53 protein-coding genes (1 of these 53 running past the window's edge) are annotated in these 57,095 nt (G+C 71.5%); 34 read left to right on the top strand and 19 right to left on the bottom strand.

What is annotated here, in order from left to right; all coding sequences use genetic code 11:
* The 3 genes in view from carB to VMS22_06375 are tightly spaced (at most 53 nt apart) and all read left to right on the top strand, a layout consistent with a single transcriptional unit that may run on beyond the window.
* Positions 1–1,558 carry the 3' end of a carbamoyl-phosphate synthase large subunit gene (carB, locus tag VMS22_06385; GenBank protein ID HXJ33655.1) on the top strand. 1,652 nt of this gene lie to the left of the window's left edge, so only the last 1,558 of its 3,210 coding nucleotides appear in the window; its start codon lies off the left edge, out of view; the stop codon is at positions 1,556–1,558.
* Positions 1,559–1,562: 4 nt separating this feature from the next.
* Positions 1,563–4,001, top strand: coding sequence for an ATP-dependent DNA helicase RecG (recG, locus tag VMS22_06380; GenBank protein ID HXJ33654.1), 2,439 nt, complete (start codon positions 1,563–1,565; stop codon positions 3,999–4,001).
* Positions 4,002–4,054: 53 nt separating this feature from the next.
* The gene (locus tag VMS22_06375; GenBank protein HXJ33653.1) at positions 4,055–4,603 is read left to right on the top strand and encodes a hypothetical protein; all 549 of its coding nucleotides are present in this window, start codon (positions 4,055–4,057) and stop codon (positions 4,601–4,603) included.
* A 24-nt stretch (positions 4,604–4,627) separates the two neighbouring features.
* On the opposite strand, the gene VMS22_06370 is transcribed toward VMS22_06375, so the two are convergent.
* From VMS22_06370 to VMS22_06360, 3 genes are all read right to left on the bottom strand, one after another.
* Positions 4,628–6,298, bottom strand: a complete 1,671-nt coding sequence (locus VMS22_06370; protein ID HXJ33652.1) for a hypothetical protein — start codon at positions 6,296–6,298, stop codon at positions 4,628–4,630.
* A gap of 63 nt (positions 6,299–6,361) precedes the next feature.
* Positions 6,362–7,447, bottom strand: a complete 1,086-nt coding sequence (locus VMS22_06365; protein ID HXJ33651.1) for an agmatine deiminase family protein — start codon at positions 7,445–7,447, stop codon at positions 6,362–6,364.
* Positions 7,444–8,331 (bottom strand): carbon-nitrogen hydrolase, encoded by an 888-nt coding sequence (locus tag VMS22_06360; protein HXJ33650.1) that lies wholly within the window; start codon positions 8,329–8,331, stop codon positions 7,444–7,446. The genes VMS22_06365 and VMS22_06360 overlap by 4 nt, the downstream gene beginning before the upstream one ends.
* A gap of 84 nt (positions 8,332–8,415) precedes the next feature.
* Here VMS22_06360 and VMS22_06355 point away from each other — a divergent pair, with 84 nt between their 5' ends.
* Positions 8,416–9,555 (top strand): acyl-CoA dehydrogenase family protein, encoded by a 1,140-nt coding sequence (locus VMS22_06355; protein ID HXJ33649.1) that lies wholly within the window; start codon positions 8,416–8,418, stop codon positions 9,553–9,555.
* Positions 9,556–9,736: 181 nt separating this feature from the next.
* Here VMS22_06355 and VMS22_06350 read toward each other — a convergent pair whose 3' ends face one another.
* The 4 genes from VMS22_06350 to VMS22_06335 all read right to left on the bottom strand — a co-directional run bounded on the left by VMS22_06350 (position 9,737) and on the right by VMS22_06335 (position 13,603).
* Positions 9,737–10,618, bottom strand: coding sequence for a GNAT family N-acetyltransferase (locus VMS22_06350; GenBank protein HXJ33648.1), 882 nt, complete (start codon positions 10,616–10,618; stop codon positions 9,737–9,739).
* 200 nt (positions 10,619–10,818) lie between these two features.
* On the bottom strand, positions 10,819–11,862 hold the full coding sequence (locus VMS22_06345) for a prenyltransferase (protein ID HXJ33647.1): 1,044 nt from the start codon (positions 11,860–11,862) through the stop codon (positions 10,819–10,821).
* Positions 11,863–11,908: 46 nt separating this feature from the next.
* Positions 11,909–12,751 carry an SDR family oxidoreductase gene (locus tag VMS22_06340; GenBank protein ID HXJ33646.1) on the bottom strand — a complete coding sequence of 281 codons (843 nt, stop codon included), beginning with the start codon at positions 12,749–12,751 and terminating at the stop codon, positions 11,909–11,911.
* A 57-nt stretch (positions 12,752–12,808) separates the two neighbouring features.
* Positions 12,809–13,603, bottom strand: coding sequence for an enoyl-CoA hydratase/isomerase family protein (locus VMS22_06335; protein ID HXJ33645.1), 795 nt, complete (start codon positions 13,601–13,603; stop codon positions 12,809–12,811).
* Between the two features lie 84 nt (positions 13,604–13,687).
* Between VMS22_06335 and VMS22_06330 the strand changes: the two genes are divergently transcribed.
* The 3 genes from VMS22_06330 to VMS22_06320 are packed head-to-tail and all read left to right on the top strand — an operon-like array spanning position 13,688 to position 16,112.
* Positions 13,688–14,407: an HAD family hydrolase gene (locus VMS22_06330; protein ID HXJ33644.1), complete on the top strand. Its 720-nt coding sequence runs from the start codon at positions 13,688–13,690 to the stop codon at positions 14,405–14,407.
* Entirely contained in the window at positions 14,404–15,387 is a 984-nt protein-coding gene (locus VMS22_06325) for a hypothetical protein (protein ID HXJ33643.1), read from the top strand. The genes VMS22_06330 and VMS22_06325 overlap by 4 nt, the downstream gene beginning before the upstream one ends.
* Positions 15,384–16,112, top strand: a complete 729-nt coding sequence (locus tag VMS22_06320; GenBank protein HXJ33642.1) for a dienelactone hydrolase family protein — start codon at positions 15,384–15,386, stop codon at positions 16,110–16,112. The genes VMS22_06325 and VMS22_06320 overlap by 4 nt, the downstream gene beginning before the upstream one ends.
* Here the strand turns inward: VMS22_06320 and VMS22_06315 are convergent.
* Positions 16,078–17,334, bottom strand: a complete 1,257-nt coding sequence (locus VMS22_06315) for an adenylate/guanylate cyclase domain-containing protein (GenBank protein HXJ33641.1) — start codon at positions 17,332–17,334, stop codon at positions 16,078–16,080. The genes VMS22_06320 and VMS22_06315 overlap by 35 nt on opposite strands.
* A gap of 165 nt (positions 17,335–17,499) precedes the next feature.
* Between VMS22_06315 and alaC the strand changes: the two genes are divergently transcribed.
* The 5 genes from alaC (at position 17,500) to glpX (ending at position 23,338) form a co-directional block, all read left to right on the top strand.
* Positions 17,500–18,699, top strand: coding sequence for an alanine transaminase (gene alaC, locus VMS22_06310; GenBank protein ID HXJ33640.1), 1,200 nt, complete (start codon positions 17,500–17,502; stop codon positions 18,697–18,699).
* Between the two features lie 80 nt (positions 18,700–18,779).
* Positions 18,780–20,081, top strand: a complete 1,302-nt coding sequence (locus VMS22_06305; GenBank protein ID HXJ33639.1) for a homoserine dehydrogenase — start codon at positions 18,780–18,782, stop codon at positions 20,079–20,081.
* On the top strand, positions 20,078–21,154 hold the full coding sequence (gene thrC / locus VMS22_06300; GenBank protein ID HXJ33638.1) for a threonine synthase: 1,077 nt from the start codon (positions 20,078–20,080) through the stop codon (positions 21,152–21,154). Before VMS22_06305 ends, thrC begins: the two co-directional genes overlap by 4 nt.
* A 12-nt stretch (positions 21,155–21,166) precedes the next feature.
* Complete coding sequence (apgM, locus tag VMS22_06295) at positions 21,167–22,378, top strand: 2,3-bisphosphoglycerate-independent phosphoglycerate mutase (protein ID HXJ33637.1); 1,212 nt, start codon at positions 21,167–21,169, stop codon at positions 22,376–22,378.
* Between the two features lie 6 nt (positions 22,379–22,384).
* Positions 22,385–23,338, top strand: a complete 954-nt coding sequence (gene glpX / locus VMS22_06290) for a class II fructose-bisphosphatase (protein ID HXJ33636.1) — start codon at positions 22,385–22,387, stop codon at positions 23,336–23,338.
* Positions 23,339–23,677: 339 nt separating this feature from the next.
* Here glpX and VMS22_06285 read toward each other — a convergent pair whose 3' ends face one another.
* Positions 23,678–24,664 carry a ketoacyl-ACP synthase III gene (locus VMS22_06285; protein HXJ33635.1) on the bottom strand — a complete coding sequence of 329 codons (987 nt, stop codon included), beginning with the start codon at positions 24,662–24,664 and terminating at the stop codon, positions 23,678–23,680.
* A 184-nt stretch (positions 24,665–24,848) separates the two neighbouring features.
* Positions 24,849–26,132 carry an MBOAT family O-acyltransferase gene (locus VMS22_06280; protein HXJ33634.1) on the bottom strand — a complete coding sequence of 428 codons (1,284 nt, stop codon included), beginning with the start codon at positions 26,130–26,132 and terminating at the stop codon, positions 24,849–24,851.
* A 115-nt stretch (positions 26,133–26,247) separates the two neighbouring features.
* On the opposite strand from VMS22_06280, the gene VMS22_06275 reads away from it, so the two are divergent.
* From VMS22_06275 to VMS22_06245, 7 genes are all read left to right on the top strand, one after another.
* Positions 26,248–26,493 carry an acyl carrier protein gene (locus tag VMS22_06275; protein HXJ33633.1) on the top strand — a complete coding sequence of 82 codons (246 nt, stop codon included), beginning with the start codon at positions 26,248–26,250 and terminating at the stop codon, positions 26,491–26,493.
* A gap of 70 nt (positions 26,494–26,563) precedes the next feature.
* Entirely contained in the window at positions 26,564–27,346 is a 783-nt protein-coding gene (locus VMS22_06270; GenBank protein ID HXJ33632.1) for an enoyl-CoA hydratase-related protein, read from the top strand.
* Positions 27,347–27,349: 3 nt separating this feature from the next.
* Positions 27,350–28,498: an acyl-CoA dehydrogenase family protein gene (locus tag VMS22_06265; GenBank protein ID HXJ33631.1), complete on the top strand. Its 1,149-nt coding sequence runs from the start codon at positions 27,350–27,352 to the stop codon at positions 28,496–28,498.
* A complete protein-coding gene (locus VMS22_06260; protein HXJ33630.1) occupies positions 28,495–28,755 on the top strand; it encodes a hypothetical protein in 261 nt (86 codons plus the stop codon). The genes VMS22_06265 and VMS22_06260 overlap by 4 nt, the downstream gene beginning before the upstream one ends.
* Complete coding sequence (locus tag VMS22_06255) at positions 28,752–30,377, top strand: methylmalonyl-CoA mutase family protein (protein HXJ33629.1); 1,626 nt, start codon at positions 28,752–28,754, stop codon at positions 30,375–30,377. Before VMS22_06260 ends, VMS22_06255 begins: the two co-directional genes overlap by 4 nt.
* Positions 30,374–30,781, top strand: coding sequence for a cobalamin B12-binding domain-containing protein (locus VMS22_06250; GenBank protein HXJ33628.1), 408 nt, complete (start codon positions 30,374–30,376; stop codon positions 30,779–30,781). Before VMS22_06255 ends, VMS22_06250 begins: the two co-directional genes overlap by 4 nt.
* A gap of 2 nt (positions 30,782–30,783) precedes the next feature.
* Complete coding sequence (locus tag VMS22_06245; protein HXJ33627.1) at positions 30,784–31,941, top strand: acyl-CoA dehydrogenase family protein; 1,158 nt, start codon at positions 30,784–30,786, stop codon at positions 31,939–31,941.
* Between the two features lie 425 nt (positions 31,942–32,366).
* Here VMS22_06245 and VMS22_06240 read toward each other — a convergent pair whose 3' ends face one another.
* From VMS22_06240 to VMS22_06210, 7 genes are all read right to left on the bottom strand, one after another.
* On the bottom strand, positions 32,367–34,178 hold the full coding sequence (locus VMS22_06240; GenBank protein ID HXJ33626.1) for a pectin acetylesterase-family hydrolase: 1,812 nt from the start codon (positions 34,176–34,178) through the stop codon (positions 32,367–32,369).
* 118 nt (positions 34,179–34,296) lie between these two features.
* On the bottom strand, positions 34,297–34,971 hold the full coding sequence (gene nth, locus VMS22_06235; GenBank protein ID HXJ33625.1) for an endonuclease III: 675 nt from the start codon (positions 34,969–34,971) through the stop codon (positions 34,297–34,299).
* Positions 34,968–35,585 (bottom strand): class I SAM-dependent methyltransferase, encoded by a 618-nt coding sequence (locus tag VMS22_06230; protein ID HXJ33624.1) that lies wholly within the window; start codon positions 35,583–35,585, stop codon positions 34,968–34,970. The genes nth and VMS22_06230 overlap by 4 nt, the downstream gene beginning before the upstream one ends.
* On the bottom strand, positions 35,582–38,800 hold the full coding sequence (locus VMS22_06225) for a CusA/CzcA family heavy metal efflux RND transporter (GenBank protein ID HXJ33623.1): 3,219 nt from the start codon (positions 38,798–38,800) through the stop codon (positions 35,582–35,584). Before VMS22_06225 ends, VMS22_06230 begins: the two co-directional genes overlap by 4 nt.
* Positions 38,797–39,960: an efflux RND transporter periplasmic adaptor subunit gene (locus VMS22_06220; protein ID HXJ33622.1), complete on the bottom strand. Its 1,164-nt coding sequence runs from the start codon at positions 39,958–39,960 to the stop codon at positions 38,797–38,799. Before VMS22_06220 ends, VMS22_06225 begins: the two co-directional genes overlap by 4 nt.
* Positions 39,953–41,251, bottom strand: a complete 1,299-nt coding sequence (locus VMS22_06215; GenBank protein HXJ33621.1) for a TolC family protein — start codon at positions 41,249–41,251, stop codon at positions 39,953–39,955. The genes VMS22_06220 and VMS22_06215 overlap by 8 nt, the downstream gene beginning before the upstream one ends.
* Positions 41,252–41,337: 86 nt before the next feature.
* Positions 41,338–41,706, bottom strand: coding sequence for a hypothetical protein (locus VMS22_06210; GenBank protein ID HXJ33620.1), 369 nt, complete (start codon positions 41,704–41,706; stop codon positions 41,338–41,340).
* Positions 41,707–41,745: 39 nt separating this feature from the next.
* Here VMS22_06210 and VMS22_06205 point away from each other — a divergent pair, with 39 nt between their 5' ends.
* A complete protein-coding gene (locus VMS22_06205; protein HXJ33619.1) occupies positions 41,746–42,165 on the top strand; it encodes a VOC family protein in 420 nt (139 codons plus the stop codon).
* On the opposite strand, the gene VMS22_06200 is transcribed toward VMS22_06205, so the two are convergent.
* Together VMS22_06200 and VMS22_06195 are read right to left on the bottom strand one after the other, a co-directional pair.
* The gene (locus VMS22_06200; protein ID HXJ33618.1) at positions 42,166–42,990 is read right to left on the bottom strand and encodes a nucleotidyltransferase domain-containing protein; all 825 of its coding nucleotides are present in this window, start codon (positions 42,988–42,990) and stop codon (positions 42,166–42,168) included.
* A gap of 48 nt (positions 42,991–43,038) precedes the next feature.
* Positions 43,039–43,833, bottom strand: coding sequence for a thioesterase family protein (locus tag VMS22_06195; GenBank protein ID HXJ33617.1), 795 nt, complete (start codon positions 43,831–43,833; stop codon positions 43,039–43,041).
* An 80-nt stretch (positions 43,834–43,913) separates the two neighbouring features.
* Here VMS22_06195 and VMS22_06190 point away from each other — a divergent pair, with 80 nt between their 5' ends.
* The 14 genes from VMS22_06190 to VMS22_06125 form a co-directional block, all read left to right on the top strand.
* The gene (locus VMS22_06190; GenBank protein ID HXJ33616.1) at positions 43,914–44,858 is read left to right on the top strand and encodes an SDR family oxidoreductase; all 945 of its coding nucleotides are present in this window, start codon (positions 43,914–43,916) and stop codon (positions 44,856–44,858) included.
* A 3-nt stretch (positions 44,859–44,861) separates the two neighbouring features.
* Positions 44,862–46,535, top strand: a complete 1,674-nt coding sequence (locus tag VMS22_06185) for an OB-fold domain-containing protein (GenBank protein HXJ33615.1) — start codon at positions 44,862–44,864, stop codon at positions 46,533–46,535.
* On the top strand, positions 46,532–47,710 hold the full coding sequence (locus VMS22_06180) for an NAD(P)/FAD-dependent oxidoreductase (GenBank protein HXJ33614.1): 1,179 nt from the start codon (positions 46,532–46,534) through the stop codon (positions 47,708–47,710). The genes VMS22_06185 and VMS22_06180 overlap by 4 nt, the downstream gene beginning before the upstream one ends.
* Positions 47,710–48,381 carry a ribonuclease HII gene (locus VMS22_06175; GenBank protein HXJ33613.1) on the top strand — a complete coding sequence of 224 codons (672 nt, stop codon included), beginning with the start codon at positions 47,710–47,712 and terminating at the stop codon, positions 48,379–48,381. Before VMS22_06180 ends, VMS22_06175 begins: the two co-directional genes overlap by 1 nt.
* Before the next feature lie 15 nt (positions 48,382–48,396).
* A complete protein-coding gene (pdhA, locus tag VMS22_06170) occupies positions 48,397–49,350 on the top strand; it encodes a pyruvate dehydrogenase (acetyl-transferring) E1 component subunit alpha (GenBank protein ID HXJ33612.1) in 954 nt (317 codons plus the stop codon).
* Positions 49,337–50,356: a pyruvate dehydrogenase complex E1 component subunit beta gene (locus tag VMS22_06165; GenBank protein ID HXJ33611.1), complete on the top strand. Its 1,020-nt coding sequence runs from the start codon at positions 49,337–49,339 to the stop codon at positions 50,354–50,356. The genes pdhA and VMS22_06165 overlap by 14 nt, the downstream gene beginning before the upstream one ends.
* Before the next feature lie 9 nt (positions 50,357–50,365).
* Entirely contained in the window at positions 50,366–51,646 is a 1,281-nt protein-coding gene (locus tag VMS22_06160; protein HXJ33610.1) for a dihydrolipoamide acetyltransferase family protein, read from the top strand.
* A 3-nt stretch (positions 51,647–51,649) separates the two neighbouring features.
* Entirely contained in the window at positions 51,650–53,038 is a 1,389-nt protein-coding gene (gene lpdA / locus VMS22_06155) for a dihydrolipoyl dehydrogenase (protein HXJ33609.1), read from the top strand.
* A 2-nt stretch (positions 53,039–53,040) separates the two neighbouring features.
* Positions 53,041–53,715 carry a lipoyl(octanoyl) transferase LipB gene (gene lipB, locus VMS22_06150; protein ID HXJ33608.1) on the top strand — a complete coding sequence of 225 codons (675 nt, stop codon included), beginning with the start codon at positions 53,041–53,043 and terminating at the stop codon, positions 53,713–53,715.
* Positions 53,712–54,575 (top strand): lipoyl synthase, encoded by an 864-nt coding sequence (gene lipA / locus VMS22_06145; protein ID HXJ33607.1) that lies wholly within the window; start codon positions 53,712–53,714, stop codon positions 54,573–54,575. The genes lipB and lipA overlap by 4 nt, the downstream gene beginning before the upstream one ends.
* 94 nt (positions 54,576–54,669) lie before the next feature.
* Entirely contained in the window at positions 54,670–55,278 is a 609-nt protein-coding gene (locus VMS22_06140) for a glutathione S-transferase family protein (protein HXJ33606.1), read from the top strand.
* A 99-nt stretch (positions 55,279–55,377) separates the two neighbouring features.
* Positions 55,378–55,803 (top strand): rubrerythrin family protein, encoded by a 426-nt coding sequence (locus VMS22_06135; protein ID HXJ33605.1) that lies wholly within the window; start codon positions 55,378–55,380, stop codon positions 55,801–55,803.
* Positions 55,804–55,855: 52 nt separating this feature from the next.
* On the top strand, positions 55,856–56,476 hold the full coding sequence (locus tag VMS22_06130) for a DUF3501 family protein (GenBank protein HXJ33604.1): 621 nt from the start codon (positions 55,856–55,858) through the stop codon (positions 56,474–56,476).
* Positions 56,477–56,479: 3 nt separating this feature from the next.
* On the top strand, positions 56,480–57,095 hold a 616-nt coding region (locus VMS22_06125), incomplete at its 3' end, for an LON peptidase substrate-binding domain-containing protein (GenBank protein ID HXJ33603.1).

Raw genomic sequence — 57,095 nt, 5'->3', positions numbered from 1 at the left:
CGCGAAGCGCAAGGTCGTGATCCTGGGCGGCGGACCGAACCGGATCGGGCAGGGGATCGAGTTCGACTACTGCTGTGTGCACGCCGCGTTCGCGCTTCGCGAGGCCGGGTTCGAAGCCATCATGGTCAACTGCAACCCGGAGACCGTGAGCACCGACTACGACACGTCGGACAAGCTCTTCTTCGAGCCGCTGACGCTCGAGGACGTGCTGGCCTTGCTCGATCGCGAGCGCCCCGAGGGCGTGATCGTCCAGTTCGGCGGACAGACGCCGCTCAAGCTCGCCGTGCCGCTCGAGCGCGCCAAGGTGCCGATCCTCGGCACGTCGCCCGACTCGATCGACCGCGCCGAGGACCGCGAGCGTTTCGAGGCGGTGCTGACGAAGCTGCAGCTGAAGCGTCCCCCGAACGGGATCGCCCGCTCCGAGGACGAGGCCGTCCGGGTGGCCGATTCGATCGGCTACCCGATCCTCGTGCGGCCGTCCTACGTGCTCGGCGGGCGGGCGATGGAGATCGTCTACGACCGCGACAGCCTGGTCGGCTACATGGCGCGCGCTGTGCGAGCATCGCCGGAGCATCCCGTGCTCATCGACCGCTTCCTCGAGGACGCGATCGAGGTCGACGTCGACGCGGTCAGCGACGGGCGCGAGGTGGTCGTGGCCGGCATCATGGAGCACATCGAGCGTGCCGGCGTGCACTCGGGCGACAGCGCCTGCTCGCTGCCGCCGTACTCGCTCGACGCCGAGGTGCAGGACGAGATCCGGCGCCAGACCGTGGCGCTCGCACGCGAGCTCGGCGTGGTCGGGCTCATGAACGTGCAGTTCGCGGTGAAGGCGCGCGTGGTCTACGTGCTCGAGGTGAACCCGCGCGCGAGCCGGACCGTGCCGTTCGTCTCCAAGGCGATCGGCGTGCCGCTCGCGAAGGTGGCCGTCCGGTGCATGGTCGGGGGCACGCTGCGCGACATCGGGTTCACGCGCGAGATCGTCCCGGAACACGTGAGCGTCAAGGAGGCCGTCTTCCCGTTCATCAAGTTCCCTGGCGTCGACACGGTGCTCGGCCCCGAGATGAAGTCGACCGGCGAGGTGATGGGCATCGACACGACGTTCGGCGGCGCGTTCGCGAAGGCGCAGATCGCCGCCGGCACGGTGCTCCCGAAGCGGGGCAAGGTGTTCGTGTCCGTGCCCGACGACCAGAAGGACGCCTTGCTGCCGATCGCCCGCAAGCTCGTCGGCTGCGGCTTCACGCTGATGGCGACGCAAGGGACCGCGGCGTTCCTCGAGGCGAAAGGGATCGCCGTCGAAGGGGTCTCGAAGGTGCAGCACGGCGGACCCAACGCCGTCGATGCCCTCCAGCGCGGCGAGGTGGCGCTCGTCATCAACACGCCGGCCGGGAGCGAGGCCTACCGCGATTCGTTTCCGCTGCGGCGCACGGCGCTCGAGTGCCGGGTGCCGTACTTCACGACCATCGCGGCGGCCGCGGCCGCCGCGGAGGGGATCGAGACCATGTCCCGCGGGCCGTTCTCCGTGCGCCCGTTGCAGGAGTATCATCGCACCGGCGCGTGACGTCGTGAGCAGCGACAGCGGACCGCTCGCCGAGGTGGTGCAGGCGCTCGAGCGACCGCTCGCGTACCTCGCGGCGCGTGACTACCGGGGGCTCGAGCACACGCGGCTCCCGCTCGAGGCGATCGCCGAGCGGATCGAGCGCGCGCAGGCCGGCGCGGGCGCCACTGCGGCGGCGGCGCTGGCCGAGCTCTCGATCATCGTCGGGCAACTGCGCGCCGGCGGCCCCGACGGGCCCGCGCTGCTGCGTCGCGCGCACCGTCTCCTGCCCGCGCTTCGCAGCGCGGCCACCGAGGTCGCTCCACCGCGCAGCGCACGCGACGTCGACCTCGACCTCGCGGCGCTCGGCCAGCCGTCGCAGGCGATCCGCGGCGTCGGCCCGAAGCGCGGGGCCGAGCTGGCCCGCTTCGGGCTCACGACGGTCGAGGACGTGCTCTTCCACCTGCCGTTCCGCTACGAGGACCGCCGCAACGTGAGCGCGATGCACACGCTCCAGATCGGCGCCGAGGCCGGCACGGTCGGCGAGGTGACGGCGGTGCGCGAGGCTCGCGCCGGTCGCGGGCGCCGCCCGGTGCTCGAGGTGATCCTGCGCGACGGGGCGGCGAGCCTGCAGCTCGTGTGGTTCAATCAGGTGGCGTACTTCCGCACCCGCTTCCGGGCGGGGCAGCGCGTGCTGGTCTTCGGGCGCGTCGACGCGGCGATCGGCGGCGGCCCGCTGCGCATCGCGCATCCCGACGTCACCTTCCTCGGGCCCGACGACGATCCCGCGGCGCAGGGCGGGATCGTCCCGGTCTACGAGAAGCCGACGCCGTGGCCGGTGTCGGCCATGCGGCGGATCGTGCTGGCGGCCGTCGCCGACTACGCCGACCGCGTCCCGGTCGCCGTTCCGGCGGCGATCGCCGCGCGGCAACGGCTCGTCGAGCCGCCGCGCGCGCTGCGCTACGTACACCAGCCGCCGCCCACCGCCGACGCCGTCACGCTCGGGCATGGCGCCTCGCTCCCGCATCGCTCGCTGGTCTTCGACGAGCTGTTCTTCCTGCAGCTCGGACTCGCGCTCCGCCGCTCTGCGACGAGCGCGGAGCCCGGCACGGCCTTTCCGCCATCCACGCGGCTCGTTCCGGCGCTGCGCACGGCGCTGCCGTTCCGTCCCACGGGCGCTCAGGAGCGTGCGGCACGCGAGATCGCCGCCGACCTCGCCGCCCCACACCCGATGCGTCGCCTCCTCCAAGGCGACGTCGGGAGCGGGAAGACGCTCGTCGCCCTCATGGCCGCGCTCACGGTCGTCGAAGCCGGGGCGCAGGCGGCGATCATGGCGCCGACCGAGCTCCTCGCCGAGCAGCACTACGAGACCGTGCGCGCTCTCGCCGAGCCGCTCGGTGTCCCGGTCGGGATGCTGACCGGCGCGGTCAAGGGCCGCGAGCGGCGCGCGGTGGTGGGCGCGCTCGCGAACGGCCGCCTGGCGCTCGTCGTCGGCACGCACGCCCTCATCCAGGAGGGGGTCGACTTCCACCGTCTCGGTCTCGCCGTGGTCGACGAGCAGCATCGCTTCGGCGTGCTCCAGCGCGCGGCGCTGCAGCGCCAGGCGGGCGATGCCGGCGGTCTCGACGTCCTCGTGATGAGCGCGACGCCCATTCCCCGCACGCTGGCGCTGACACTCTACGGCGACCTCGCGGTCTCGACCCTGGACGAGCTGCCGCCGGGCCGGACGCCGATCCGCACCGAGCTCGCCCGCGAGCGCGGGCGCGACCGCATGTACGCGCGCATCCACGAGGAGGTTGGCGCCGGGCGGCAGGCGTACGTCGTCTATCCGCTCGTCGAGGAGACCGAGACGTCGTCGCTCAAGGCGGCCACCACCATGGTGCGCGAGCTCGCGGCGGGACCGCTCGCCGGCCTCCGCCTCGACGTCGTCCACGGCCGCATGAAGCCGGACGAGAAGGACGCCGTCATGCGGCGCTTCAAGCGGCAGGAGTTCGACGTGCTCGTGTCGACGACGGTCATCGAGGTCGGCATCGACGTGCCGAACGCGACCGTCATCGTGATCGAGCACGCGGAGCGATTCGGACTCGCGCAGCTCCACCAGCTCCGCGGTCGCGTCGGACGCGGCACGCACCCGGGCTACTGCTTCCTCGCCGTGCCAGGGTGGATGGCCGAGGAGACGTATCAGCGCCTGGTCGTGCTCGAGCGCACGACCGACGGCTTCGCGATCGCCGAGGCGGATCTCGTGCAGCGCGGCCCGGGCGACTTCCTCGGCACACGGCAGGCCGGGCTCCCGCCGTTGCGGGTCGCGAACCTCGTCCGCGACACGAGTCTCCTCACTGCGGCGCGGGACGAGGCCGCGCGGTGGCTCGAGGGCGACCCGGACCTCAGTCGTCCCGAGTCGGCGGTCGTCCGGGCCGTGCTCCGCCATCGGTGGCACGGTCGACTCGAGCTCGCGCGCGTGGGGTGAAGGGTGGGCGCTGGGGTGGCAAGCCACGGGCCCGCAGGCTAGAGAGGCCCGCCATGTCGATGTCGATGCCTCGTCATTCGCTGCTCCTCGTCGCCGTGGTGCTGGCCGCCGCCTGCGGCGGCTCCGAGGCGCCGCCGGCGGCACCGGCGAAGAGCGCCGCAACGTCCCCGGCGGCGGCGCCTGTCGCGGGCGGCCGCACCATCAGCGACTCGGCGAAAGCCGCCATGAAGGAGGCCCTCGGGGTGGAGCAGACGAAGAAGCGCGCCTGGCTCTACAGCCAGCCGGGCAATCCCGAGGTGGCCGCGCTCGTCACCAGCATCCAGGACGTCTTCCGCGACTCGGGCTGGGAGGTCACGGGCGAGACCGCGAGCGGCATCTCGCTCAAGCCGGGCGTCATGACCCTCATCGCCGAGGAGCAGTACCCGCCGTACGTCGAGGCGGTGGTGAAGGCCCTCGAGGCGAGCGGCCTCGACGCCAAATCGGCGTCGGGCTACCGCGCCTACTACGCAGAGAAGCGGAAGGAGAATCCCAACTGGCCCGGCATTCCGCTGAAGGACGATCAGGACTTCGTGATCGTCATCGGCCCGAAGCCGGCGGGGTGAGCCTTCGGCCGAGCCGGCGGCCTCCTAGTAGAAGAGCCCCGTCAGGAAGCACATCTCGTCCTCGGCGCTGTTGCCGAAGGTGACGGGGATCTCGGCGCCGGGAACGCAGGTCGTGTCGTGCGCGGCGTCGCCGCAGTGGCGGACGACGCGCGTGACGCCGTTGTCGTGCACGCACTCGTAGTCGAGGTAGTCGCCCGGTGCGAGCACGAACGGCGGATCGAGCAGCGACAGCGCGGGGTGCGCCCAGTCGTCGTTCTGGAAGAAGAGGGAGCCGTCCGACTTCCACACCTTCGTGCGGAGCCCGCGATGGTGCATGTGCGTCGAGAGCTGGAAGATCGAGAGCGGGGCGCCGGTCGTGTTCGTGAAGCGCGTCTTCAGCGTCGCCTGCTGGCGCGGCGGGACGTTGATGCTGAAGGGCGTGACGCCGTTCAGGTTCGCCGTCAGCGAGAGGAGCGTGTCGGCCACGTGCTCGACCGGACCGTCGACCGGCCGCAGGTTCACCCACACCTTGATCTGAATCGGCTCCTCGAACTCGTTGTAGTAGTGCGCGTTGAGGCCGAGGTATGCGCCGCCCTTCACGATCTTTCCGACGCCGCGCGGATACGCGTCGACGAAATACGGTGCCTCGGGAGCGCCCGAGATCGAGATGCCGAAGCGCGCCCCGGAGGCGATGCAGGCGATGTCGCCCGGGACGAACCGGTCCGTCACCGGGTCGGCGTTCCCCATGTGCTCCCAGACGGCGAAGTGGTGCGTCCCCGGGTTGAGCGAGTACTCCCAGCTCCCGACCGCGAGATCCGGTCCGTCGGGAACCTTCACCCACATGCAGCCCTCGACTTCGTCGCCGGGGGCGAGGGTCGGCCCGTCGAGGACGAGCTGCAGGCCGCCGGGCGGTGGATCGAGGGCGGTCGACGGCTCGTAGCGACGCAGCGGCGGACACGGCGCGCCGGCGACCTTTCCGGTGCGCGGCGCGCCGGCGTCGATCCACGCGCGGACGAGGTCGAGCTCGATCGCGGAGATGGTCTTGCGGCCGAACGGCATCGGCTCGCCCTCGCCGGCGGCGAGCGCGCCGGTGAGCTTCTGTACGAGGAAGCTCGAGCCGGCGTCCCCGGGCACCACGCGCAGTTTGCCGGCGGCGGCTGCCGCTTCGTTCGTGGCCGCGGCGCCGACGAGGTCGTCGTAGGCACGCCCGGCCTGCAGGTCGAGGCCGCCCTCGGCACCCGCGCCGTGGCAGGTCGTGACGCGGCAGCCGCTCGGCCCGAGGACGCGGCGCTGGATCAGCTCGAAGGTGTCGCTGGCGGCACAGTCGGCCGCGTTGCCCTTGGGACGGCTCGCACGGAACTGCCGGTTCACCTTGCGGGCGCGCAGCCGGCCGCGGAGGTCGTCGAAGTCGCCGCCGCTGAATCGCACGCTGAGCCGCACCTTGCCATGCATGCCCGCGCAGGCGGACCAGCTCGCGGAGAGCACGATGCTCTTCTTCGTCTTCTTCGGGAGCGCGTGGGTGGGGCTGCATTCGCTCGCGCCGTCCGAGAGCATGAGGTTGTTGCTCATGACGGTGACCGTGAGGCTCGCGCCGTCTTCCTCGAAGCTGCCGGTGAGGCGGGCCCAGGTGGCGGGATCGAGCTTTGCCTCCTTGGCTCGCGCGGCAGCGCCGGGAAGCAGGACGAGGATCGCCGCCAGCATCGCCAGGGCCCGCATGCGACGACCTTACGCAAATCGACGGCGCGTCCGCAAGGACGCGACGCTCCCCGTGGACGAGCCCTACCGGGGTTCCTGCTGGGTCATGCAGTGGATCGTCCCGAGCCCGAGGACGAGGTCGACCGCGTGGATGCCGACCACCCGGCGGCTCGGGAAGAGGTCGGCGAGCGTCGCGAGGGCGCGGCGGTCGGCCGGATCGTTGAAGGTCGGGACCAGCACCGCCTCGTTGCCGACGTAGAAGTTCGCGTAGCTCGCGGGCAGACGCTCGCCGTCGAACCGGACCGCCGCCGGCATCGGCAGCGTCACGACGCGGAGCGGCCGCCCGTCCTGGTCGGTCGCGCGCGCGAGACGGGCATGGTTCTCGTGCAGCCGCGCGTGATTCTCGTCGCTGGGGTCGTCGGTCATGACGAGGGCCACCGTCGCCGGGTCGACGAAGCGCGCGAGGTCGTCGACGTGGCCGTGCGTGTCGTCGCCCGCGATGCCCTCGCCGAGCCAGACGACGTGCCGGGCGCCGAGCCAGTCGCGGAGCGCGCGCTCGGTGGCCTCGCGCCCGAGGCCGGGATTGCGCGCCTGCACCGACGACAGCAGACACTCCTCGGTCACGAGCATCGTGCCCCGCCCGTTCGAGTCGACGGCGCCGCCCTCGAGGACGAGGCGCCGCGTCCGCCCGCCGATCTCGGCCACCGGCGTGAACAGGCGCCGCCGCGCCCACCGGGCGACCGTCGGCGGAACCTTCTGGTCGCGCTTGTGGTTCGGATACTTCGCCCAGCCGTTGAAGCGCCAGCCGGTCGCCGCCACCTCGCCGGCGTCGTTGCGCACGAAGATCGGACAGGAGTCGCGCGTCCACGAGCGATCGGTCGGGACGCGAAAGCACTCGACGCGCTCCTTCGCGACGCCGATGCGCTCGCACATGCCGTACACCTGACGCTGCGCCGCCTCGCTCTCGACGAGGACCCGCACGAGCTCGCCGGGCGCGAGGTGACGGATCACCTCGCCGTACACCCAGCGAACCGCTTCGAGTTTTCCGGGACCCGGCCAGTCGGAGCGCTCGTGCGGCCACGCGATCCACGTCGCCAGGTGCGGCTCCCACTCGGCGGGCATGCGGTAGCCGAGCGCGGCGGGCGTCCCGGCGGCGGCCGGACCGCTCATCGATCGAGCAGGCGCTGCGTGATGGCGCCGTAGGCGTCGATGCGGCGATCGCGCAGGAAGGGCCAGCTCCGGCGCACGTCCTCCTGGTGCTGGCGATCGCACTCGACGACGAGGACCGCCTCGGCGTCGCGCGGCGCCTCGGCGACGACCACGCCGAACGGATCGCACACGAAGGACGCGCCCCAGAACTCGAGGCCCGCGTCGGCGGCGCCCTCGTGTCCGACGCGGTTCACCGCCGCCACGTACACGCCGTTCGCGATCGCGTGCGAGCGCTGGATCGTCTGCCACGCGGCCACCTGGCGCTCGCCGTACTCGACCTTCTCGCTCGGGTGCCAGCCGATGGCCGTCGGGTAGAAGAGGACGTCGGCGCCGGCGAGGGCCGTGAGGCGCGCCCCCTCCGGATACCACTGGTCCCAGCACACGAGCGCGCCCACCGGCCCCACCTTGGTGTCGAAGGCGGCGAAGCCGAGGTCCCCCGGCGTGAAATAGAACTTCTCGTAGTAGAGGGGGTCGTCCGGGATGTGCATCTTGCGGTAGCGACCGGCGATCCGCCCGTCGGCGTCCAGGATCACGGCCGTGTTGTGGTACACGCCGGCCGCGCGCCGCTCGAAGAGCGAGACGACCAGGACGACGCCCAGCTCCTTCGCCAGCGCGGCCATCCGGTCGGTCGTCGGCCCGGGGATGGGCTCGGCCAGGTCGAAGAGCGCCGCGTCCTCGCGCTGGCAGAAGTACTGCGTGCGGAAGAGCTCCGGCAGGCAGACGATCCCGGCGCCGCGTCCGGCCGCCTCGCGCACTCCGGCGACGGCGCGCTCGACGTTGGCGGCGGGATCGGTCCCGCAGCGCATCTGCACCAGGCCGAGGCGGAAGCGGGTCGGCGGCGTCATGCGCGGAAGGTGCCGATCCGTGCCCGGGGTGTCAACGCGCGCGCCCCTGGCCAGGCGCGACGCGGCCGACTAGAGTCCGTCCCGATGGATCTCTCCTACACGCCGGAAGAAGAAGCGTTTCGCGCCCGGGTTCGGAAATGGCTCGAGGAAAACGTGCCGGACACGTCGAAGGGCTACGACCTGGAGCAGATGAAGGCGTGGCAGCGGCGCCTGCACGCGGCCGGGTTCCTCGCCGTCGCGTGGCCGAAGGAGTACGGCGGCGCCGGCCTCTCCATCATGGAGCAGGCGATCTTGAACGAGGAGATGGCGCGGGTGCGCGCGCCCGGCGTGATCAACGTGATGGCGATCAGCTGGGTCGGCCCCGGCATCATGCGCTATGGCACCGACGAGCAGAAGAAGCGCTTCGTGCCCAAGATCCTCACCGCCGAGGAGATCTGGGCGACGGGCTACTCGGAGCCGTCGTCCGGCTCGGACATGGCGGCGGCCAAGACGCGCGCCGAGCGACAGGGCGACCACTACGTCGTGAACGGTCAGAAGATCTGGACGACGCTCGCGCACATCTCGGACTGGTACTGGGTGCTCGTGCGCACGAACCCCGAGGGACCGAAGTGGGCGGGCCTCTCGCTCCTCCTGATCGACATGAAGAGCCCCGGCATCGACATCCGTCCCATCCGCCAGATCGACGGCGGCTCCGAGTTCAACGAGGTCTTCATGACCGACGTGAAGGTTCCCGTCGCGAACCTCCTCGGCAAGGAAGGGCAGGGCTGGGAGATCGTGTCGACGGCGCTCGTGAACGAGCGCTCGGGGATCGCCGCCGGCGTCCGCTGTGATCAGACGCTCGACTGGCTCCGCGCGACGGCGCGCGACCAGGGCAAGGCGAAGGATCCCGTCGTGCGCCAGCAGCTCGCCGGGCTGGCGATCAAGGGCATGGTCATGCGTTGCGCGGGCCTGCGGGGTCTCAGCGATTCCCTCAAGAACCGGATGAACCCGCATCTCTCGGCCGCGATGAAGCTCATGGCGACGACGCTCTCGCAGCAGTACTCCGAGACGGCCATGGACATCCTCGGCCCGCACGCGCAGCTCATGAACGACAAGCACGCGCCGTTCGACGGCCGATGGTCGCGCCAGTACCTCTACGACCGCTCGATGACGATCGCGGGCGGGACGACCGAGGTGCAGCGCAACATCGTCGCGCAGCGGATCCTCGGGCTGCCGAGGAACTAGGACCGCCGGCGTCGCGTCGGGGCCGCGCGGTCGGGGGCGAGCCTACGGCTTCGGCTTCGCCGCGCGACGACACATACGTCGCGTCACGGCCCGACGCGGCGTCGCGCCGCTGCGCAGGCGCCTCCGCCTCGCCCCCGACCGCGCGACCTGCGCGCGACGCCGGCGGCCCGCTCGTTCGCGGCTAGCTGTGGTGGTCGCGTGGCAGGTGCGGCAGCTCGTCGTCGAGATGTAGCCAGGAGAGGGCACTCGACGTCCAGATGTGGTCGTCGGGCGGCATCGCCTCCGGGTCGTCCATGCTGGCGACGGTGACGTCGATCCAGGCGGGATCGTCGGTCGTGAAGAAGGTGAGCGGGGTGCCGCAGGCGTTGCAGAAGGTGCGCGTGACGGGTGGCGTCGAATGGAGCTCGGCGGGCGTTCCGCGAACGAAGCGGACCGCGTCCCGCGCGTAGGTCGCCCAGGTGACCACCGGGGCGCCGGCAGCGCGACGGCACATGCTGCAGTGGCAGTGGGACACCTCGCGCGGGCGGGCGTGGACCTCGTAGCGGACCGCGCCGCAGAAGCAGCCGCCGGCGACGGTGTCGGGGCGCTCCGGCATCGTCGTCGGAGGCGCGTCGAAGCGCTTCACCCAGTGCTGGCGCTCCATGGGGCGGAACCCGTGGCGAGCGTAGAGCGACGCCACCCGCTCGTGGCCGCGCTCGATCTCGAGATCGACGGCGATCGCGCCCTCGGCGCGAGCGACGTCGAGCGCGGTCCCGAGGAGTCGGGTGCCGGTCCCGTGCTCGCGCGCGTCCGGGACGACGTACAGCTCTTCGAGCCACGCGGCCTTTCCTCCGTGCTCGATCGGCTGCGAGAAGGCGAGCGCGGCGACGCCGACCGGGCGATTCCCGTCGAGCGCCAGGAGCAGGCGGGCGCGGCGCGGCCGGGCGAGCAGGGCGTCGACCGTGCGGGCGACCTCCGCCTCGGGCGTCGGAATCTGGTGGTCGCGGAGCTGCGCGACGAGGAGTGCCAGCACGGCGTCGCGATCCGCGGCCGTCGCGACGCGGATGTCGAGCGGGGTCCGCATCGCCCTTCGATGCCGCGGTCGGGCCGGCGGTTACACCCTAGTGTCCGGAGTCCGAAGTCCGTCACCAAATCTCGGGCGGTCTCTCGGCCCCTGGCTGCGTTGCTTCTCCTCGGAATAGCTCCAGCTATTCCTCGTCGTCGCGCCTTGCCAGGGACCGAGACCCCGCCCGATCTTTGGCAACGGATTTCGGGCTCAGGACACTAGTGTCCGAAGGCCAGGTTCACGATCAGCCCGAGTACGAACAGGCCGCCGGCGAGGCGATTGTGGTAGAAGGCGATCGACACGTACCAGAGCGGCCACAGGAAATAGCCGGGCGGCGCGCTCGCGGGCTTGGGCTCGCGGTAGCGCTTCAACACCTCGATGAGGCGCGGGATCGCGAAGGCGACCAGCAGGACGCCCCAGCCGAGGTCGCCGCGCAGCACGAGCAGCGCGACGATCGGGTAGAAGGCGATCATGAGGATCTCGTTCAGACGCAGCGAGGTCTGCTTGCCGAGGATCACCGGCAGCGTGTGGATGCCCTTCGCGCTGTCCTGGTCGTACTTGTCGATGTGCTTGCCGATGAGGACGGTCGTGACGGTGATCGCGTAGGGCAGCGTCGCGAGCCAGACCCACGACGGGATCTCGCCTGCGGTCACGAAGTACGTGCCGCCGATCATGAGCGGTCCCCACACGATCGCCACACCGGGCTCGCCCAGGCCGTGATGCTTCAGCTTGAGGGGCGGTGCCACGTAGAAGACGCTGATGAAGAGGCCCGCGAGCGCGAACGCGACGACCGGCCAGCCACGTGCCGCGGTCAGCACGCACATGATGACGAGGTCGGCGAGGTTCACGGCGGCGATCGCCGCGATGAGACCCTTCTTCGAGATGAGCCCCGACAGGATCGGGTGCGGCGCGTAGAGCGCGCGCGTGTACTCGGCCGTGTCGACCCCGCCCGCGGTGTCGAAGTAGTCGTTGATCATGTTGTTCGCCGCGTGCGCGAGGACGAGCCCCAGGCAGGCGAGGGCGCACAGGCCCCAGCGCGGATGCGCGGCCGTGGCGCCGGCGAGGAGGCCGCCGATCAATCCCGACGTGAGCGTCATCGAGAAGACGCACGCGCGGACGATGAGCAGCCACTTCGAGACGCCGTCGATCGCGCGGCCCTTCGGCAGGTTTCCCTGCATGAGGGCGTGGCGCCAGTTGTCGACCAGCTCGCCGAAGGAGGGGGTTCCGACCGCCTGCGGAGCGGTCTCGACGCGTTCCGCCATGACCCTCGTTTAGGCGCTCGCCCGCGCGGACGCAACCGGCTCGGCGTCAGTCGTCGAATCGCAGCAGCGAATGGGCGAGGTACATCTCCGGACCGCGCAGATCCCGCCCCGAGAAGTGCATTGGATCCTTCGCCGTCGCGAGCATCGCGCACACGCGGCCCGGGTTCTCGACCGGCAGCGCCTTCGACGCATCGAAGCCGAACTCGCCCAGCTCGACCGCCATGCGCTCGGTGCCGACGAACCCCGGCATGAGGCCGATGACGGCGACGTTGTATTGCCGGAGCTCCTTCGCGAGACCGGCGATCATGCGGCTGAACGCCGCCTTCGTGATCGAGTAGCCGAGTCCCCAGCCGCCCTTGCCGATCGGTTGCGGCGTCTCGGTCTGTCCGGCGCTGGACGTGATGTTGATGACGATGCCGGCACCCTGCCGCTTCCAGATCGGGAGGCAGAGCTTGATCAGCGCGAGCGGCGCGAACACGTTGCACAGGAACATCTGCTCGATCAGCTCGAGCGGCGTGTCCTCGAAGGGGTCCATGTGGCCGGGCCCGATGTAGCGCCCGTTGTTCACGAGCACGTCGAGCCGCCCGAAGCGCTGCATCGCGGACTCGACGGCCGGCGCCCAGTCCTCGCGCTGCGCCAGGTCGAGCTTCACGACGTGGGCCTGGACCCCGAGCGCGCGCACCTCGGCCGCCGTCTGCTCGAGGCTGCCGGGCAGGGGGGCGTCGGTCGACTTCTTCACCGTGGGCGAGTGCTCGTAGCGCTCGGCGCCGGTGACGGTCCGCGCCGTCAGCACGAGATCGAAGCCGCGCTTCGCGAGCTCCAAGGCGCAGCCGCGGCCGATGCCGCGCGACGCGCCGGTGATGAACGCCACCCTGCGTGTGTCAGCCACGTGGTCCCCCTGTCGCCGTCGCCTCTTCCCAGGCGTGGCCGATGACCGGCGCATCGCTCAGCGACCCGCGAAGCGCGGCGGCCGGCGCTCGATGAACGAGGCCATGCCCTCCTGAAAGTCCTGCGAGCGGAAGAGCAGCATCAGCTGCATCAAGACGTGGTGGCTGTGGCCCTCGAAGTCGGTGCCGAGGCCGTGGCGATAGAGGCGCTTCATCGCCTTCACGGCGAGCGGCGCGTTGGCCGCGATCTTCTCGGCCCAGCGGAGCGCCTCGGGCAGCACGGCGTCGTCGGGGAGGACGCGGTTCACGAGGCCCAGCTCGAGCGCGCGATCCGACGGCAGGTCCTCGCCCAGGAAGCCGATCTCGCACGCCTTCGCCCAGCCGACCAGGCGCGGCAGGTACCACGTGCCGCCGCTCTCCGGCACGATGCCGCGCTTGGCGAAGCTCGGCGCCAGCTTCGCGCCGGCGGCCATGAGACGGATGTCGCAGCCGAGCGCCAGGTCGAGGCCGTAGCCCGCGGCGGCGCCATTGATGGCGCAGATGACCGGCGTGTCGAGCTGCTGCAGCACGACGGTCGGGAGATCGCGCGTGCCCATGTGGCCGACGCCGCCTCCGCCAGCGAGCGCGCCCCCGATGCCGCGCCCTTCGGCGGCCTCCTTGAGGTCGAGCCCGCTGCAGAACCCGCGCCCGGCGCCCGTGACGATGATCACGCGGACGTCGGGATCGGCCTCGGCGTCCTTCAGCGCCTGCGTCAGCCCCTCGAGCATGGCGAAGGTGATCGCGTTCAGGCGCTCGGGGCGGTTCAAGGTGACGAGCGTCGTGTGCTCCCGTTTCTCGACCAGGAGGTCCGGCATGCCTGGTCACTCGCACGCCCGCGGGGAGGGAAGCAACCGCGCGCGCGTTGCTGCCGGCCGCCGTACCGGTTACGGGAACTGGGCGTGCCGGCCGTTCCCTATCGCGATCTCGACGCCGTCTTCCTCGACCTGGGCAACACCCTGGTGACGATGGATCGCGCGCTCCTGTGCCGCGTGCTCGCCGACGACGGCATCGTCGTCTCGCCCGAGGCGGTCGATCGCGCCGAGGCGGCGGCGCGTCCCACGCTCTCGTGCTGGATCGCGAGCGCGCCGCCGAGCGAGGCCGGCCGCACGTTCGTCGTCTACGTGCAGACGCTGCTCGACGGCCTCGGCATCGAGGATCCGGACGCCGAGCGTGCGGGGCGTCTCGTCCTGCGGGTGCGCGCGACGATCCCGACCCAGCGCCTGTGGTCGCAGGTGCTGCCGGGCGTGCCGGCGGCGCTCGCGCGGCTTCGTGCCGCGGGGCTGCGCCTCGTCGTCGTCAGCAACTCGGACGGGACCGCGGAGGCCGGCGTGGCGGCGGCGGGATTGCGCAACCTCGTCGACGGCGTCGTCGATTCGCACGTCGTCGGGGTCGAGAAGCCCGACCCGCGCATCTTCGATCCGGCCCTGGCCCTGGCCGCGTGTGCGCCGGAGCGCGCGCTGCACGTGGGGGACCTGCACGCGGTCGACGTCATCGGCGCGCGGGCCGCCGGCCTGCACGCGGCGTTGCTCGACCCGTACGGCGACTGGCCGACGGCCGACTGCGATCGCTTCGCGGATCTCACGGCGCTCGCCGCGCACGTCGCGCACGCACGGCGATGACCCCGGCGGAGGCGAACCGCCCGCGCTGGCGTGGCGGCGCCGGCTTCTTCGAGATCTGGTTCCTGGTCGTCTTCGATCCGGCCGCGCCACGCGCGTGGTGGTTTCGGTGGACGACCTTCGCGCCGCGTGTGGGAGCGCCGCGCGGAACGATCTGGGCGGCGGCGTTCGAAGAAGGACGGGAGGCCATCTTCGGCAAGGCGTTCGTCCCGCGTGCGGAGATCGAGGTCGCGGTTGCAGCGCTCGGCGATGGCTCGTGTCGGGGCGAGGTCGCGCTCGATGCGACGCCGATCGCGTGGGACCTCCGCTTCGAGCCGGCGACCCGCGTCGCGGCGCGGGGGCCCGCCTGGCTCGGTCGCCTGCCGGCGCCGACCCACGTGGCGCACGTGCATCAGGAGGTCGTGTTCGCCGGCACCGTTCGGGTTGGCGATCGCGAGCACGTGGTCGCGCGGGCGCGCGGTGCGCAGAAGCACATCTGGGGAACCCGGCGCGTGGAGGAGCTCTTCTGGATCTACGCGCCGGCGCTCGATGGAGGGGGCGCCTTCGAGGCCTCGAGCGTGCGCGTGAAGCGTGGGAGCGGACCAGCGCTCGCGCCGGTATGGCTCCACGATGGGGCGAGCGAGCATGCGTGGTGGGGTGTTCCCGCAGTGTTCCGCAATCGAGTGGAGCCCGAGGGACCCGGAGCGCTCCGGCTCTCGGCGGCGTCGACGTGGGCCCACGTCCACGGCGTCGCCCGCTGCGATCCTCGCACGCTCGCGGGCTACGTCTATCGCGATCCCGCGGGGTGGGACGTGCACGTGGCGCAGAGCGACGTCGCGCGGATCGACCTGACGTTGCGGACTCGGTCGTATCCATGGAGCTCCTGGGGAGCGCCGCGGCGCTTCACCGGGCGCGGCGCCGTCGAGCTCCACCATCCCGAGCCGCTGCCGGGGGTGCGCTACGTCGCGTGGGACGATACGGTCGCGAAGGAGGTGCGAGCATGAAGACGAGTGACGTCACCTTCACGCGCGCCGGCGACACGCTGAAGGCGTACGCAGCGTGGCCCGCCGGCGCGGGCAAGCGGCCCGGCCTCGTCCTCATACCGGACGTGCGGGGGCTCTCGGAGCACTATCGCGACGTCGCGCGCCGCTTCGCCGGCGAAGGCTACGTGACGCTCGCCGTCGACCTCTACAGCCGCGAGGGCACGCCGGAGTTCGCGGACATGCCCGCGGTGTTCCGCTGGATGCGCCAGCTCCCGGACACGCGCGTCCTGTCCGACCTCGGGTCCGCGGTCGGCTATCTCGCCGGCCGTCCGGAGGTGGACGCGGCCGCCGTCGGGATCACCGGCTGGTGCATGGGCGGCCAGTACGCGCTCATGGCGGCGTGCGTGGTGCCGGGCATCGCGGCCTGCGTGTCGTGGTACGGCATGCTGCGCTACGCCGAGAAGGACGCGGTGAAGCCCGCGAGCCCCCTCGACCTGGCGCCGGAGCTCGGCTGCCCGTACCTGGGGCTCTTCGGCGAGGAGGACGCGATCATCCCGCTCGCCGACGTCGAGGAGCTGCGCGCGATCCTCGGCCGCGAGGGGAAGCGCTTCGAGATCGTGACCTATCCCGGCGCGGGCCACGCCTTCTTCAACGACACGCGGCAGGATGCGTATCGACCAGAAGCGGCGAAGGACGCCTGGGGTCGCGCGCTCAAGTTCTTCGCGGCGCGTCTGCGGGTCCGGTGACGAGGGGCGCGTAGATTTCGAGCGGCGTCGCCTTCCCCTTCACGGCGATCGGGCCGAGCGGCCGGAACGCGTATCCGTCGCCCACCGCGTCGCGCGTATCGGCCGACACCAGGATCGGCGCGTCGTGGACCTTGGTCAGCTGCTCCAGCCGGGCGGCGACGTTCACGGTGTCACCGATGGCAGTGTACTCGCGACGGCTGGGCGCGCCCACGTCGCCGAGGACGGCCGGCCCGGTGTGGAGGCCGATCCCCATCCGCAGCATGGCTTCGCCGCGCTCGGCGCGCTCGCGATTGAGCGTCGCGAGCGCCGCCTGCATGGCGATCGCACAAGCGAGCGCGTCGCGCGCGTGCGCTTCGTGCGCCACCGGCGCGCCGAAGTACGCCATCAGCCCGTCGCCGAGATACTTGTCCAGCGTGCCGCCGTGCGCGAACAGGACGTCGACCATCCGCGCGTGGAACGCGTTCAGCAGCGTCACCACGTCCGGTGCGGGCAGGGTGCTGCTCATCGCGGTGAAGTCGCGCAGGTCGGCGAAGAGCACGGTCACGTCGCGGACTTCGCTGGTCAGCTCACGATCGCCGCGGGCCTCCAGATGTCGTGCGACCTCCGGCGAGAAGTAGCGTCGGAGGCGCTCGCGCCGGTACTGCTCGCCGGCGACGCCGTGGACGAGCTCGATGGTGCGATCGACCATGTAGACTGCCGACACCGCGACGCCGAACAGCACCAAGAGAACGCTCACGACGAGGGCCGGCTGGACGCGCGCCATGACGAGCAGGACGGTCTCGAGGATCGCCCCGGTGAGGAGCGCGAGGAGGATCCGCCGCCGCACGAGCGAGAACGCGGCGGCGAGCGTCAGGAGCCCGAAATACGTGACGCCGAAGACGGCCGAGGTGCGGTCGAAGTGCCGGCTCAGCTGGCTCAGCTGGATGAGGAACGCCGCCGGCATGTCGATCAGGCAGACGTCGAGCCCGACCAGGCGCGCCGCCTGGTCCGATCGCCGGCTCCACCAGAAGACGACCGCCGACACCGCGAGGTACGCCGCGAAGAGCGGAACGCTGCCCTGATACGGCTGCGCCTCCGGTGCGAAGACCGGCATCGCCCAGTTGAAGAGGAAGGCGACCGAGATTCCGATGAAGCGGATGCGGGCGACGAGGCGGCTGCTGCGCAGCCGCTCGGCGGCCAGGGCGCGCGCCGACGCTTCGCGCGCGGGGTCGATGGCGTCCACCTCCCGCCCGTGTAGGTCAGCGATGCCCGCGCTGACAAGCGCGGAGTCAGCTGCAGTGCAGCGCTGCGCGGAGGGCGCGGACATCGCGAGGTACCACAAGCGGTCGCGGGCGCGATAGGTCGCCGGAAGTTTGACGCTCGAAATGGCCTGCCCTACAAGAGGCGGGTGGAATTTCCCCGCATCAAGCGCCTGCCGCCGTACGTCTTCAACGTCGTCGGCGAGCTGAAGCACGCCGCCCGGCGCGCCGGTGAGGACATCATCGACCTGTCCATGGGAAATCCCGACGGCCCGACGCCCCCGCACGTGGTACAGAGCCTGGTCGAGTCGGCGCAGAAGCCGCAGAACCACCGCTACTCGGTGTCGCGCGGCATCTACAAGCTGCGGCTCGCCATCTGCGACTGGTACCGGCAGCGTTACGACGTCGCGCTCGATCCCGATCGCGAGGCGATCGTCACCATCGGGTCGAAGGAGGGCATCGGCCACCTCGCGCTCGCGATGCTCGGCCCCGGCGACGTGGTCTTCTGTCCCAGCCCGACGTATCCGATCCATCAGTACTCGGTCATCATCGCCGGCGGCGACCTCCGCTCGATTCCGCTCGTGCCCGGCGGCGACTTCCTGGGTGCGCTCGAAGAGGCGATGCGCACCACCTGGCCGAAGCCGAAGCTCATGATCCTCAACTTCCCGGCCAATCCCACGACCGAGGTCGTCGATCTCGCTTTCTTCGAGAAGATCGTCGCCTTCGCGCGCGAGCACGAATGCCTGGTGGTCCACGACCTCGCGTACGCCGACCTCTGCTTCGACGGCTACCGGGCCCCCTCGTTCATGCAGGTGGCGGGCGCGAAGGACGTCGGCGTCGAGTTCTTCACCCTCTCCAAGAGCTACAACATGCCCGGGTGGCGGATCGGGTTCGCCGTCGGCAACCCCGAGATGATCGCGGCGCTCGCCCGCATCAAGAGCTACCTCGACTACGGCACGTTCCAGCCGCTCCAGATCGCGGCCTGGCACGCGCTCACCGGCCCGCAGCATTACGTCGACGAGATCCGCGAGACGTATCGCAGCCGGCGCGACGTCCTGTGCGACGGCTTCGACCGCATCGGCTGGCACGTCGCGAAGCCCAAGGCGACGATGTTCGTGTGGGCCGAGATCCCGGACGAGTGGAAGCACCTGGGGTCGCTCGAGTTCGCGAAGTTCCTGCTCCGCGAGGGCAAGGTGGCGGTGTCGCCCGGCATCGGCTTCGGCGAATACGGCGATCACTACGTGCGCTTCGCGCTGATCGAGAACGAGCACCGTACCCGGCAGGCCGTGCGCGGCATCCGCAAGGCGTTCGCCGACGCACGCGTGCCCAAGGTCCGCCAGGTCGGCTGAGCGTCGTGGTGCGTCGATCCGCGCCCACAGGCGCACGAGCGCGGGGGGGACGTGTCGGGCGCGCGACCGGCGGCGCGCCCGTGCGCGTGGGGCTCCTCGGCTTCGGCACGATCGGCACCGGCGTCGTGAAGCTCCTGCGCGCGCATCGGGCGGAGATCACGCAGCGCGCCGGCCGCCCGATCGACGTGGTCGCGATCGCGGATCTCGACACGAAGACCGACCGCGGCATCCCCGTGGCGCCCGCCCGGCTCACGCCCGACGCGATGGCGGTGCTGACCGACCCCTCGATCGAGATGGTGATCGAGCTGATCGGCGGCTACGAGCCGGCGCGCCGCTTCGTGCTGGCGGCGATCGCCCACGGCAAGGACGTCGTCACCGCGAACAAGGCCCTCCTCGCCGTCCACGGCGAGGAGATCGTCGCCGCCGCCGAGAAGAAGGGCGTCCGGGTCGGCTTCGAGGCGAGCGTCGGCGGCGGCATCCCGATCCTGCGCACCCTCAAGGAGGGGCTCGTCGGCGATCGCACCGCGGCGGTCTACGGCATCGTCAACGGGACCTGCAATCACATCCTCACCACCATGACGCGCGAGGGGCGCAGCTTCGAGGACGTGCTGGCCGACGCGCAACGGCTGGGTCTGGCCGAGGCGAATCCCGCCACCGACATCGACGGCACCGACTCGGCCCACAAGCTGGCGCTCCTGGCGACGCTCGCCTTCGGCGTCCGCCCGCGCTTCGCCGACATCCCGACCGAGGGCATCCGCCGGGTGGAGGCGATCGACATCGCCTTCGCGCGCGAGCTCGGCTACACGATCAAGCTGCTCGCGATCGCCAAGGACGCCCGCGACGCCTTCGAGGCCCGCGTCCATCCGACCATGATCCCAAACGGCCACCTCCTGGCCGACGTGTCGGGGAACTTCAACGCCATCTTCGTGCGCGGCGCAGCCCTGGGCGCGACCATGTACTACGGGCAGGGGGCGGGCTCGCTCCCGACCGCGACGGCCGTCATTGCGGATCTGGTCGCCGCCACCCGGGACCGGCGCGTCGGCTCGGCGGTGCGCGTGCCCCCGTGGGGCGTTCCGCAGGCGACGCTGCGGTCGCTTCCGGTGCGGCCGCTCGCCCAGCTTGAGAGTGAGCACTACTTGCGCTTCATGGCGATCGACCGCCCGGGCGTCCTGGCGCGCATTGCTGGAGTCTTGGGACGGTTCGATATTAGTATCGCCTCGGTGATCCAGAAGGAGCGGCGGGCGGGGACGACGGTGCCGATCGTGATCCGGACGCATCGGGCGCTCGGCCGGAACCTGGCGAAGGCGCTGCGGGCCATCGATGCGCTCGCGACCGTGCGGGGCAAGCCGGTGGCGATCCCCATCGAGGAGCAGCTCGGGTGACGACCTCGCGCGCCTGGGGTGGTCTCATCGCCCACTACCGGTCGCGGCTCCCGATTCGCGACGGCGATCGGGTCGTGACGCTCTGCGAGGGCAACACGCCGCTCGTGCGCGCCGACCGGCTCGCGCAGAAGATCTGTCCCGGCATCGAGCTGTATCTCAAGTGCGAGGGACAGAACCCGACCGGGTCGTTCAAGGACCGCGGCATGACGGTCGCCGTCACGCGGGCAGTGTCCGAAGGCGCCGAGGCGATCATCTGCGCCTCGACCGGCAACACCTCGGCGTCGGCGGCGGCCTACGCGGCGCGCGCCGGCATCCGTGCCTACGTGGTCGTGCCCGAGGGCAAGATCGCGCTCGGCAAGCTCTCGCAGGCGGTCGTGCACGGCGCGAAGGTGATCCAGATCCAGGGCAACTTCGACCGCGCGCTCGAGCTGGTGCGCGACGCGAAGGAGCGCCATCCGACGCGCCTCGCGCTCGTGAACTCGATCAACCCCGATCGCATCGAGGGCCAGAAGACGGGCGCGTTCGAGATCTGCGACGCGCTCGGCCGCGCGCCGGACTACCACTGCCTGCCGGTCGGCAACGCCGGCAACATCACGGCGTACTGGAAGGGCTACGTGGAGTACCGCGAGCACGGCGTCGTCCCGGCCACGCCCCGCATGATGGGGTTCCAGGCCGCCGGCGCGGCGCCGATCGTGCACGGGGCGCCGGTTCCGGAGCCGAAGACCATCGCGACCGCGATTCGCATCGGCAACCCGGCGAGCTGGCAGGGTGCGACGGGCGCCCGCGACGAGTCCGGCGGCGCCATCGAGGCGATCGACGACGACGGCATCCTCGCGGCCTATCGGCTGCTGGCGCGCACCGAAGGCGTCTTCGCCGAGCCGGCCTCCGCGATCAGCATCGCGGGCGCGCTGCGCCTCGGCTCGAGCGGGCGCCTGCGCAAGGGCGACCTCGTCGTCTGCACGCTCACCGGACACGGGCTCAAGGATCCCGACAACGCGATCGCGAACGCGGACCCGCCGCTCACGATTCCCGCCGACCGGGCCCGGCTCGCGGCGGTGCTCGAGCTGGAGTAGGCAAGCGGCGCGATGAAGTGTGTCGTGGTGCTGGCGTGCGGGCTCGCGGACGAGCCGATCGCCGACCTCGGGGGCCGCACGCCGCTCGAGGCGGCGCGCACGCCGAACCTCGACGCCATGGCGGCGCGCGGCATCCTTGGTCTCACGCGCACGATCCCCCGCCGGATTCCGCCGGGATGCAACGTCGGCGGGCTGTCGGTGCTCGGCTACGATCCGACCCAGTACGGCGTCGGCGCGGCGGCGCTCGAAGCGCTCGGGCTCGGCCTGGCGCTCGCGCCAGACGACATCGCGCTGCGCGCGAACCTGGTCACGATCGAGGTGACCGAGGACGGGACCGAGATCCTGCACGATGCGCTCGGTGGGCGCCTGCCGGCGGCCGAGGCGGCCGAGGTGGCGCGCCATCTCGCGAACTCGCTCGGCGGCGGCGAGATCGAGCTCGTGCCCGGCGTCGGACACCGGCACGTCCTCGTCTGGCACGGCGGCGAGCGCAGCGTGCAGACGGTGTCGCCCTACGAGCTGGTCGACAAGCCGGTCGCCACCGCGCGCCCGACGGGGCCGCGGAGCCAGGCCCTCCTGGCGGTGATGGAGCGATCGCAGGCCGCGCTCGCCTCGCATCCGATCTGTGCGGCCCGGCGGTCGCGGGCGGAACGCGTGCCGACGGCGCTCTGGCCGTGGGAGCCGGCGCGCGTCGGGACGCTGCCGCCGCTGCGCGACACGTTCGGCGTCGACGGGTCGATCGTCGCCGGGGCGCCGCTCGGCCACGGCATCGGCATCGCGGCCGGCCTGGAACCGATCCACGTGCAGGGGGCGACGGCCGATCTCGACACGAACCTCACCGGCAAGGTCGAGGCCGTACTGCGCTCGCTCGGCGAGCGCGACCTCGTGGTGCTCCACGTGGGCGCGGCGGACGTCGCGGGCCACGCCGGCGACGCGCAGCGCAAGATCGGCGCGATCGAGCGTCTCGACGAGCAGGTGATGGGCCCGCTCCTCGAGGGCCTGCGCCGGCGCGAGTCGGATTGGCGCATCCTCATGGCCGTCGACCACGCCACGGCCTGCGCGACGCGCATGCACACGGCCGAGCCGGCGCCGTTCGTCGTCTACACGAGCCGGGACGAAGGGAAGCCGCGCGGGCAGAAGCGCGGCTGCAGCGAGAAGGACGCACGCGAGCAGGGCATCTTCATCCAGGAAGCCCACTCGTTGCTCGAACGCCTGCTGCGTCACTGAGGAGCGATGGATCGCAACCTCGGCATGGACCTGGTGCGCGTCACCGAGGCGGCGGCGTTGGGATCGGCGCGCCACATGGGTCGCGGCGACGACGTGGCGGCGGACAAGGCCGCGATCGAGGCCATGCGGAAGGCGTTCGACACGATCGCGATCGACGGCACGATCGTCATCGGCGAGGGCCCCGAGGACGCGATCCCCATGCTCTACACCGGCGAGAAGGTCGGGACGGGTCAGGGCCCGCGGACCGACGTCGCGCTCGACGCGATCGAGGGCCCGGCGACGTGCGCGACCGGCGGCTACAACGCGCTCGCGGTGATCGCCGTCGCCGACGCCGGCTCCCTGCTCGGTGTCCCCGACACCTACATGGACAAGATCGCCTGCGGTCCCGAGGGTCGCGGCGTCGTCGACCTCGACCGCTCGCCGACCGACAACCTGCGCGCGCTTGCCGACGCGAAGGGCGTCTACGTCGAGGACCTGACCGTGGTCGTGCTCGATCGACCGCGCCACTTGAAGCTGATCGAGGAGATCCGCAAGACCGGCGCCCGCATCAAGCTCATCAGCGACGGCGACGTGTCGGCGGCGCTTGCGACCACGCAGCCCCAGACCGGCATCGACATCATGATGGGCGTCGGCCGCGCGCCGCAGGGCATCCTCGCGGCGGCGGCGCTCAAGTGCCTCGACGGCGAGATGCAGGCGCGCCTGAAGCCCCGCAACGAGACGGAGGCCGGCCAGCTCCGCGCCGCCGGCATCTACGACTTCAGCCGCAAGTATCGTCTGGACGAGCTCGCGAGCGGGAACGTCTTCTTCGCCGCGACCGGCGTCACGCCCGGCGACTATCTCGCCGGCGTCCGTTACGTGAAGGGCGGCGCGATGACGAACTCGGTCATCATGCGCTCGCAGACGAAGACCGTGCGCCTCATGCAGGCGCACCACCGCTTCGATCGCCGACCCGAGTATTAGTTCGCCGACCCAAGACTGCGTCTTGGGTCGGGGGAGGACGCGAGCATGTTGCCGTGGTGGCACGCGCGACCGGCATGTCGCGGCCAGCAAAGCTGGCGCGACACACTGGGTACGCGCCAGGGCACGCGGCCGAGGTTGGGTGCGCGCGTGGGGGCCGGGTGGCCCGCCGCGAGCGCAGCGAGACCCTGAGGTCGCCCGAGCCGGGGTCACGCGCCTGCGTAGCGGGCGTACCTAGTGTGTCGCGCCAGCTTTGCTGGCCGCGACATGCCGGTCGCGCGGCCACGGACGCGACACTCTCGCTTCCTCCCCCGAGCCAAGACGTAGTCTTGGCTCGGCGTCCTAGAGACGGATGGCGGCGGCGCCCCAGGCGAGGCCGCCGCCGACGGCGTTGAGCACGACGACGTCGCCGCGCTTCACGCGTCCGGCGCGCCACGCTTCGTCGAGGGCGACCGGAACCGAGGCCGCCGACGTGTTGCCGTAGCGATCGAGGTTCGCGCACACGCGCTCGGGGGCGATGCCGAGGTGCTCCACCATCGACGCGATGATGCGGGCGTTCGCCTGGTGTGGGATCAAGAGCGCCACGTCCTCGATGCCGAGGCCGGTCTCGCGCAGGAGGTCGCGCGTCACCGTCAGCAGCTCGGTCACGGCGGCGCGAAAGAGCTCCGGGCCCTTCATGCGCATGCAGAGCGCGGCCGGGCGCGGCGCGCCGCCGGTGTCGAACGGGCCGCCGGCGGGCAGCTCCAGCAGGTCCGCCTGCGCGCCGCTGGCTCGCAGGATCACCCGGAGGACGCCGGAGTCTCCCGCTTCGCCGCGCAGGACGACGGCGCCCGCGGCATCGCCGAAGAGCGGCGAACACACGGGATCGTCGCGTCCCGTCATGGCGGCCAAGGCGTCGGCCCCGACGAGGAGCAGCGTGCGCGCGGAGCCGCCGCGCACCATCGCATCGGCGATGCCGAGTCCGTAGACGAACCCCGCGCAGGCCGCGGCGACGTCGAACGCGAAGATCGAGCCCGTTCCGAGCCGCGCCTGGAGCAGGCAGGCGAACGACGGGAACGCGAACTCGGACGACGCGGTCGCGACCACGATGCCGTCGAGGTCCCGGGCGCGCAACCCGGCGGCGTCGAGGGCCGACCGCGAGGCGCGCTCGGCGAGGTCGAGCAGCGTCTCGGATCCGCGCAGCACCTGGCGTGCCTCGACGCCGGTGCGGGAGCGGATCCAACCCGGCGCCAGGCCGAGGCGCTGCTCGATCTCGTCGCTGCCGACGCGCACGCTCGCGGCTGCGGCGCCGCTGCCGAGCAGGCGCGTTCGAAGAGCCGCGTCGGTCACTGGCGCGGCTTACAGCGGGCCCCGCAGCGTTTCAACCTCGGATCCGTCGCAGTCGCGGCGATGTGTCGCGCGGACCTCCCGTGCCGCGCCAGCTTCGCCGGCCGCGGCATGCCGGTCGCGCGTGTCATCGACGTGCCATTCTCGCGTCCTCACCCGAGCGAAGACGTAGTCTTGGCTCGGCGTCCTAGTCGAGGAAGAGGAGGCGGCGATAGATCGCGGCGAGCGCGCCCAGGTCCATGCGCGGCGGGAAGAAGGCGGTCATGATCCCGAGCGCGCAGTAGGCGCCCGTCAGCACCACGCCGGGGATCGCGCGACGCAGGTCGCGCGGCAGCGGGCCCAGGCGGCGCGTGGCGAGGACGCCGGCCGCGTTGATGATGCCCCACAGGAGCCACGGGGCGTACGAGCCGGGCGGGAAGTAGCCGAAGCCGAGCAGCTTCACGCCGCCGGCCAAGTGGTAGACCGCCATGAAGACGAAGACCGCGATGGTGTTCCGCCACTCGGGCCGCCGCTCACCCGAGCGCCGGCGCGGGGCCGCGCCGCCGAGCGGGAGATAGAGGTAGCGGCGCGTCCAGAGGTTCAGCGTCATGTTCCAGCGCCGCCAGAAGTCGGCGACGCCGTAGGAGAGGAAGGGGCGCGCGAGGTTCTCGGGCAACGCGAAGCCGGCGAGGCGGCCGAAGCCGATCCCGCCCTCGGTCCAGGTCGTGAGGCCGAGGTAGATGCACACCCACACGCGAAAGACGTGCGTCCACGCGTCGAGCGGCGTTCCCGCCGCGGCGTGCTCGTAGCCCGTCGATCCCGGCGTGCACACGACGCCGAACGCGAGCGCCATCGCGACGATGCCGACGCCGACGCGGACGAGCCCCCACCACTCGGCGCGCAGGAAGCCGAGCGGGCCGCGCGGCGCGGCGTCGTCCCAGTAGCTGGCGAGGCGGCCGCGGCGGAAGTCGTCGAGCGAGACGAGCGGTCCCGCCATGAAGGCGGGCAGGAAGAACATGAAGTGCAGGAACTCGCCCAGGTCGGACGGATCGCGGTCCGCGCCGGTGCGCCGATCCCAGGCGAAGGCCCACGAGCGCAGCAGGGTGAGGTTGGTCGCGAACGCGACGTACTCGCGGACGCGCCCCTCGTACTGGGGAAGGTGCGGGAGCCACCAGATGGGCGCGACGATCTGGAGCGCGACCAGCGCCGTCACGAGCGCCGTGCCGATCGCTCCGCGCGGGAGCCGCTCGACGGCGACGAACAGCAGGGCCATGTAGGCGACGAGCAGGGCGACGACGAGCGGCGTCGCGAGGACGCTCATGAGCACGACGCTCGCTGCGAGCTGGCCCCAGCGGCGCACGTGCGCGGGCGCGGTGCGCAGCGCGATCGCGACCAGCACGAAGAGCCCGCTGGTCGCGAGGTAGCGGACGAAGAGGCCGGCGCCGCCCTCGGCGAGGAGGGTCATGGCCTGCGTCAGGTGGAAGACGTCCATGCCGCCTAGCGCCCCCCGCCCCCTGGCATGGCGCGGACTCTCCGGACCGCCCGCCCGAAGTCAAGGGCGCGCCGGCGGTTGAAAGGCGCACCATCGAACGTTAGGTGTCGCGCGCGTGGCGGCGGACCTCCAGACGATCGTGAGGAGCCTCATCGCGAAGCACTTCGATCTCGCCGAGGGCGAGGTCGACTTCGCCATGCGCATCGAGGACGCGGGCGACTCGCTCAAGCTGAGCGAGCTCGTGATCGCGCTCGAGCAGCGCCTCGGGATCCGCCTCCCCGACAGCGCGCTCGCGCGGGTGCGCACGCTCGGCGACCTCTGGGAGCTGGTCCAGTCGAAGGTGGGCCCGTCGGGCACCTGACAGCGCACCCGCCGGGGCGCCGGCGTGGTGGAAATGCCGTACCGAAGGGGTTATGCACCGCGGTCGGGCCATGGCGGACTTCGAGAACATCGTCGTCGAGCGGAGCGAGGCCGTCCTCACCCTGCGGGTCTCGCGTCCGAAGGTCCTGAACGCCCTCGACCCCGCGACGCTGCGCGAGATCGCGCGCGTGCTGCGCGACGTGCGCCGGGACGGCGGCGTGCGCGCGCTGGTCGTGACCGGCACCGGCGAGAAGGCCTTCTCGGCGGGCGCCGACATCAAGGTGATGGCGACCATGCCGCCGACCGAGGGGCACCCGTACTCGCGGCTCGGGCACGAGGTACTGGGACGCTTCGAGCAGCTCCCGATCCCGGTCGTCGCCGCGGTCAACGGTGCCGCGCTGGGGGGCGGGCTCGAGCTGGCGCTCGCGTGCGACGTCATCCTGGCCGCCGACACGGCGAAGTTCGGGCTGCCGGAGATCACCGTCGGTCTCATCCCGGGGTTCGGCGGAACGCAGCGTCTGGCGCTGCGCGTGGGCCTCGCACGGGCGCGCGAGCTCATCTACCTCGGCACCATGATCGACGCGGACGAGGCGCTCCGCATCGGTCTCGTGTCGCGCGTCGTCCCGGCCGCGAAGCTCGCCGAGGAGGCGCTCGGGCTCGCCCGGCAGCTCGTGGCGAAGCCGCCGGTCGCGCTCCGGCAGGCCAAGCGCGCGACGGCGGCCGCGGCGGCGGCGCTCGCCGAAGGGCTGCGCTACGAGACCGACGCGTTCGCGGTCGCGTTTGCGACCGAGGACCGCGTCGAGGGCATGACGGCCTTCGTCGAGAAGCGCGCCCCCGTGTGGAAGGGGCGCTAGGCGGTGCACGTCGAGCTCACCGACACGCAGCGCGAGCTGCGCGACACGGTACGGGCGTTCGCGCAGGATCGCATCAAGCCGCTCGCCGCCGAGATCGACCGCACCGGACGCTACCCGCGCGAGAACCTGACGGGGCTGGGCGAGCTCGGCGCGCTCGGGGTCTTCGTGCCGGAGACGTATGGCGGCGCCGGGTTCGACCACGTCGCCTACGCGCTCGCCGTCGAGGAGGTCTCCGCCGCGTGCGGCGCGACCGGCGCGTGCTTCTCGGCCCACACCTCGCTCGTGTGCTGGCCGATCCTGGCGCTCGGCACCGAGGACCAGCGGCGCCGCTACCTGCCGAAGCTGGCGCGCGGCGAGTGGCTCGGGAGCTTCGCGCTCTCCGAGCCCGGCGTCGGATCGGACGCGGCGGGTCTCGCCACGACGGCGCGCCGCAGGGGCGACGGCTACGTGCTGAACGGTGCCAAGAACTTCATCACCAACGCGCCGTACGCCGGGCTCGCCATCGTCTTCGCGTCGCTCGATGCGAGCCGCGGCACCAAGGGCATCGGCGCCTTCCTCGTCGAGACCACGAGTCGGGGCTGGGAGGTCCTGCGCGTCGAGGAGAAGATGGGTCTTCACGGCGCCCACACGGCGCAGCTCGCGTTCACGGATCTCTACGTGCCCCGCGAGAACCTGCTGGGCGGCGAGGACGAGGGGTTCAAGGTCGCGATGAAGACGCTCGACGGCGGCCGCATCGGAATCGCCGCGCAGGCCGTCGGGATCGCGCGCGCGGCGTTCGAGGACGCGCTCGCCTACGCCCAGGAGCGTCGCGCCTTCGGCCAGGCGTTGGCCGAGTTCCAGGGCACGCAATGGAAGCTCTCCGACATGGCCCTCGCCGTCGAGGCGGCCCGCCTGCTCACGCTGCGCGCCGCCACCTTGAAGGACCAGGGCATCCCGTGCACGAAGGAAGCCGCGATGGCGAAGCTCTACGCGTCCGAGGCCGCGATGAACGTCGCGACCCAGGCGGTGCAGATCCACGGTGGCTACGGCTACACCCGCGAGTTCGCCGTCGAGCGCTATTTCCGCGACGCCAAGGCGACCGAGATCTACGAGGGCAGCTCCGAGATCCAGCGCCTCGTCATCGCGGGGCAAGTCCTGCGGGAGGGCGCGTGAGCGCCCTCCCTTGGGTGCGCTGCTATGAGGCGCCGAGCGAGTCCGAGGCCCACATGGTGAAGGGGTTCCTCGAGGAGCGCGGCGTCCCGTGCGTGCTGCGGGCGCTCGGTCCCACGGTCTACCCGATCCCGACGTTCGGAACCGAGGTGCTCGTCCCCGCCGACTGGGCGCGCGTCGCGGTGCAGTTCCTCCGCCGCCGGCGACGTCCGTCGCGGGGTGTGCTACGCCTGCCCCGCAAGACGAAGGTGCGCGTATGACGAAGCGCGACTGGCTCGAGCGGCGCTACCGGGAAACGCCCGAGCGACCCGTGCGGTTCTCGACCGTCTCCGACATGGAGGTGGACCCGATCTACTCCGCCGCCGACGTTTCCGCTCCCGCGCGGGACGAGTGGCCCGGCGAGTTCCCGTACACGCGCGGCGTCTATCCGAGCATGTACCGCGGCCGGCTCTGGACCATGCGGCAGTTCGCCGGCTTCGGGACGGCCGAGGACACGAACGCGCGCTTCAAGTTCCTGATGGGGCAGGGCCAGAAGGGCCTCTCCACCGCCTTCGACATGCCGACGCTCATGGGCTACGACGCCGACCACCCGCGCGCGCGCGGCGAGGTCGGTCGCGAGGGCGTCGCGGTCTCGAGCCTGGTCGACGTGCGCGCCCTCTTCGACGGCATCCGCCTGTCCGACGTCACCACGTCGATGACGGTCAACTGCACGGCGAGCGTGCTGCTCGCGATGTACGTCGCCGTCGCCGACGAGCAGGGCGTCCCGTGGACCGAGCTCGGCGGCACGATCCAGAACGACATGCTGAAGGAGTTCATCGCGCAGAAGGAATGGATCTGTCCGCCCGAGCCGTCGGTCCGGATCGTGGTGGACATGATCGAGTTCTGCGCGAAGCAGCTGCCACGCTGGCACGCCGTGTCGGTCAGCGGCTACCACATCCGCGAAGCGGGCTCGACGGCCGTGCAGGAGCTCGCCTTCACGCTTGCCGACGGCCTCGCGTACGTCGATGCGGCCGTGAAGCGTGGCCTGCACGTCGACCAGTTCGGCCCGCGGCTCTCGTTCTTCTTCAACCTCCACAACGACTTCTTCGAGGAGATCGCGAAGCTGCGCGCGGCGCGCCGCCTGTGGGCGACGCTCATGCGCGAGCGCTTCGGCGCGACCGATCCGCGCGCCATGATGCTGCGCACGCACGCGCAGACGGCGGGCTGCTCCCTCACGGCGCAGCAGCCCGTGAACAACGTCGTCCGCGTCGCGATCCAGGCGCTGGCGGGCGTGCTCGGCGGCGTGCAGTCGCTGCACACGAACTCCCTCGACGAGACGCTCGCCCTGCCGTCGGAGCAGGCGGTCATGGTCGCCGTGCGGACGCAGCAGATCCTCGCCGAGGAGAGCGGCGTCACGAACATCGTCGACCCACTCGGGGGCAGCTACGCCGTCGAGGCGCTGACCGATCGCCTCGAGCGCGAGGCGCGCGCCTACATCGAGCACATCGACGAGCTCGGCGGCATGGTGAAGGCGATCGAGCTCGGCTACCCGCAGAAGGAGATCGCCGACGCGGCCTACGTGTACCAGCAGCAGGTCGACAAGCAGGAGAAGACGGTCGTCGGCGTGAACCGCTACCAGATGCCGGAGGAACGCCAACCCGACCTGCTGCGGATCCCGCTCGAGGTCGAGACCCGGCAGGCCGAGCGCGTCCGCAAGGTGAAGCGCGAGCGGAACGGTACCGCCGCGCGCGACGCGCTCCGGCGCGTACGCGAGGCCGCCGAGTCGGGCGAGAACCTGATGCCGCCGCTCGTCGCGGCCGTGAAGGCGCTCTGCACCGTGGGCGAGATCTCCGACGTCTATCGCCAGGTCTTCGGCGAGTATCGCGACCCCGCATGGCTCTGAACCCCCGCCCGCTGCGCATCCTGATCGCGAAGCCCGGCCTCGACGGACACGACCGCGGCGCCAAGGTCATCGCCCGCGCGCTGCGCGACGCGGGGATGGAGGTCATCTACACGGGTCTGCACCAGACGCCGGAGATGGTCGCCGAAGCCGCGATCCAGGAGGACGTGGACGCCATTGGCCTCTCGCTCTTGTCGGGCGCGCACCTGACGCTCTTTCCGGCGGTGCTCGCCGAGCTCCGGCAGCGCGGCGGCGGCGACATCCCCGTCTTCGGCGGCGGCATCATTCCCGACGAGGATCGGCCCGAGCTCGAGCGGGCCGGCGTCGCGGCGATGTTCACGCCGGGTGCGAGCACGCAGGAGATCGTCGACTGGATCCGGACGACGATCCGGCCACGGGTGGCATAGGCATGGACTTCACGCTCTCGGAGCAACACCGGCTGGTCGCCGAGACGATCCGCGACTTCTGCGAGCGCGAGGTGAAGCCGGCCGCCTCCGCTTGGGATCGCGACGAGAAGTTCCCGATGGACACCGTGAAGGCGCTGGGTCGCCTCGGGTTCCTCGGCGTCGCTCTGCCCACCGACGTCGGCGGCGGCGGTGCCGACGCGCTCACGAACGCCCTCGTCGTTGAGGGCGTGGCGCGCTACGACGCCTCGCTCGGTCTCACGGTCGCCAGTCACGGCGGCCTCGCGTCGGGACACATCAACCTCTTCGCGAGCGACCACCTCCGCAAGCGCTATCTGCCCAAGCTCGCGACCGGCGAGTGGCTCGGCGCCTGGTGTCTGACCGAGCCCGGCTCCGGTAGCGACGCCGGGGGGCTCCGCACGCGCGCGGTCCGGGACGGCGACCACTGGATCCTCGACGGCTCGAAGATGTTCATCACCCAGGGCACGGTCGGCGACGTCTACGTCGTGCTGGCGTCGACCGATCCGGAGAAGGGTACGCAGGGCGTGTCGGCGTTCGTGGTCGAGCGCGGGACGCCGGGTCTCGGCAACGGCCGCAAGATCGAGAAGCTCGGCCTGCACTCGAGCGACACCGCCGAGGTCGTGCTCGAGAACGTCCGCATCCCCGCAGGCAACCTGATCGGCGAGCTGGACCAGGGCTTCAAGCAGGCCCTCCGTATCCTCGACGGCGGCCGCATCACGATGGGCGCCTGGTGCTGCGGCATCGCGCGCGGCGCGCTCGAGGAATCGATCGCCTACGCGAAGGAGCGAAAGACGTTCGGGAAGCCCATCGCGGAGCACCAGGGCGTGCAGTTCCTGCTGGCGGACATGGCGACCCGTATCGACGCCGCACGCTGCCTTCTGTACCGCGCGTGTCATTTGAAGGACGCCGGCCGGCCATTCGGCACCGAGGCGTCGATGGCGAAGCTCGCCGCCTCCGAAGCCGCCATGTGGGCGACCACCAAGGCCGTGCAGATCCACGGCGGCTACGGCTACATGCGCGACTTCCCCGTCGAGCGCTACATGCGCGACGCGAAGCTGGGCGAGATCGGAGAAGGGACGAGCGAGGTGCAGCGCATCGTGATCGCGCGGGCGCTGCTGCGGGGGGCGGGGCCGAGTCTCTGAGCCTGTCCCTTGAGTCCGCGAGGTCGGGGGGCAGCGCTTCGGCTTCGGCTTCGCCGCGCGACAATACACACACTGCATCACGGCCCGACATTTCGTCGCGCCGCTACGCAGGCGCCTCCGCGCTGCCCCCCGACCTCGCGACGCAACGCCCGACGCACGCTTCGCGCCCCTCACCCAGCAAACCGGCGACCGCGAGACGAGCTGCGCCTCACTCGGCCAGCCTGGGGGATTTTGCACGACCGTTGCGGCGAGGGGCGCGGCGCGATGGTGAGTCGCGAGGGCGGAGGCGAGGTGGAGGCGCCTGCGTAGCGGCGCGACGAAATGTAGAGCCGTGACGGTGCGCGTGAGTTGTCGCGCGGCGAAGCCGAAGCCGAAACCTCGCCTCCGCCCTCGCGGACTTGCCTATCGACCCCGCCGCGCCCCGCTCACGGGCACGGGAACGGCAACACCCCAGGATAGTCGGATTGCAGCGTCCCCTCGTCGACGCGGTCGACGACACCATCGGGGTCGGCGAACGCATCCGCCAGGTACTGCGCGGGGCTGACACCGCCGGCGAGGAGGCCGGTGTAGCGGGAGTTCGTGCGCAGCATCGTGTGGGTGGGCGTCGACGACGCCGGATAGAAGAAGTGGATGCCGTTGAGCCCGCGCGTGGTGCAGTACGCGGCACGAAGCGCGTTCGTCCACGAGGGCACGTCGGGGAAGAACGTCGTCGACACCTGGGCGTCGTCGACCTGGTTCGAGATGTTGAGGATCTGCTGCTCGGGAACCGCCTTCAGGCGCGGCGCCGTCGCCGCGTCGAGCACTGGGCCCACGGCGCAGCCGGACGCGAGACAGTAGGGCGGCTGGAGCGGGCGCGTGTCCCAGCCGAAGGGCGGAGCGGGACTCTGTGCGACGACGCCGAGGCCGCTCACGCCGAGGACCTGGCCGTTGTCGAGGCCGAGACCGGAGTCGGGTGCCGCCGTCGTGTGCGACCAGCCGAGATCGTCGAGCAGGTAGTGGTAGTTGAAGTCGACGCCGAACGCGCCGGCCGATTCGCCCGCGAAGAGGACGGTCAGGCGGTCGGGCCGGAAGCCCTCGGCGGAATCGCCGTCGATCGCCGTCCACAGCACGTCGCGCAGGTAGCGGAGCGTGCCACGCACGTTGCGCCCGCCGAAGCGGTAGACCGTGACGCCGGGGAAGGCGCTCGTGGTGCCGTTGCCGAGGTGCACGTCCTGCGTGCAGTACGGCAGGAAGGCCATCGTCCAATCGGAGAACGGATTGATGGCGGGATTCGTGTCGAGGTAGCCCTCGCTCGGCTCGCCGTCGTCGAGCGCGCTGAAGAGGTCCGCGGGGACGCTCTGGCAATCCGCCGGGAAGACGCAGACGCCGCCGCCCTGGAGATCGATCGCGACGTGCTCGAGGGGCGATCCGGTGGGCGCGAGGCGGAGCCAGAAAGCGTACGGCGAGCCGTCGCCGCAGCGCGTGCCCCACGTCGCCTCGTCGAGCACGATCTGGATCCACTGGCCGCGGGGCGGAACGGGAACAGACGCGCGCGGACCGCAGTCGAGCGAGAGCAGGCCGGAGTCCGTGTGCGCGGTAGCGGTGAGGCATCGCGCCTGCGCCGACGCGGCCGACAGGAACGCTGCGGCGTCGAGACCGATGGGCGTCGCGAGGTCGGGGCACGCGGCCGCGACGGCGCTCTCCGCATCGGCCTCCGCAGCGGTCAGCTTGTCGTCGAGTCGTCCGAGGTTGCACCGCTTGCCACGGTGCGTCCGCTCGATGCAGCCGCTCTGCTGCTTGACGGTGGCGGCGATGAGGTCGGTCGCCGCGGCGTGGGCGACGGCGAGGCAGCTCCGGGTCGCGTCGTCGGCCGCCGCGAGGACGGCGGCGTGCGGGCCGCCGAAGGTGCGCGCCGCGAGCGAGGCGTGCGCGCCGAGGCACGCCTCACGCATGCGATCGACGAGCGCCTGCTGCGTGAGCGCCGGGCCCCATCCGACGGCCTGCACCGTCGCGTCGTCGCGGCAGGTCGAGCGGATCTTGCGCTCGAGCTTGGTCGTGGCGGCGATCCGGCCGGCGTCGTTGGGCGCGCAGGTGGCGCCGGTCGCGAGGTAGCAGGTGCCTTCCCGCGCACCGAAGCGCACCAGGCAGCGTTGCAGTGCCGAGGCCGCGGCACGTTCGCACTTCTGCGCCGGGCCCGTGAGGCCGGCGTGAGCCGAGGCCGCAGCGAGGACGATGATCGCAAGCAGGAGCGAGCGCATGCGACGGGCGTACCGTGGCCGCGTCCGCAGCGTCAAGCTGATTCGTTGCGAAGAAGGTCCGCGAGGTCCGTCGTGCCCGCATCGACGCCGAGCTGCATCTGCTCCGGGATCCCCTGGGTCAACGCGAGCGGCGGACGCCGATCCGCGGGCACGCGCGCCGCACGGGGCACGACGAGCAGCGCGGCGACGTCGGGTGACAGAGGTTCTGTCCGAAGGACACGAGCAGGTCGTTGAGGCCGATCCAGTGGCGCGGCGGCAGGCGGCGGCGCAGCGCCATCTCGGTGTCCTCGGGTGTCTTCGTTCGCACGAAGCCGAGACGGTTCGAGATCCGGTGCACGTGGGTGTCGACACAGATGCCGGGCAGGCCGAAGCCGAAGGTCACGACCAGGTTCGCCGTCTTGCGCCCGACGCCGTGGAGCGAGAGGAGCGCGTCGAGATCGGACGGCACGCGGCCGTCGAAGCGCTCGAGCAGGTCGCGACACACCCGGTGCAGCACGCGCGCCTTCGTCCGGTAGAAACCGACGGGATAGATCGCCCGCTCGATCTCGGCGGTCGTACGCGCGAGGATCCCGGCCGGCGTGTCGGCGAGCGCAAAGAGGCGCGCGGTCGCCGGGCCGGTCGTCTCGTCCTTCGTGCGCAGCGAGAGCAGGCAGCCGATCAGGATCCGGAACGGATCCCGCCCGGTCGCCTGCGAGATCGCCATGAGGGCCGTGGTGTTCCACGCGGGCGCCTCGCGCTGCAGGCGGGCGACGACGCGGCCGAAGGCGGCCGGGTCCATGAGGGCGCGGCTCATGAACGGACGGCGACGCCGAGATGCCAGCCGGGAAGACGCTGCGAGTGGAGGGCGGTCAGACGGAGGCCCGACGCACCCAGCGCCGCGCGGAAGGACGGGAAGTCGAACATGGTGTCCCACGGATGGGCGGTGAACCGGCGGAGCAGCGCGGAGAGCACCGGGACGTCCGTGAAGAACTCCGACGACAGCTCCTCGAACAGGAAGTGGCCGCCCGGCTTCAGCACGCGGTGCACCTCGGCGATGGCGCGGCGCCAGTCGGGGACGTGATGGAAGATGGTGAACTCGAAGACGGCGTCGTACGTCGCGTCCGCCGCCTCGATGTGCTCGGCGTCGCCGGTCCACAGGCGGAGGTCGACGCCGCCGGCCTCGAAGTCGGCCAGGCGCTCGCGGGCGAGGGCGACCTGCTTCTCGTCGAGGTCGAAGGCGTGCATCGCCTTCGGGCGGAACCAGCTCGCGATCTCCGGCACCCCGTCGCCCTGACCGCAGCCGATCTCGAGGACCCGCTCGACCGGCGGCGCGCAGGCGGCGTCGTGCAGCCAGCCGACGGTCGAGCGCAGCGACCAGGCGCGGACCGGGTTGTTGATGAAGAACTTCTCGAACGGGTTCAGCTTCATGCCGGCGGCGTAGCATGCGCCGTCGGGTGAGGCGACGCGGCGCCGGCGAGCGTGCGACTCCGCCACAGGGCGTAGAGCACCGGATAGACGAGCAGCTCGAGCGCGAAGGAGGTGACGAGCCCGCCCACCATCGGCGCCGCGATCCGCTTCATGACGTCCGCGCCGGCGCCCACCGACCACATGATCGGCAGGAGCCCCATGAACGCCGCCGTCACCGTCATCATCTTCGGGCGCACGCGCTTCACGGCCCCGTGCACGATGGCCTCCTCGAGATCGTGTTCGGTCCGCATGGCGCCGGCACGGACGCGATCGTCGTAGGCGAGATCCAGGAAGAGGAGCATGAACACACCCGTCTCGGCGTCGAGGCCCATGAGCGCGATCATGCCGACCCAGACGGCGATCGAGGTGTTGTAGCCGAGCCACCACAGGAGCCACACCGCGCCGACCAGCGAGAACGGGACCGCCAGCAGGACGATCGCCGTCTTCACGCCCGAGCCGGTGTTGAGGTAGAGCAGGAGCGCGATCAGCACCAGCGTCACCGGCAGCACGACCTTCAGACGTTCGCGCACCCGGACCAGGTTCTCGTACTGCCCGCTCCACTGGAGCGTGTAGCCGACCGGCAGCTCGACGCGGTCGCGCACCACGCGCTTCGCCTGCTCGACGTAGCCGCCGACGTCGCGCCCGCTCATGTCGACGTACACGTAGCCGGCGAGCTGGCCGTTCTCGTTGCGGATCATCGACGGGCCCTCGGAGAGCCGGATGTCGGCGATGGCGGCCATCGGCACCTGGGCGCCCGACGGCGTGGGGACCAGGACGCGGCGGAGCTGCTGCAGGTCGTCGCGGAAGTCGCGCGCGTAGCGAACGTTGACCGTGTAGCGCTCGCGGCCCTCGATGGTGGTCGTGACCGCCTCGCCGCCGATCGCCGACATCACGATCGCCTGTGCGTCCTCGACCGAGAGGCCGTAGCGCGCGAGCGCGTCGCGCTGGAGGTCGAAGTCGAGGTAGTAGCCGCCGGCGGTCCGCTCGGCGAGGACGTTGCGGGTACCGGGCACGTCGCGCAGCACGCTCTCGAGCCGCTCGCCGAGCTGCTGGATGACGGCGAGGTCGGGCCCCAGGATCTTCACGCCGATCGGCGTCCGCACGCCCGTCGACAGCATGTCGATGCGGTTGCGGATCGGCATCGTCCAGATGTTGGGAATGCCCGGGAAGCGGAGCTTCTCGTTCATCTTGCTCTGGAGGCTCTCGAACGTCACGCCGGGGCGCCAGGCGGACTCGGGCTTCAACAGCACCGTCGTCTCGACCATGCTCAACGGCGCCGGGTCGGTGGGCGTGTTCGCGCGTCCGGCCTTGCCGAAGACGCGCTCGACCTCGGGGAACGAGCGCAGCACCCGGTCCTGGATCTGCAGGATCCGCTGCGCTTCGGTGACCGACATCCCCGGCAGCGCGGTCGGCATGTAGAGGAAGGCGCCCTCGGCGAGCGGCGGCATGAACTCGGAGCCGAGGCGCAGGAAGACGGGGATGGTCGACGCCATCAGCAGGAGCGCGCCGGCGAGCGTCGTGCGCCGGTGGCGCAGGACCCAGCGGCAGGCAGGCTCGTAGACGGCGAAGAGAACGCGGCTGATCGGGTGGCGCTCCTCGGGATAGTAGCGGCCGACCGCGACCGTGTTCGCGATCCGCGCCAGCCAGCGCGGGCGGAACTGGAACTCGTCCATGCGGGTGAAGAGCATGCGCATGGCGGGATCGAGCGTCACGGCCAGCACGGCCGCCAGCGCCATGGCGAGGTTCTTCGAGTAGGCGAGCGGCTTGAAGAGGCGGCCCTCCTGATCGACCAGCGTGAAGACCGGCAGGAACGCCACGGCGATCACGAGCAGCGCGAAGAAGACCGACGGCCCCACCTCCTTCAGCGCGCGCAGGCGCACCTCATGGAAGTCGCCCCGGCGCCCGCCTACGATCCACTCCTCGAGCCGCTTGTACGCGTTCTCGACCTCGACGATGGCGCCGTCCACCAGGACGCCGATCGAGATCGCGATCCCGGCGAGCGACATGATGTTCGAGGTGACACCCATCCAGTAGAGCGGGATGAAGGCGAGCACGACGGCGATCGGGATCGTGACGATCGGGATCAGCGCCGAGGGGATGTGCCAGAGGAAGACCAGGATCACGAGGCTCACGATCACCATCTCCTCGCGCAGCGAACGGAGCAGCGTGGCGATGGCGCGATGGATCAGGTCGGAGCGGTCGTAGGTGGTGACGATCTCGACGCCGGCGGGCAGGGTGGGTGCGAGCTCGGCCAGGCGTTCCTTCACGCGGTCGATGACGGCGAGCGCGTTCTCGCCCTGGCGCATGACGACGATGCCGCCGACGGTGTCGCCCTCGCCGTCGAGGTCGGCGACGCCGCGTCGGATGTCGGGCCCGAGGGCGACGTCGGCCACGTGCTTCACCAGGACCGGCGTCCCGGTCTTGGCGTCGGTCGCGACGACGATCCGCTCGATGTCGTCGATCGAGCGCACGTAGCCGCGGCCACGCACCATGTACTCGGTACCCGCGAACTCGAGCAGACGGCCCCCGACCTCGGCGTTGCCCTTGCGGACGGCGTCGATCACCTGCGTGAGCGGCACGTTGTAGGCGACGAGCTTCGTCGGGTCGACGTTCACCTGGTACTGCTTCACGAACCCACCGACGGCGGCGACCTCGGCGACGCCCGGCACCGACTGCAGGTGGTAGCGGAGGTACCAGTCCTGAAGGCTCCGGAGCTCCGCCAGGTCGTGGTGCCCCGAGCGGTCGACCAGAGCGTACTGGTACACCCACCCGACGCTGGTCGCGTCGGGGCCGACCTCGGTCTGCACGCCCTGCGGGAGGCGCGGCAGGATCTTCGAGAGGTACTCCAGCACGCGGGACCGCGCCCAGTAGAGGTCGGTCCCGTCCTGGAAGATGACGTAGACGTACGAGTAGCCGAAGTCCGAAAACCCGCGGATCGCCTTCACCTTTGGCGCGCCGAGGAGCGCGGTCACGATCGGGTACGTGACCTGGTCCTCGAGGATGTCGGGGCTCCGGTCCCAGCGCGAGTAGATGATGACCTGCGTGTCGGAGAGGTCGGGGATCGCGTCGAGCGGGATGGCGCGGATCGACCACCACGCGCCCACGAGCGCGAACGCGGTCGCGAGCAGGACGAGGAAGCGGTTCCTCGCCGAGAACTCGATCACCCGCTCGATCATGGCGCGGTGGGAACACGTCGCGCGGCGGTGAGCGCCGAGCGGAAGCGCGACTCGGAGTCGATGAGGAAGTTGGCGGACGTCACGACCTCCTCGCCCTCGGTGACGCCGCCCAGGACCTCGTAGTAGCCCTGCGCGTCGAGCCCGAGCTGGACGGCGCGTGGCTCGAAGGTACCCTCGCCCGAGACGACGAAGACGATCTGGCGGGTCCCCGTGTCGAGGACGGCGTCCTCGGGAACGGAGAGCCGATCGCCGAGCGGCACGTCGATCGTCATCTGGACGAACGTCTCGGGGCGCAGCTCCGCCTCCGGCGTCGCCACCAGCGCCCGCACGCGCGCCGAGCGCGTCACAGGATCGATCATGGGATCGATCGCGACGACGCGCGCCTCGTACCTGCGCCCCGGCATGGAGGGTACGGTCACGACCACCGGTTGCCCCACGCGCACGAGCCCCAGCTCGTGCTCATAGACCTGCGCGTACACCCACACGTGGGCGTTCGGGAGGAGCAGATTCGTGGGATCGCCCGCGGCGCCGCCGAGCGCCGCCAGCTGCTCCGGCGTGATGCCCTGCTGTCGGAGCTTCAGCGCCGCCGAGCGGACGACCGCGTCGGCACCCTCGTGGGCTTCGAACCACGGGCTGTCCTTGATGCCGGCCTTCGCCTTGACGGCCTCGCGGTACTCGATGATGGCCTGGTAGAGCATCGGATCGCGCGCCACCCGGCCCGAGGCGCGGATCGCGACCGCGAGCGGCCGGCGCTCGACGCGGCCGCGCGTGACGCCGATCATCTGCTGGCGCTCGCGCGTGAGCGTGAACGGCGCGTGTCCGGGAACGCCGCCCGCGGCGGGCGCCGCCTCGTCCTCGTACACGGGGATGTAGGCCATCCCCATCTCGTCGACCGCCGGCGTCGGCGAGATCACGTCCGAGCGCATCGGATGGCGGTAGCCCACGATGCGGCGGCCCTCGTCGACGCGCTCGAGCTTCATCCCGCAGATGGGACAGACGCCCGGCGCGTCGGAGACGATCTGCGGATGCATCGAGCACTGGTACTTGTGCTTCTCGGCCTGCGTCGTGGCGGTGGGACGGCGCTCGAACGAGCGGAAGTAGAGCCCGCCGGCGACGCCCGCGACCGCGAGCAGGGCGACGGCGACCGCGCGCTTACTCATGGTGGAGGCCCTCCCGATGCGGGCGCGTCTCCAGGGCGTCGGCCGGCACGTCGGTGCCGAGCGCCCGCTCGAGGTCGGCCCATGCCTTGCCGAGGTCGCTCTCGGCGTCGATGTGCTCCAGGTGGACCGATTCGATCATGCGCACGGTGTCGATCAGCGCCAGGAAATCGACGCCGCCCGTCTGGTACGCGCTCTCGGTCACGCGCAGCGCCTGCTCGGTCTGCGGGATGTGCGTGGTCGTGAAGATGTCGCGCTGCAGGCGCGCGGCGCGCACGCGCACGAGCGCCTGCTGGACGTCGCGACGGACCGCGTCGAGCACGCGGCGGCGCTCCGCCTCGGCGGTCGCGAGGCGGGCGTTGGCGGCCGACACGCCGGCGTCCACCTTGGACTTGTAGGCGAGCGGGATCGTCATCGACGCCATGGCGCCGAACCCGCTCTGGGTCCCGTTGTTGATGAAGCGGCCGACGCTCACCTCGAAGTCCGGCAGGTAGCCCTTCTCGGCGAGACGAACGCCGGTCTGCTCGCGCGCGATGGCGGCCGCCTGCGCGGCCATCTCCGGGCGGTGCGTGACCGCGACGTCGACCAGCGCGGCGAGCGGTGCCCGCACGCCGGGGAACGTCGGATCCTGCGGCGTGCCGAGCGGCTCGTCGGGCGAGCGTGACAGGAGCGCGTTCAGCTCGGCGCGCGCGCCGTCGAGCGCGAGGCCCTCGGTCGTCACGCGGTTGATGGCGTGGGTGAGCTCGACCTGCGCGCGCAGGACGTCGGGCTGTGGGACCTCGCTGAGGGCGTATTTCTGCTCGGAGAGACGGGCGTAGCGCTCGAGGAGCGCTTTCTCCCGCTCGAACACGAGGAGGCGCTGGTGGCGGAGCCAGAGGCTCCAGTATGCGCGCTTCACGTCCGCGACCACGTCGAGCTCGGTCGCGTCGGCGTCGGCGCCGACCGCGTCGGCCTCGTGGCGCGCGACCTCGCCCGCGAGCGTGCGCTTGCCGGGAAACGGGATCTTCTGGGAGAGCCGGAAGATGTTGTTGTCGGCACGGGCCACGTCGACCGACTCGGGGATGTTCCACGCCTCCCACGAGACGACCGGATCGTCGTACGCCGACGCCTGCGCGGGCACGGCGTCGGCGGCGCGCGTGCGGGCGCGCGCCGTCGCGATGCGCGGGTTGTGCTCGCGCGCGGCGGCGACGACGTCGGCGAGCACGAGCGGACGCGTGTCGTTCGCGAACGCCCCAGGCGTCGCGACGAGCAAGGACGTGAGTGTGCAAGCGAGGAGGGCGAGCGGGCGCCCCATGGTCGTCTCCTTCGTGGCCCCGCCGGAGCGGGGGCTGGGCACGCGTCCGAATGAGGACGCGTGCGGTCGCTACGAGGAGACGCGGATCAGAGTCGGAGCGAGTGGGTGCGCAGGTAGGGCGGTGGGCCCGCGCGTACGGCGGCCAGCTCGCCTCGGAAGTCCGTGACGGCGCCCGCGACGGCGGGCAGCGACGGCGACACGGTCGCGATCGGCGCGCTGGCCGGTCGCTCGAGCATGGTCGTGCCGCCGCTCGACGCGGGGTCTGCCGCGGGCGATCCCACGAAGCAGCAGCGGTTCGGGGTCAGGGGGCGCGCCGGCTTCTTCGGACAGTGGTCGGCGCAGCAGGTGACGGCGCGGAGCTGGGTCACCAGGGTCTGGGGCGCCGCGACCGTCGTGCGGGCGGTCACTCCGAGGACCAGCGCCAGAACCCACGCCGTGAGCCGTTTCCGTGACACCGACTGCCACTGTATGTCCGACCCTGCGAGGAGGCAACCATGGAGATCAACGGCATCGCACACGTCATGCTGACCGTCAGCGACTTCGCGGTCTCGAAGACCTTCTACATCGAGCTCTTGCCGTACCTCGGCCTCCGGCCGGTGTTCGACGCCGACGGCTTCCTCTACTGCGTCGGCGGGCGCACCGCGTTCGGCATCCAGCCGGCCGACGAGAAGTACAGGAAGGAGCGCTTCGTCCAGAGCCGCGTCGGCCTGCACCACGTCTGCTTCCGCGTGCGCGAGCGGTCCGACGTGGACGCGCTGCACGCGAAGCTGGTCGAGCTGGGCGCCAAGATCGTGCACCCGCCCGAGGAGGGCCAGTGGGCGCCCGGTTACTACTCGGTGCTGTTCGAGGACCCGGACGGCATCCGCCTCGAAGCGAACCACGTGCCGGGGAAGGGGCTCCTCGCCCAGCCCTGATCAGGCGAGCGCGCGCACGGCGGCGACGAGGCGATCGCCGGTCGCGATGCAGCCCGCGAGCGCGGCGGCCGTCGCGCCCGGCGCCCCGAGCACGCGGGTCGCCTCCCGCACGAAGTCGTCGGGCTTGCGCGCGAACGCCTCGACGTCGCGCAGCGCGCCCTTCTCGTTCGTGCAGTAGCGCTCGTTCACGGCGAAGAGCACCTGTACGAGGCACGCGACGGCGCGATAGAGGCAGCCGGCGACGTAGACGACGTCGCCGCGCCCGGCGGCCTTCTCGGCGCCGCGCAACGAGAAGTCGGCCTCGAAGAGAAACTTCTGCACGAGCGCTTCCTTCAGCAGCCGCGGATAGGGGCGGACCAGACGCTTCAGCTCGCCGAGGACGCCGCTCGGATCTTCGAGGGCGACGCAGCAGTCGATCTCGGCGAGGTAGATCGCCGAGACGAAGGCGTGCGGATGGCCGAGCTGATAGGCGATCTCCGGACGGCCGGCGCGGCATTCGGCGACGACGCGCCCGATGCGCGCGAGGTCTTTGAAGAGCCAATCGACGCGCGCACCGCCGATCGTGAGCCAGGCGCCGCCGTTGATCCACGGGCCCCATTCGCCGAAGCGCGTCACGGCGTCGGTCGGGTGCCGATCGTCGAGCTCGCGCGCCAGGGCATTCAGCGCGTCGCGCGACGGCGGTCGCGCGGGATCGTAGTAGAGTCCGAGGTCGTGATCCGACTCGGGCCCTGCGGCGCCTCGCGCCCGCGAGCCGCCGAGCGCGACGGCGACGACGCCGTCGACGGCGGCGAGCCGCGCGGCGATCGGTGCCACGTCGAGCGCCATGCGCGTCCTTCGCACACGAGGGCCCGGCCCCACAACGGCCGCGGGCGGCTACCAGGTCTCGATCAGCAGCGTCTGGGCGGCGTGACCGATGCGTCCGCGCTCGTCGTAGAGGACGCTCTCCGCGATGCCGACGCCATGCGGCTCGGGGAAGGTCACGGCGTCGAGGCAGACCCACTCGCCCGCGGGCAGGCGATGGAGCGTGATCGTGAGGTCCGGGTTGATGAAGCGGTAACGCGCGTACGGGAGGGCGGAGCTGACGCCGTTGCCGAAGTCGGCGACGGCGGCGACCCGCTGCAGGGGGGACGGCGCCTCGTCGGGGACGACCGGATGACGGAGGCGGATCCAGTCGCTCACCGGCCCCAGCACGTCCCACTTGCCCCGCACGAAGCGATGCTCGGTTGCCGTGTTGTGGTACCCGGGCAGCTCGCCCGTCTCGACGGCGGGCTTGATCGGCTCGGCCGCGTCGGGCCCGCGCATGGGCAACGTCACGTCGCCGCCCGCAACCTCGTCGGGCCACGGCACTTCGGCCGTCCGGATGCGGAGCAGGGTGGCGCGCGCCACCTCGTTGCCGTCGGCGAGCAGCGACGCCTCGACCCATTGCACCTTCTTCCCGGGACGGATCACCCGGGCCGTCGCCGTGAGCGGCGAGAGCGGCACGGGGCGCATCAGCTCGACGTTGAGGCGCGCCGGGTGCATCGGGCCCGGCGCCGGCATGCGCTCGGCCGTTCGCGCGAGGAGCGCGGCGACCGGCCCGCCGTGGAGCGCGTTCGGCGACCAGGGGCCGCGCGCGAGCTCGTGCGGAACGAAGCGATCGCCGTCGGGGTGGAAGAGGGCGTCGGGCATCGCCGTCGTATGCCGATCTCCGAGTCCTGTTGCCAGGCACGCGTCCGTCGCGGGATAACGCCCGCTCGGAGGAAACGACGATGGCACTTCTCGATGGACGCGTGGCGATCGTGACCGGAGCCGGCCGGGGCATCGGGCGGGAGGAAGCGCTCCTGCTCGCCCGACATGGTGCAAAGGTCGTCGTGAACGACCTCGGCGGCGGCCACGACGGCGCCGGCGCGGATGCGGGACCGGCCGCGCAGGTCGTCGCCGAGATCAAGGCCGCGGGCGGGCAGGCGGTCGCGAACACGGAGAGCGTCTCGGACTGGAAGGCCGCCGCCCGCATGGTGAAGCAGGCGATCGACACCTTCGGCGCGCTGCACGTCGTCGTCAACAACGCCGGTATCCTGCGCGATCGGATGATCTTCAACATGGACGAGAGCGACGTCGACTCGGTGCTGGGCGTCCATCTGAAGGGCACCTTCGCGCTGACGCGCCACGCCTGCGTGTACTGGCGCGAGCAGCACAAGGGCGGCAAGAACCTGCACGGCCGCGTCGTCAACACCTCGTCCGATTCGGGCCTGCTCGGCAACGCGGGGCAGACGAACTACGGCGCCGCCAAGGCCGGGATCGCGGCGCTCACCGTCATCGCGGCCAAGGAGATGGCGAAGTACGGCGTCACGGTGAACGCCGTCGCCCCCAGCGCCGTCACGCGCATGACCGTCGACGCGCTCGGTCGCGGGCATGTCGAGGACGTGCCGCAGAAGGTGATCGATGCCTCGGGACCCGCGCACGTTGCGCCGCTCGTCGCCTGGCTCGCGAGCGAGAAGGCCGGCAACGTGAACGGCGAGGTCTTCCGTGCCGGCAACGGCCAGGTGCACCTCTTCCGCGGCTGGCACACCGTCGCGAAGGTCGGCGATCGCAAGCACGCGGTGTGGGATCCCGCCGAGCTCGGCGCCGCGATGGACGCGACCTTCTTCAAGAACCCGCCGCCCAAGCAGACGATGGAAGACCTCATGAAGGAGATGGCGGCGGGGCAGAGCTGAGCCGTGCACCCGTTCATGCCGCTGCCGGCGCTCGAGCCGGACACCAAGGCCTACTGGGAGGCGTGCCGCGCGGGGCGCCTGGCGATGATGCGTTGCCAGGCGTGTCGCTGGATCATCCATCCCCCGCGGCCGGTGTGCTCGCGGTGCCGGAGCCGCGACGTGAAGCTCGAGGACCTCTCGGGTCGCGCCACGGTCGTGACCTACACGGTGAACCACCAGCGGTGGATGCCCGGCCTCGAGGTCCCGTACGTGATCGGCGTCGTCGGGCTCGCCGAGCAGCGCGGCCTGCGGCTCACCACGAACCTCGTCGAGGTCGCGCCCGAGGACGTCAAGATCGGCATGCCCGTGCGCGTGCGGTTCCGGGAGATGAGCGACGAGATCGCGCTCCCGGTCTTCGCGCCCGACGCGTCGCCGCCGCCGGCCGTCGAGCGGACGCCGGAGCGCCCGCGCGTGACCGACACCGACGTGGTGCTGGCGCATCCGCCGCGGCGGGTCGACGCGACCGAGTGGCTGGAACGCCGGGCGATCCTCTCGGGCGTGGGCCAGTCGCAGATCGGCCGGCGGCTCTTCCGCACCGACATGGACCTCACCGCCGAGGCGGCGTTGAAGGCGATCGCCGATGCGGGGCTCGCTCCGGACGACATCGACGGCATCGCCGCGTATCCCGGCGCGATGGGTGGTGCCCCGGCGGGCTTCGCTGGCCCTGGCATCGTCGAGGTGCAGGATGCCCTCGGCCTCTCGGTCAACTGGCACCTCGCGGGGGTGGAGGGACCGGCGCAGATCTCGCCCGTGATCCACGCCTCGCTGGCCGTCGCGGCGGGGCTCGCGCGCCATGTCCTCGTGTACCGTACCGTGAGCGAAGCGACGGCGGCGGCGGACACCGGGCGCCTCGGGATCGGCGCGGGCTCGCGCCACATGACCGGGTTCGGGGCCTTCCTCATCCCGTACGGCGCCATGTCGGCGGCGAACTGGATCGCCTGCATGGCGGTGCGGCACATGCACGAGTTCGGGACCCGGCGCGAGCACCTGGGCGCGATCGCGCTCGCCGCCCGCAAGCACGCCGCTCTCAATCCCGCCGCCATCTATCGCGACCCGATGACCATGGACGACTACCTCGCGGCGCGCATGGTGACGTGGCCCTTCGGCCTGTTCGACTGCGACGCGCCCTGCGACGGGTCGACGGCGGTGATCGTCTCGACCGCCGACGTGGCGCGCGACCTGCCGCGTCCGGCCGTGCGCATCAATGCGGTCGGCACCGCGATGCGGTCACGCCCGAGCTGGGATCAGTGGGAGGATCTCACCACCATGGCGTCGCGCGACGCCGCCCGCCAGCTCTGGTCGCGCACCGATCTCACGCCGAGGGACGTCGACGTAGCGCAGATCTATGACGGCTTCAGCTTCCTCACGCTGGCCTGGATCGAGGCGCTCGGGTTCTGCAAGCACGGCGAGGGCGGTCCGTTCGTTTCGGACGGCCGCCTGGAGCTCGGTGGGGCACTGCCCCTCAACACCTGGGGCGGGCAGCTCTCGGGCGGGCGCCTGCACGGCTTCGGCTTCCTCGCCGAGGCCATCCGCCAGCTCCGCGGCGAGTGCGGCGAGCGACAGGTGCGGGACTGCGAGGTGGCCGTGGTCGCGAATGGCGGAGGACCGGTCGCGGGTTGTATGCTGCTCACGCGATGATTCGGCGCGAGGTCATCATCGTGGGATCGGGGCCGGCCGGGGCGGCGACGGCGCTCGGCATCGCCGCGCGCGATCCGAAGCTCGCCACCTCCACGACGATCCTCGAGAAGGCGACGCATCCGCGCGACAAGACGTGTGCGGGCGGCGTCATCCCGAAGGCGATCACGATCCTCGAGCGTCTGGGCGTGGGACTCGACGTCCCGCAGGCGCGCGTCGATCGCGCCGGCGTCGAGACGCCGCGCTCGCACGTCGAGGTCGACGAGCACGACCTCTGCCGGGTCGTGCGGCGTCGCGAGCTCGACGCCATGCTCGCCTGGGCGGCGCGCGATCGCGGCGTCGAGCTGCGCGAGGGCGAGCGGGTGCTCGGCCTCAGGCGCGACGGCGACGGCGTGCGCGTCACGACCGACGGCGAGACCTACTGGGCGCGTGCGGTCGTGGGCGCCGACGGCGGCGGAAGCCACGTCCGCCGCGCGCTCGTTCCCGGCGACGGTGGCCTCGTCGCCCGCGCGATCATGACCGACGTCCCCGTGCGCAGCACCGGGTGGGACGGCTACGAGCGCCGCCGCTACGACTTCGACTTTCGATCCTGCCGCACGGGCCTGCGCGGCTATCGGTGGGTGTTTCCCTGCGTCATCGACGGCGTCCCGCACGCGAACGTGGGCGTTTATGCGTTGCCCCCGGTGGACGGCGAGCGAATGCAGCGAGAGCTGCGCGAAATCGTCGTGGAGATCGGCAGCCAGGCGAGAGGGTGGAAGGCCTTTCCCATCCGGGCGCTCACGCCGCGGTCGGTGGTGGCGGCGCCGCGCGCGCTCCTCGTCGGCGACGCTGCAGGCGTCGACCCGCTCATGGGCGAGGGGATCTCGTTCGCGCTCGAGTACGGCGAGCTGGCCGCGGAGGCGCTCGTGCGGGCGCATGCGACGGGCGACTGGTCGTTCGGCGGCTACGCGCGCGCCGTGCACGCCGGCCCGATCGGGAAGAAGCTTCACCGGCTCGGGCTCGGCGCGCGCCTCTTCTACGGGCGGGCGTCGAACGCGGTGTTCCGGCTGGCGGCGGCGAGCGCGCGGGCGCAGGCGATCGGCGTGCGCTGGTACAACGGCGTCGACGGGTGGGACGAGCGGAGCGCGTGGCGGGCGCTGTGGACGCTGGTCACGCGGCAGCCGGTGGGAGTCGCCTAGTGGGCGAGCGACGGGACGCACGGAAGCGGCCCGGGGCGCCGAGCGCGGGGCCGCACCTGGAGCGCCTGCTCTGGCGGGTGGGCATCGAGCACGTGGCCGGCGTCGACGAGGTGGGCATGGGCCCGCTCGCCGGACCGGTCGTCGCCGCCGCCGTCGTGTTGCCGCGCGAGGCCGTCCTCGACGGGGTCGCGGACTCGAAGCTCCTGCGGGCCGCCGAGCGGGAGCGCCTCGACGGCGAGATCCGCGTCCAGGCGATCGCGATCGGCATCGGCGTGGTGGAGTCCTCGGAAATCGATCGCGTGAACATCTACCAGGCCGCCATGCAGGCGAAGCGCGACGCCCTCGCGGCGCTCGGCCTGCGCCCGGGGTTCGTGCTCGTCGACGGCCGCGAGATCCCCGGCCTCGCCTTCCCCCAGAGCGCGTATCCCAAGGGTGACGGCTTCGTCCTCTCGATCGCCGCCGCCTCGATCGTCGCCAAGGTGCATCGGGACGCCCTCATGCGCGACCTCGACGAGGCGCATCCGGGCTACGGCTTCGGGCGCCACATGGGTTACGCGACGGCGGCACACCTGCGGGCGCTGCGCGAGCTCGGGCCGTCACCGATCCATCGCCGCTCGTTCGCACCGCTCGCGAACGAGGCCCAGCTTTCGTTGGGGGTGCTTTCCCGTTAGCCTGGCCGTGCGGGCATGGACGCTGCACTCGTACTCGATCTCTACCGGCAGATGGCTCTGTGCCGGCGCTTCGAAGAGGCCGCCGCGCGCGCCTACCAGCAGGGCAAGATCCGGGGCTTCCTGCACCTCTACATCGGGCAGGAGGCGGTCGCGGTGGGCGCCATCTCGGCCGCGGCGCCGACCGACTACATCGTCTCGACCTATCGCGAGCACGCCCACTACCTGGCGCGGACGGGCGACGCCCGGGCCGCCATGGCCGAGCTCTTCGGCAAGGCCGCCGGGTGCGTCGGCGGGCGGGGTGGCTCGATGCACCTCTTCGACGCTTCGCAGCGCTTCCTCGGGGGGTGGGCGATCGTCGGCGGCCACGTGCCCATCGCAGCCGGGGTCGCCTTCGCGTCCAAGTATCGCGGCGAGCCCGACGTCACGCTGTGCTTCTTCGGCGACGGCACCGCGAACCAGGGCGCGTTCCACGAGGGGCTCGCGCTGGCGAGCCTGTGGCGCCTTCCCGTGGTCTTCATCTGCGAGAACAACATGTACGCGATGGGCACGCCGCTCTACCGCACGCTCTCGGTGCAGGACGTCTCGGTGCGCGCCAAGGGCTATCCCATGGAGGCCGAGATTGTGAACGGCGACGACGTGCTCGAGATGCGCGAAGCGGTCCGCCACGCGCTCGACCGCGTGCGCAAGACGCACGAGCCGTTCTTCCTCGAGGCCAAGACCTACCGCTTCCGCGGCCACTCGATGTCCGATCCGGCGAAGTACCGCACGCGCGAGGAGGTCGAGGAGTGGATGCAGCGCGATCCGCTCTCGATCCTGGCGCACCGGATCGAGACCCTCGGCATCGCGACCCCCGAGCAGCTCGCGCAGATCGACACCGACATGAAGGCGGTCGTGCAGGACGCGGTCGAATTCGCGGAGAGCTCGCCCGTGCCCGCTCCCGAAACGGTGCTGGACCATGTCGAAGCCTGAGTCGCGCGTCCTCACGTTTCGCGAGGCGCTCCGCGAGGCGATGGGCGAGGAGATGGAGCGCGACCCGTCGATCGTCCTCATGGGCGAGGAGGTGGGCGAGTACAACGGCGCCTACAAGGTGTCCGAGGGCATGCTCGCCCGCTTCGGCGAGACGCGCGTGCTCGACACACCGATCGCCGAGGCGGGATTCGCGGGCGTCGGGATCGGCGCGGCCATGGTCGGGCTCCGTCCGATCGTCGAGTTCATGACCTGGAATTTCTCGCTGGTCGCCTACGACCAGCTCGTGAACAACGCGGCGAAGCTGCGCTACATGACGAACGGACAGTTCAAGCTGCCCATCGTCTTTCGCGGGCCCGGCGGCAGCGCCCACGCCCTCGGCGCCCAGCATTCGCAGGCGGTCGAGTCGCTCTACGCGCACGTCCCCGGCTTGAAGGTCGTCGTGCCGTCCACTCCGGCCGACGGCAAGGGGCTCCTCAAGTCGGCGATCCGCGACGACAACCCGGTGTGCTTCATGGAGAGCGAGACGATGTATGCCTTGAAGGGCGAGGTGCCCGACGGCGAGCACGTGATCCCGCTCGGCGTGGCCGACGTGAAGCGCGCCGGGCGCGACGCCACGCTCGTCACCTGGGGGAAGATGGTCCACGCCTCGCTCACCGCGGCCGGAACGCTCGCCGGAGACGGCGTCGAGGTCGAGGTGCTCGACCTCCGCACGATCCGACCGCTCGACACCGACGCGATCCTCGCTTCCGTGCGCCGCACGCACCGCCTCCTGATCGTCCAGGAGGGCTGGCCCTTCGCCGGGGTGGCCGCCGAGGTGATCGCCGTCGTGACCGCGGAGGCGTTCGACGAGCTCGACGCGCCGCCCGTGCGCGTGACGAACCTCGACGTGCCGATGCCGTACGCCACGAACCTGGAGCACCTCGTCGTGCCGTCGGCCGAGCGCGTCGTCGCCGCGGTGCGCACGATGCTGGGTCTCGTGGCGCCACCCGCGGCCAAGGCCGGCTGAGGAGCGCGCATGGCGACCGACGTCCTCATGCCGAAGCTCTCGGACACGATGGAAGAGGGCAAGATCCTCAAGTGGCACAAGCATCCCGGCGACGTCGTGAAGCAGGGTGACATCCTCGCCGAGGTCGAAACCGACAAGGCGAACATGGACATCGAGTCCTTCGACGAGGGCGTGGTGGCCGAGCTGCGCGTGGGCGAAGGGGAGAGTGCCCCCGTGGGCGCGGTGATCGCCGTGCTGGGAGCCGCGGGCGAGGCGGCGAAGCCGCAGGCCCCGAAGCTCGAAGTCGCGCGAGTTGCACCGTCGGCTCCGAGACCGGTGGCCGCTGCGCCGAAGGCGGCGCCGGCTCCGTCGAAGCCGGCCCCCACGCCGGCCCCGGCGCCGCCGAAGGCCGCCGCGACGCGACCCGCGGCCGTGGCGGATCGCGTGAAGGCCTCGCCGCTCGCGAAGAAGGTGGCCGCCGAACGCGGCGTCGATCTCGCGCGGGTCGCCGGAAGCGGGCCGGGCGGTCGCATCCTTCGCGAGGACATCGAGGCGGCCGGCGGCGGTCAGACGGCGGCGGCGCCCGCCGCGGCGGCGCCGACCGCGCGCCCCGCAACGGCGGCGCAGGCGGGCACACGCGTCGAGCTGTCGCGCACCCGCAAGACGACGGCGAAGCGCATGGCCGAGTCGAAGCGGGACGTGCCACACTTCTACGCGTCGGCGGACATCGACATGGACGAGGCCGTCCGCCTGCGCGAGGGGCTCGTCGCGCTCGGCGCGGAGTTCGAGGGCCTCACCGTGACGCACATCCTGGTGAAGGCGTGCGGCGTCGCGCTCGCCCGCGTGCCGGAGATGAACGCGAGCCTCGACGGCGACGGCGTCGTCCGCCACGCGCAGGCGAACGTCGGCATCGCAACGGCGACCGACGAGGGACTCCTGGTCCCCGTCGTCCACGGGTGCGACGCCGCGCCGCTCGCCGCCGTGGCCCAGGAAGCACGCGCCGTGGTCGAGCGGGCGCGCGCCGGGAAGCCCGCGGGCGAGGATCTCTCCGGGGCCACGTTCACGGTGTCGAACCTCGGCATGTTCCCGGTTTCGCACTTCGCTGCGGTGATCAACCCGCCGCAGGCCGCGATCCTCGCGGTCGGGACGATCCGCGAGGTGCCGGTCGTGCGAGCGGGCGCGGTCGTGCCGGGGCGTCTCATGACGGTGACGCTCTCGTGCGACCACCGGGTCGTGGACGGCGCGCTCGCCGGGCGTTTCCTGCGCGAGCTGAAGGCGCTTCTCGAGCAGCCGCTGGCTCTCGTCGTCTGAGCCATGGCGTCGTACGACGTGGTGGTGATCGGCGCGGGGCCGGGCGGCTACGTCGCCGCCATCCGCGTCGCGCAGCTCGGCCTGCACACGGCGGTGGTGGAAGCCGATCGCGCGGGCGGCGTGTGCGGCAACTGGGGGTGCATTCCGTCGAAGGCCATTCTCCACGACGCGGCCCTGGCGGCCGACCTGCGTGCGGCGGCGAAGCAGCAGCTCATCGCGGAGGCGCCGGCCGTCGATTTCGGACGGGTGATCGATCGCTCGCGCGGAGTCGCCGATCGCCAGGCCAAGGGCGTCGAGGCGCTCTTCAAGAAGAACAAGATCGACTTCCACCACGGTCGTGGGCGCCTGGTCCCGCACGGGGTCATGGTGGCGAAGGCCGCGGGCGGCGAGGAGCGCCTGGAGGCGCGCAACGTCATCCTCGCGACCGGGAGCGCGGAGCGCGTCTTGCCCGGGCTCACGATCGACGGCGACGTCATCTGCACGAGCCGCGAAGCGCTCGAGCGCCGGACGCTGCCGGCGTCGGTCGTCGTGATCGGCGGCGGCGCGGTCGGAGTGGAGTTCGCGTACGCCTACCGGAGCTTCGGCGCGGCAGTGACCGTGGTCGAGATGGCCGAGCAGATCCTCCCCGGCATGGACGCCGATCTCGGCAAGGAGCTGGCGCGCCAGTTCGGACGGCAGGGCATCGAGGTCCTGGTCGGGCATCGGGTCGAGAGCGTCGTGCGTTCAGGCGACGGCGCCCAGGTGACCGTGCGCGGCGGCGACGCCGGACGGACGCTCGAGGCGCACATGGTTCTCGTCGCGGTGGGTCGCGGGGCCGACCCGAGCGGCCTCGGGCTGGACGCGGCCGGCATACGGAGCGTGCGCGGGCGCGTCGAGGTCGACGGCACCATGCGGACCTCGGCCCCCGGCGTCTACGCCATCGGTGATCTCGTCGGGCCCCTGCTGCTCGCGCACGCCGCATCCGAGCAGGGCGTGATCGCCGCCGAGGCCATCGCCGGCGCCCATCCGCGCCCGTTCGATCCCGACGGCGTTCCGATGTGCGTGTACTGCGAGCCCGAGGTCGCGGCGGTGGGGCTCAGCGAGGCCGAGGCCAAGCGGCGCGGCCTCGAGGTCAAGATCGGGACGTTCCCGTTCCGTGCGCTCGGCAAGGCCATGGCCGTGGGGCACCTCGAGGGCTTCGTGAAGGTGGTGCTCGACGCTCGGTACGAGGCGGTCCTCGGCGTGCACATGATCGGGCACGGCGTAACCGAGCTCATTGCCGCCGCCGGTCTTGCACGGACGCTCGAAGCGACCGCGGACGACGTCATCGCGACCTCGCACGCCCATCCGACGCTCTCGGAGGCGCTGCGCGAGGCGACGCTTGCGGCGGTCGGGCGCGCGGTCAACATATGAGCATGGAGCGGAGGCTCGGGGTCGCGCGCGCCGGCGTGGTCGAGTACGAGCGCGCGACCGCCTGGCAGAACGCGCTGGTCGAGCGCCGGCTCGCGGGCGGCGGCGATGCGCTGCTCCTGCTCGAGCATCCGCCGGTCTACACCCTGGGGCGCGGCGGGGATCCCCGCTTTCTCGGCCTCGCGGCGACCGGACCGATCCCGGTCGTTCGCGCCGCACGCGGTGGCCAGGTTACGTATCACGGGCCCGGCCAGCTCGTGGGCTATCCGATCCTCGACCTCCGCGGCCATCGCCAGGATGTCCACTGGTACGTGCGCGAGCTCGAGCAGGTCCTGATCGACGCGCTCGCCGAGATCGGCATCGCCGCCGGTCGGGTCGACCGGCTGACGGGCGTGTGGGTCGAGGGGCGGCGGAAGATCGCGTCGATCGGCGTCGGCATCCGGCGCTGGGTCACCTGGCACGGGTTCGCCCTCAACGTCTGCGGCGATCTGGGAGCGTTCCTGGCGATCACGCCGTGCGGGATCGACGGCGTCGAGATGACGTCGGTCGCGCGCGAGGGCGGGAGCGCCGACATCGCGACGACCAGAGAGGTCGTCCTGGCGGCGTTCGTCCGGCGGTTCGGCTATGGGCGCACCCATCCGCTCGGCGAAGACGTCGCGCCCGCGGAGGCGTCGGCATGACCGGAACGAACGTCGTGCGCCGCCATCCGCCGTGGCTGAAGGTCCGCGCTCCGGGTGGCCCCGAGTTCACGCTGACGAAGGGGATCGTCAAGGACCTCGGGCTCCACACCGTCTGCGAGGAGGCCCGCTGCCCGAACATCGGCGAGTGCTGGGGCCACAAGACGGCGACCTTCATGCTCCTCGGCGACACGTGCACGCGGAACTGCAGCTTCTGCGCGGTGTCCCACGGGAAGCCCGTGACGGTCGACCCTCACGAGCCGGAGCGCGTCGGCGAGGCGGTGGCACGCCTCGGTCTCCGGCACGTGGTCGTGACGTCGGTCGATCGCGACGATCTCGCCGATGGTGGAGCTGCCCACTTCGCGGCGACGGCGTGGGCCATCCGGCGGGCCGCCCCGGAATGCCGGATCGAGGTCCTGGTTCCAGATTTCCAGGGGAGGCTCGAATCCGTGGCCGCCGTGGTGGCCTCGCCGGTCTCGATCTTCAACCACAACGTCGAGACCGTCCCGCGCCTCTACAAGCGGGTCCGACCCGGGGCCCGCTACGAACGATCGCTGGCGGTGCTGGGGGCCGCCCACGATCCCACCGGAGCGCGGCGGACCAAGGCCGGCCTCATGCTCGGGCTGGGCGAGACCCGCCAGGAGATCCTGGAAGTCCTCGCCGATCTCTGGAGGGTCGGCTGCGACATCCTGACCCTTGGTCAGTACCTGCGGCCTTCGGCCGGTCAGCTACCGGTCGAGCGCTATCTCACGCCGGCTGAATTCGACGAGCTCGGCGCCGAGGGACGTCAAATCGGCTTCCGGCATGTGGAATCGGGCCCGCTCGTGCGCAGCTCCTACCACGCATGGGCGCACGCTGAGTAAAAAACTTCAAAAAAATGCGCGTTTACGGGGCTCAAAATATTGCATGGGCGCCTGTTTTCACATACCGTGCCAGCGGCTGGAGGAGGCATGACCCATGCTTAAGCTTTACGACTATCCCGACTGCCCGTACGCGCAAAAGGTGCGGGTCGTCTTGGCGGAGAAAGAGCTCGAGTACGAGACGGCGCTGGTCGATCTGCGCAAGCAGGAGCAGCGCACTCCCGAGTTCCTCCGGTTGAACCCGCTCGGCAAGGTGCCCGTCCTCGTCGACGACGACGAGATCATCTGCGACTCCACCATCATCAACGAGTACCTCGAGGACGAGTATCCGCTCCCGCGGATGATGCCCGAGGACTCGCAGGCGCGCGCCCAGGCCCGCTGGCTCGAGGACTACTGCGACAACGAATTCGTGCCCTACACGACCCAGCTCCTCGTCCAGCTCCGCAAGCCCGAGGCCGAGCGCGATGCACAGCAGGTCGAGCAGATCCGCGAGCGGCTGCGTCGCGGCCTCTATCTGCTTCGCGACCGTCTGGACTCGAACGAGTACCTGATCGGCAACGAGTTCACGCTGGCCGACGCGGCGTGGGCGCCCCGGATGCTCGTATTGGGGCGCCTCGGCTTCGAGTTCGAACCTGCGCTGGCGCCCGTGCAGGCGTGGGTCGATCGCATCCGGACCCGTCCGAGCGTGCGCGGCCTCGGTCTCTGATCGACGCCGCGAAGTCCGCGTTGACATGACGCGGACAGGAGCGCTACTCGGAGTCACCCCATCGAGCGCCAGCACGGGTGTGCTCGCGCAGGAGGAGCCATGGCCAAGTCGTTGAAGGGATCCAAGACTCACCACAACTTGAAGGAGGCGTTCGCCGGCGAGTCGCAGGCGAACCGCCGCTATCTGTATTTCGCACGCCGCGCCGACATCGAGGGCTACCCGGACGTCGGTGGGCTGTTCCGCGACACGTCGGAGGCCGAGACCGGCCACGCGTTCGGGCATCTCGACTTCCTGAAGGAGGTCGGCGATCCGGCGACCGGCGAGCCGATCGGCGGGACGGACAAGAACCTCAAGGCCGCCATCGCCGGCGAGACCTACGAGTTCACCGAGATGTATCCGGGGTTCGCCAAGACCGCGCGCGAGGAAGGCTTCGAAGAGATCGCCGAGTGGTTCGAGACGCTTGCCAAGGCCGAGAAGTCGCATGCGGGCCGGTTCACCAAGGGCCTGCAATCGCTCGGAAGCTGAGGAATCGATCGAGGCGAGGGCGGGCCGGCGCCCGCCCTCGTGCCCCCTCGTCATGCGTGCCATCGGCCTCGAGGACATTCTCGGGCGGGAGCGTTACGGGCAGACACGCGACACGGTCCGCCGCCGAGTGATCGACCACAAGCGGACGCGGCGCGTCGCCGTCGGGGACCACGTGACCCTCGTCTTCGAGGATCGCGCCACGGTATGGTACCAGACGCAGGAGATGCTCTGGGTCGAGCACATCACGGACCTGGACGCGATCCGCGAGGAGCTGCAGGTCTACAACCAGCTGCTGCCGAGTCGCGACGAGCTGGCGGCGACGCTGCTGATCGAGATCGCCGACCAGGAGCGGATGCGCGAGCAGTTCCAGCGCCTGCTCGGGCTCGATCGCCACGTGCACCTCGAGGTCGGGGGACGGCGGATCACCGGCTCCTTCGAGGGCGGGCGGCAGACCGACGACAAGATCTCCGCCGTCCAGTACGTCCGCTTTCCGCTCGACGTGGCCGCGGGCGAGGCCCTGCGCCGGGGGTCGGAGGTCGCGATCGTGGTCGATCACCCGAACTACCGCGCGCGCACGGCGCTCCCCGAGCCGGTGCGGGCGAGCATCGTCGAGCCGTTCTTCGATCCCGCGCTCGCCGATGCGGCGCTGCGGCGCGTCCGCGACGGGAGCTGAACCGTGGCGCTCGCGGAGGTCATCCCGCTCTTTCCCCTCCCGAACATCGTCCTGTTTCCGTACATGCCGTTGCCGCTCCACATCTTCGAGCCGCGCTACCGCGACATGGTGCGGGCGGCCGTGAGCGGCCCGCGGCTGATCGGCATGGCGCTGCTGCGCGGCGATTGGGAGCGCGACTACGAGGGGCGCCCGCCGGTGTTCGCGGCCGGCACCGTCGGCCAGATGGTGCGCTGCGAGGAGCTGCCCGACGGCCGCTTCAACATCGTGCTGCTGGGGGTTCGCGAGTACGCGATCGAGCGCGAGCTGGTCCGGGCGTCGTATCGCGAGGCGGTGGTGCGGTGGCGCGAGCCCGTCGCCGAGGAGCTGCCCGGAGGGCTGCGCGGGGAGATCGTCACGCTGGTGGGGCGGTACCTCGAGCGGCTCGGCAAGACCCGCGACGCCGAGCCCGTGCCGGACCCCGCCGTCGACCACGAGACCTTCGTCAACTTCTTCGCACAGCACCTCGACGTCCCCGCTCTCGAGAAGCAGGCCATGTTGGAGGCCCCGACGTTGGGCGAGCGGGCGCGACGCCTGCGCGATATCCTGGACTTCCGGCTCCAGGAGCTGCGCGGCCACCCGG

This window comes from Candidatus Eisenbacteria bacterium (assembly GCA_035577985.1).
Taxonomy (GTDB): domain Bacteria; phylum Desulfobacterota; class Binatia; order DP-6; family DP-6; genus DATJZY01.
Note: the sequence above shows the minus strand (reverse complement) of the source record. Positions and strands in the feature narration are given on the sequence as shown.

Excerpts from the sequence above, each read along its gene's own strand:
- VMS22_06375 (HXJ33653.1), top strand. The coding sequence starts at position 4,055 with ATGTCGATGTCGATGCCTCGTCATTCGCTGCTCCTCGTCGCCGTGGTG.
- VMS22_06370 (HXJ33652.1), bottom strand. The coding sequence starts at position 6,298 with ATGCGGGCCCTGGCGATGCTGGCGGCGATCCTCGTCCTGCTTCCCGGC.
- VMS22_06365 (HXJ33651.1), bottom strand. The coding sequence starts at position 7,447 with ATGAGCGGTCCGGCCGCCGCCGGGACGCCCGCCGCGCTCGGCTACCGC.
- VMS22_06360 (HXJ33650.1), bottom strand. The coding sequence starts at position 8,331 with ATGACGCCGCCGACCCGCTTCCGCCTCGGCCTGGTGCAGATGCGCTGC.
- VMS22_06355 (HXJ33649.1), top strand. The coding sequence starts at position 8,416 with ATGGATCTCTCCTACACGCCGGAAGAAGAAGCGTTTCGCGCCCGGGTT.
- VMS22_06350 (HXJ33648.1), bottom strand. The coding sequence starts at position 10,618 with ATGCGGACCCCGCTCGACATCCGCGTCGCGACGGCCGCGGATCGCGAC.
- VMS22_06345 (HXJ33647.1), bottom strand. The coding sequence starts at position 11,862 with ATGGCGGAACGCGTCGAGACCGCTCCGCAGGCGGTCGGAACCCCCTCC.
- VMS22_06335 (HXJ33645.1), bottom strand. The coding sequence starts at position 13,603 with ATGCCGGACCTCCTGGTCGAGAAACGGGAGCACACGACGCTCGTCACC.
- VMS22_06325 (HXJ33643.1), top strand. The coding sequence starts at position 14,404 with ATGACCCCGGCGGAGGCGAACCGCCCGCGCTGGCGTGGCGGCGCCGGC.
- VMS22_06320 (HXJ33642.1), top strand. The coding sequence starts at position 15,384 with ATGAAGACGAGTGACGTCACCTTCACGCGCGCCGGCGACACGCTGAAG.
- apgM (HXJ33637.1), top strand. The coding sequence starts at position 21,167 with ATGAAGTGTGTCGTGGTGCTGGCGTGCGGGCTCGCGGACGAGCCGATC.
- glpX (HXJ33636.1), top strand. The coding sequence starts at position 22,385 with ATGGATCGCAACCTCGGCATGGACCTGGTGCGCGTCACCGAGGCGGCG.
- VMS22_06280 (HXJ33634.1), bottom strand. The coding sequence starts at position 26,132 with ATGGACGTCTTCCACCTGACGCAGGCCATGACCCTCCTCGCCGAGGGC.
- VMS22_06270 (HXJ33632.1), top strand. The coding sequence starts at position 26,564 with ATGGCGGACTTCGAGAACATCGTCGTCGAGCGGAGCGAGGCCGTCCTC.
- VMS22_06255 (HXJ33629.1), top strand. The coding sequence starts at position 28,752 with ATGACGAAGCGCGACTGGCTCGAGCGGCGCTACCGGGAAACGCCCGAG.
- VMS22_06245 (HXJ33627.1), top strand. The coding sequence starts at position 30,784 with ATGGACTTCACGCTCTCGGAGCAACACCGGCTGGTCGCCGAGACGATC.
- VMS22_06240 (HXJ33626.1), bottom strand. The coding sequence starts at position 34,178 with ATGCGCTCGCTCCTGCTTGCGATCATCGTCCTCGCTGCGGCCTCGGCT.
- nth (HXJ33625.1), bottom strand. The coding sequence starts at position 34,971 with ATGAGCCGCGCCCTCATGGACCCGGCCGCCTTCGGCCGCGTCGTCGCC.
- VMS22_06230 (HXJ33624.1), bottom strand. The coding sequence starts at position 35,585 with ATGAAGCTGAACCCGTTCGAGAAGTTCTTCATCAACAACCCGGTCCGC.
- VMS22_06225 (HXJ33623.1), bottom strand. The coding sequence starts at position 38,800 with ATGATCGAGCGGGTGATCGAGTTCTCGGCGAGGAACCGCTTCCTCGTC.
- VMS22_06220 (HXJ33622.1), bottom strand. The coding sequence starts at position 39,960 with ATGAGTAAGCGCGCGGTCGCCGTCGCCCTGCTCGCGGTCGCGGGCGTC.
- VMS22_06215 (HXJ33621.1), bottom strand. The coding sequence starts at position 41,251 with ATGGGGCGCCCGCTCGCCCTCCTCGCTTGCACACTCACGTCCTTGCTC.
- VMS22_06205 (HXJ33619.1), top strand. The coding sequence starts at position 41,746 with ATGGAGATCAACGGCATCGCACACGTCATGCTGACCGTCAGCGACTTC.
- VMS22_06200 (HXJ33618.1), bottom strand. The coding sequence starts at position 42,990 with ATGGCGCTCGACGTGGCACCGATCGCCGCGCGGCTCGCCGCCGTCGAC.
- VMS22_06195 (HXJ33617.1), bottom strand. The coding sequence starts at position 43,833 with ATGCCCGACGCCCTCTTCCACCCCGACGGCGATCGCTTCGTTCCGCAC.
- VMS22_06190 (HXJ33616.1), top strand. The coding sequence starts at position 43,914 with ATGGCACTTCTCGATGGACGCGTGGCGATCGTGACCGGAGCCGGCCGG.
- VMS22_06180 (HXJ33614.1), top strand. The coding sequence starts at position 46,532 with ATGATTCGGCGCGAGGTCATCATCGTGGGATCGGGGCCGGCCGGGGCG.
- pdhA (HXJ33612.1), top strand. The coding sequence starts at position 48,397 with ATGGACGCTGCACTCGTACTCGATCTCTACCGGCAGATGGCTCTGTGC.
- VMS22_06165 (HXJ33611.1), top strand. The coding sequence starts at position 49,337 with ATGTCGAAGCCTGAGTCGCGCGTCCTCACGTTTCGCGAGGCGCTCCGC.
- VMS22_06160 (HXJ33610.1), top strand. The coding sequence starts at position 50,366 with ATGGCGACCGACGTCCTCATGCCGAAGCTCTCGGACACGATGGAAGAG.
- lpdA (HXJ33609.1), top strand. The coding sequence starts at position 51,650 with ATGGCGTCGTACGACGTGGTGGTGATCGGCGCGGGGCCGGGCGGCTAC.
- lipB (HXJ33608.1), top strand. The coding sequence starts at position 53,041 with ATGGAGCGGAGGCTCGGGGTCGCGCGCGCCGGCGTGGTCGAGTACGAG.
- lipA (HXJ33607.1), top strand. The coding sequence starts at position 53,712 with ATGACCGGAACGAACGTCGTGCGCCGCCATCCGCCGTGGCTGAAGGTC.
- VMS22_06140 (HXJ33606.1), top strand. The coding sequence starts at position 54,670 with ATGCTTAAGCTTTACGACTATCCCGACTGCCCGTACGCGCAAAAGGTG.
- VMS22_06135 (HXJ33605.1), top strand. The coding sequence starts at position 55,378 with ATGGCCAAGTCGTTGAAGGGATCCAAGACTCACCACAACTTGAAGGAG.
- VMS22_06130 (HXJ33604.1), top strand. The coding sequence starts at position 55,856 with ATGCGTGCCATCGGCCTCGAGGACATTCTCGGGCGGGAGCGTTACGGG.